General features: G+C 42.5%; 49 protein-coding genes (1 of these 49 running past the window's edge). 19 read left to right on the plus strand and 30 right to left on the minus strand.

The window, feature by feature from the left end; all coding sequences use genetic code 11:
• Window positions 1-294: 294 nt before the first annotated feature.
• From fusA to ACS8FC_RS12110, 4 genes are all read right to left on the minus strand, one after another.
• On the minus strand, window positions 295-2,421 hold the full coding sequence (fusA, locus tag ACS8FC_RS12095) for an elongation factor G (RefSeq protein ID WP_439263468.1): 2,127 nt from the start codon (window positions 2,419-2,421) through the stop codon (window positions 295-297).
• A 367-nt stretch (window positions 2,422-2,788) separates the two neighbouring features.
• The gene (rpsG, locus tag ACS8FC_RS12100) at window positions 2,789-3,262 is read right to left on the minus strand and encodes a 30S ribosomal protein S7 (RefSeq protein WP_058369539.1); all 474 of its coding nucleotides are present in this window, start codon (window positions 3,260-3,262) and stop codon (window positions 2,789-2,791) included.
• 198 nt (window positions 3,263-3,460) lie between these two features.
• Entirely contained in the window at window positions 3,461-3,835 is a 375-nt protein-coding gene (rpsL, locus tag ACS8FC_RS12105; RefSeq protein ID WP_025646352.1) for a 30S ribosomal protein S12, read from the minus strand.
• 375 nt (window positions 3,836-4,210) lie between these two features.
• Complete coding sequence (locus tag ACS8FC_RS12110; protein WP_439263470.1) at window positions 4,211-5,332, minus strand: EcsC family protein; 1,122 nt, start codon at window positions 5,330-5,332, stop codon at window positions 4,211-4,213.
• A 477-nt stretch (window positions 5,333-5,809) separates the two neighbouring features.
• On the opposite strand from ACS8FC_RS12110, the gene ACS8FC_RS12115 reads away from it, so the two are divergent.
• Together ACS8FC_RS12115 and ACS8FC_RS12120 are read left to right on the plus strand one after the other, a co-directional pair.
• Window positions 5,810-7,060 (plus strand): beta-ketoacyl-ACP synthase II, encoded by a 1,251-nt coding sequence (locus tag ACS8FC_RS12115; RefSeq protein ID WP_439296992.1) that lies wholly within the window; start codon window positions 5,810-5,812, stop codon window positions 7,058-7,060.
• A gap of 3 nt (window positions 7,061-7,063) precedes the next feature.
• Complete coding sequence (locus tag ACS8FC_RS12120; protein ID WP_439296993.1) at window positions 7,064-8,773, plus strand: anthranilate synthase component I family protein; 1,710 nt, start codon at window positions 7,064-7,066, stop codon at window positions 8,771-8,773.
• An 86-nt stretch (window positions 8,774-8,859) separates the two neighbouring features.
• Here the strand turns inward: ACS8FC_RS12120 and hisC are convergent, their stop codons facing one another.
• The 8 genes from hisC to ACS8FC_RS12160 form a co-directional block, all read right to left on the minus strand.
• Window positions 8,860-10,008, minus strand: a complete 1,149-nt coding sequence (gene hisC, locus ACS8FC_RS12125) for a histidinol-phosphate transaminase (protein ID WP_439296994.1) — start codon at window positions 10,006-10,008, stop codon at window positions 8,860-8,862.
• 174 nt (window positions 10,009-10,182) lie between these two features.
• Window positions 10,183-11,478, minus strand: a complete 1,296-nt coding sequence (gene hisD / locus ACS8FC_RS12130) for a histidinol dehydrogenase (RefSeq protein WP_439263478.1) — start codon at window positions 11,476-11,478, stop codon at window positions 10,183-10,185.
• A 270-nt stretch (window positions 11,479-11,748) separates the two neighbouring features.
• Complete coding sequence (gene hisG, locus ACS8FC_RS12135) at window positions 11,749-12,444, minus strand: ATP phosphoribosyltransferase (protein ID WP_439263480.1); 696 nt, start codon at window positions 12,442-12,444, stop codon at window positions 11,749-11,751.
• Window positions 12,445-12,541: 97 nt separating this feature from the next.
• On the minus strand, window positions 12,542-13,810 hold the full coding sequence (gene murA / locus ACS8FC_RS12140) for a UDP-N-acetylglucosamine 1-carboxyvinyltransferase (RefSeq protein WP_439296995.1): 1,269 nt from the start codon (window positions 13,808-13,810) through the stop codon (window positions 12,542-12,544).
• Window positions 13,811-13,892: 82 nt separating this feature from the next.
• Window positions 13,893-14,144 carry a BolA family protein gene (locus ACS8FC_RS12145; protein ID WP_439296996.1) on the minus strand — a complete coding sequence of 84 codons (252 nt, stop codon included), beginning with the start codon at window positions 14,142-14,144 and terminating at the stop codon, window positions 13,893-13,895.
• A gap of 154 nt (window positions 14,145-14,298) precedes the next feature.
• Complete coding sequence (locus ACS8FC_RS12150; RefSeq protein ID WP_439296997.1) at window positions 14,299-15,288, minus strand: alpha/beta hydrolase; 990 nt, start codon at window positions 15,286-15,288, stop codon at window positions 14,299-14,301.
• Window positions 15,289-15,408: 120 nt separating this feature from the next.
• Window positions 15,409-16,266 carry a BON domain-containing protein gene (locus ACS8FC_RS12155; protein WP_439296998.1) on the minus strand — a complete coding sequence of 286 codons (858 nt, stop codon included), beginning with the start codon at window positions 16,264-16,266 and terminating at the stop codon, window positions 15,409-15,411.
• 342 nt (window positions 16,267-16,608) lie between these two features.
• Window positions 16,609-17,109 carry a YraN family protein gene (locus tag ACS8FC_RS12160; RefSeq protein ID WP_439296999.1) on the minus strand — a complete coding sequence of 167 codons (501 nt, stop codon included), beginning with the start codon at window positions 17,107-17,109 and terminating at the stop codon, window positions 16,609-16,611.
• A 101-nt stretch (window positions 17,110-17,210) separates the two neighbouring features.
• On the opposite strand from ACS8FC_RS12160, the gene rsmI reads away from it, so the two are divergent.
• A complete protein-coding gene (gene rsmI / locus ACS8FC_RS12165) occupies window positions 17,211-18,146 on the plus strand; it encodes a 16S rRNA (cytidine(1402)-2'-O)-methyltransferase (RefSeq protein WP_439297000.1) in 936 nt (311 codons plus the stop codon).
• A gap of 52 nt (window positions 18,147-18,198) precedes the next feature.
• Window positions 18,199-19,221, plus strand: a complete 1,023-nt coding sequence (locus ACS8FC_RS12170; RefSeq protein ID WP_439263493.1) for an adenosine kinase — start codon at window positions 18,199-18,201, stop codon at window positions 19,219-19,221.
• A 105-nt stretch (window positions 19,222-19,326) separates the two neighbouring features.
• Here ACS8FC_RS12170 and ACS8FC_RS12175 read toward each other — a convergent pair whose 3' ends face one another.
• Window positions 19,327-20,655: an O-acetylhomoserine aminocarboxypropyltransferase/cysteine synthase family protein gene (locus ACS8FC_RS12175; RefSeq protein ID WP_439297001.1), complete on the minus strand. Its 1,329-nt coding sequence runs from the start codon at window positions 20,653-20,655 to the stop codon at window positions 19,327-19,329.
• Between the two features lie 232 nt (window positions 20,656-20,887).
• On the minus strand, window positions 20,888-21,571 hold the full coding sequence (gene nfuA, locus ACS8FC_RS12180) for a Fe-S biogenesis protein NfuA (protein WP_439263497.1): 684 nt from the start codon (window positions 21,569-21,571) through the stop codon (window positions 20,888-20,890).
• Between the two features lie 560 nt (window positions 21,572-22,131).
• Between nfuA and ACS8FC_RS12185 the strand changes: the two genes are divergently transcribed.
• The 4 genes from ACS8FC_RS12185 to ACS8FC_RS12200 all read left to right on the plus strand — a co-directional run bounded on the left by ACS8FC_RS12185 (window position 22,132) and on the right by ACS8FC_RS12200 (window position 27,006).
• A complete protein-coding gene (locus ACS8FC_RS12185; protein ID WP_439297002.1) occupies window positions 22,132-23,154 on the plus strand; it encodes an alpha/beta fold hydrolase in 1,023 nt (340 codons plus the stop codon).
• A 207-nt stretch (window positions 23,155-23,361) separates the two neighbouring features.
• Window positions 23,362-24,414 (plus strand): bifunctional nicotinamide-nucleotide adenylyltransferase/Nudix hydroxylase, encoded by a 1,053-nt coding sequence (locus ACS8FC_RS12190; RefSeq protein WP_439297003.1) that lies wholly within the window; start codon window positions 23,362-23,364, stop codon window positions 24,412-24,414.
• A 343-nt stretch (window positions 24,415-24,757) separates the two neighbouring features.
• Window positions 24,758-26,155 (plus strand): nicotinate phosphoribosyltransferase, encoded by a 1,398-nt coding sequence (locus ACS8FC_RS12195; RefSeq protein ID WP_439297004.1) that lies wholly within the window; start codon window positions 24,758-24,760, stop codon window positions 26,153-26,155.
• A complete protein-coding gene (locus ACS8FC_RS12200; RefSeq protein ID WP_439297005.1) occupies window positions 26,149-27,006 on the plus strand; it encodes an SGNH/GDSL hydrolase family protein in 858 nt (285 codons plus the stop codon). The genes ACS8FC_RS12195 and ACS8FC_RS12200 overlap by 7 nt, the downstream gene beginning before the upstream one ends.
• 112 nt (window positions 27,007-27,118) lie before the next feature.
• On the opposite strand, the gene ACS8FC_RS12205 is transcribed toward ACS8FC_RS12200, so the two are convergent.
• Together ACS8FC_RS12205 and ACS8FC_RS12210 are read right to left on the minus strand one after the other, a co-directional pair.
• A complete protein-coding gene (locus ACS8FC_RS12205) occupies window positions 27,119-27,397 on the minus strand; it encodes a type B 50S ribosomal protein L31 (protein ID WP_058369928.1) in 279 nt (92 codons plus the stop codon).
• A 450-nt stretch (window positions 27,398-27,847) separates the two neighbouring features.
• A complete protein-coding gene (locus ACS8FC_RS12210) occupies window positions 27,848-28,285 on the minus strand; it encodes a COG4315 family predicted lipoprotein (protein WP_299221809.1) in 438 nt (145 codons plus the stop codon).
• A 583-nt stretch (window positions 28,286-28,868) separates the two neighbouring features.
• Between ACS8FC_RS12210 and ACS8FC_RS12215 the strand changes: the two genes are divergently transcribed.
• Window positions 28,869-30,464: an FAD-dependent oxidoreductase gene (locus ACS8FC_RS12215; RefSeq protein WP_439263510.1), complete on the plus strand. Its 1,596-nt coding sequence runs from the start codon at window positions 28,869-28,871 to the stop codon at window positions 30,462-30,464.
• 140 nt (window positions 30,465-30,604) lie between these two features.
• Here the strand turns inward: ACS8FC_RS12215 and ACS8FC_RS12220 are convergent, their stop codons facing one another.
• Window positions 30,605-31,297: an LOG family protein gene (locus ACS8FC_RS12220; protein WP_439263511.1), complete on the minus strand. Its 693-nt coding sequence runs from the start codon at window positions 31,295-31,297 to the stop codon at window positions 30,605-30,607.
• Between the two features lie 434 nt (window positions 31,298-31,731).
• Between ACS8FC_RS12220 and ACS8FC_RS12225 the strand changes: the two genes are divergently transcribed.
• Window positions 31,732-32,709 (plus strand): alpha/beta hydrolase family protein, encoded by a 978-nt coding sequence (locus ACS8FC_RS12225; RefSeq protein WP_439263512.1) that lies wholly within the window; start codon window positions 31,732-31,734, stop codon window positions 32,707-32,709.
• A 31-nt stretch (window positions 32,710-32,740) separates the two neighbouring features.
• Here ACS8FC_RS12225 and ACS8FC_RS12230 read toward each other — a convergent pair whose 3' ends face one another.
• On the minus strand, window positions 32,741-33,469 hold the full coding sequence (locus ACS8FC_RS12230) for a 3'-5' exonuclease (protein ID WP_439297006.1): 729 nt from the start codon (window positions 33,467-33,469) through the stop codon (window positions 32,741-32,743).
• A 250-nt stretch (window positions 33,470-33,719) separates the two neighbouring features.
• On the opposite strand from ACS8FC_RS12230, the gene ACS8FC_RS12235 reads away from it, so the two are divergent.
• Window positions 33,720-34,310 carry a M23 family metallopeptidase gene (locus ACS8FC_RS12235; RefSeq protein ID WP_439297007.1) on the plus strand — a complete coding sequence of 197 codons (591 nt, stop codon included), beginning with the start codon at window positions 33,720-33,722 and terminating at the stop codon, window positions 34,308-34,310.
• Here the strand turns inward: ACS8FC_RS12235 and phoR are convergent.
• From phoR to dtd, 3 genes are all read right to left on the minus strand, one after another.
• Window positions 34,307-35,407 carry a phosphate regulon sensor histidine kinase PhoR gene (gene phoR, locus ACS8FC_RS12240; RefSeq protein WP_439297008.1) on the minus strand — a complete coding sequence of 367 codons (1,101 nt, stop codon included), beginning with the start codon at window positions 35,405-35,407 and terminating at the stop codon, window positions 34,307-34,309. The two genes, ACS8FC_RS12235 and phoR, sit on opposite strands and share 4 nt — an antisense overlap.
• Window positions 35,408-35,478: 71 nt before the next feature.
• Complete coding sequence (gene phoB, locus ACS8FC_RS12245; RefSeq protein WP_439297009.1) at window positions 35,479-36,183, minus strand: phosphate regulon transcriptional regulator PhoB; 705 nt, start codon at window positions 36,181-36,183, stop codon at window positions 35,479-35,481.
• A 129-nt stretch (window positions 36,184-36,312) separates the two neighbouring features.
• Window positions 36,313-36,765 carry a D-aminoacyl-tRNA deacylase gene (dtd, locus tag ACS8FC_RS12250; RefSeq protein ID WP_439263522.1) on the minus strand — a complete coding sequence of 151 codons (453 nt, stop codon included), beginning with the start codon at window positions 36,763-36,765 and terminating at the stop codon, window positions 36,313-36,315.
• Window positions 36,766-36,883: 118 nt separating this feature from the next.
• Here dtd and asd point away from each other — a divergent pair, with 118 nt between their 5' ends.
• On the plus strand, window positions 36,884-37,723 hold the full coding sequence (gene asd / locus ACS8FC_RS12255) for an archaetidylserine decarboxylase (RefSeq protein ID WP_439263524.1): 840 nt from the start codon (window positions 36,884-36,886) through the stop codon (window positions 37,721-37,723).
• Between the two features lie 127 nt (window positions 37,724-37,850).
• On the opposite strand, the gene ACS8FC_RS12260 is transcribed toward asd, so the two are convergent.
• The 4 genes from ACS8FC_RS12260 to fadB form a co-directional block, all read right to left on the minus strand.
• Window positions 37,851-38,453, minus strand: coding sequence for a DUF1287 domain-containing protein (locus tag ACS8FC_RS12260; RefSeq protein ID WP_439297010.1), 603 nt, complete (start codon window positions 38,451-38,453; stop codon window positions 37,851-37,853).
• Window positions 38,454-38,544: 91 nt separating this feature from the next.
• Entirely contained in the window at window positions 38,545-39,120 is a 576-nt protein-coding gene (locus ACS8FC_RS12265) for an isochorismatase family protein (RefSeq protein ID WP_439263528.1), read from the minus strand.
• A gap of 251 nt (window positions 39,121-39,371) precedes the next feature.
• A complete protein-coding gene (gene fadA / locus ACS8FC_RS12270; protein ID WP_439263530.1) occupies window positions 39,372-40,544 on the minus strand; it encodes an acetyl-CoA C-acyltransferase FadA in 1,173 nt (390 codons plus the stop codon).
• Between the two features lie 206 nt (window positions 40,545-40,750).
• Window positions 40,751-42,910, minus strand: a complete 2,160-nt coding sequence (gene fadB / locus ACS8FC_RS12275) for a fatty acid oxidation complex subunit alpha FadB (protein WP_439297011.1) — start codon at window positions 42,908-42,910, stop codon at window positions 40,751-40,753.
• A 603-nt stretch (window positions 42,911-43,513) separates the two neighbouring features.
• Between fadB and ACS8FC_RS12280 the strand changes: the two genes are divergently transcribed.
• Both ACS8FC_RS12280 and ACS8FC_RS12285 read left to right on the plus strand, forming a co-directional pair.
• Window positions 43,514-44,560 (plus strand): polyprenyl synthetase family protein, encoded by a 1,047-nt coding sequence (locus ACS8FC_RS12280; protein WP_439297012.1) that lies wholly within the window; start codon window positions 43,514-43,516, stop codon window positions 44,558-44,560.
• 200 nt (window positions 44,561-44,760) lie between these two features.
• Window positions 44,761-45,579, plus strand: coding sequence for a DUF72 domain-containing protein (locus ACS8FC_RS12285; RefSeq protein ID WP_439297013.1), 819 nt, complete (start codon window positions 44,761-44,763; stop codon window positions 45,577-45,579).
• A gap of 111 nt (window positions 45,580-45,690) precedes the next feature.
• Here ACS8FC_RS12285 and ACS8FC_RS12290 read toward each other — a convergent pair whose 3' ends face one another.
• On the minus strand, window positions 45,691-46,323 hold the full coding sequence (locus ACS8FC_RS12290) for a superoxide dismutase (protein WP_439297014.1): 633 nt from the start codon (window positions 46,321-46,323) through the stop codon (window positions 45,691-45,693).
• Window positions 46,324-46,791: 468 nt separating this feature from the next.
• Between ACS8FC_RS12290 and rdgB the strand changes: the two genes are divergently transcribed.
• The 5 genes from rdgB to ACS8FC_RS12315 all read left to right on the plus strand — a co-directional run bounded on the left by rdgB (window position 46,792) and on the right by ACS8FC_RS12315 (window position 53,235).
• Entirely contained in the window at window positions 46,792-47,427 is a 636-nt protein-coding gene (rdgB, locus tag ACS8FC_RS12295) for an RdgB/HAM1 family non-canonical purine NTP pyrophosphatase (RefSeq protein WP_439297015.1), read from the plus strand.
• Between the two features lie 488 nt (window positions 47,428-47,915).
• A complete protein-coding gene (gene tig / locus ACS8FC_RS12300; protein WP_439263539.1) occupies window positions 47,916-49,259 on the plus strand; it encodes a trigger factor in 1,344 nt (447 codons plus the stop codon).
• A gap of 585 nt (window positions 49,260-49,844) precedes the next feature.
• The gene (gene clpP / locus ACS8FC_RS12305; protein WP_439263545.1) at window positions 49,845-50,456 is read left to right on the plus strand and encodes an ATP-dependent Clp endopeptidase proteolytic subunit ClpP; all 612 of its coding nucleotides are present in this window, start codon (window positions 49,845-49,847) and stop codon (window positions 50,454-50,456) included.
• Window positions 50,457-50,651: 195 nt separating this feature from the next.
• Window positions 50,652-51,923 (plus strand): ATP-dependent protease ATP-binding subunit ClpX, encoded by a 1,272-nt coding sequence (clpX, locus tag ACS8FC_RS12310; RefSeq protein ID WP_439263541.1) that lies wholly within the window; start codon window positions 50,652-50,654, stop codon window positions 51,921-51,923.
• Between the two features lie 295 nt (window positions 51,924-52,218).
• Window positions 52,219-53,235, plus strand: coding sequence for an SDR family NAD(P)-dependent oxidoreductase (locus tag ACS8FC_RS12315; RefSeq protein WP_439297016.1), 1,017 nt, complete (start codon window positions 52,219-52,221; stop codon window positions 53,233-53,235).
• A 101-nt stretch (window positions 53,236-53,336) separates the two neighbouring features.
• Here ACS8FC_RS12315 and ACS8FC_RS12320 read toward each other — a convergent pair whose 3' ends face one another.
• The 4 genes from ACS8FC_RS12320 to argS all read right to left on the minus strand — a co-directional run.
• Window positions 53,337-53,582, minus strand: coding sequence for a hypothetical protein (locus tag ACS8FC_RS12320; protein WP_439297017.1), 246 nt, complete (start codon window positions 53,580-53,582; stop codon window positions 53,337-53,339).
• A 207-nt stretch (window positions 53,583-53,789) separates the two neighbouring features.
• On the minus strand, window positions 53,790-54,881 hold the full coding sequence (locus ACS8FC_RS12325) for a PTS transporter subunit IIC (RefSeq protein WP_439297018.1): 1,092 nt from the start codon (window positions 54,879-54,881) through the stop codon (window positions 53,790-53,792).
• Between the two features lie 149 nt (window positions 54,882-55,030).
• Window positions 55,031-55,855, minus strand: a complete 825-nt coding sequence (locus ACS8FC_RS12330; protein ID WP_439263580.1) for an SPOR domain-containing protein — start codon at window positions 55,853-55,855, stop codon at window positions 55,031-55,033.
• A gap of 65 nt (window positions 55,856-55,920) precedes the next feature.
• Window positions 55,921-57,671, minus strand: partial view of an arginine--tRNA ligase gene (argS, locus tag ACS8FC_RS12335; RefSeq protein WP_439297019.1) — the 3' portion only. The gene runs 79 nt beyond the window's last position; 1,751 of the gene's 1,830 nt are visible here — the last part of the coding sequence; its start codon lies beyond the right edge, outside the window; the stop codon is at window positions 55,921-55,923.

Genomic DNA, 57,671 nt, shown 5'->3' on the forward strand with positions numbered 1-57,671 from the left:
TGTCCGATGGTGCCGACGTTGACGTGGGGCTTGTTGCGTTCAAACTTGGCCTTTGCCATGGGTAGTTCCTCTTTATTTGGGCTTAGTTACTTAACTAAAGTATTTAAATAATATGAATACGTTAATTAAATAATACTAAGCACATTAAGATAAATGTTAAAAGGTTGCACATTCGATGTGCAGATATTATAAGAAAATTACAACCAATAACAAGTCTTTTAACAAGTTATTGGCATATTCTCTACTGACAATACAAAGATTTGCGTTAGATTGTCTTATTTAGCAATTTCTTACTTACTCGTCATCATCTTTAGAGTTGAATTTAGAGATGATTTCAGCAGCTACTGACTTTGGAATTTCCGCATACTTTTGGAATTCCATTGAATACGTAGCACGGCCTTGTGACATAGAACGCATTTGAGTGGCATAACCAAACATTTCTGCTAATGGTACTTCAGCACGGATCTGTTTAGTACCACCAGGTAGATCTTCCATACCCTGAACTAAACCACGACGACGGTTAAGATCGCCCATGATATCACCCATGTAATCTTCAGGTGTTTCAACTTCTACTTTCATTACTGGCTCAAGTAGTGCTGGGTCCGCTGCCATGAAACCTTTTCTAAAGGCCATAGAACCTGCCATTTTGAACGATAATTCATCAGAATCGACATCATGATAAGAACCATCATACAAAGTTGCTTTTACGCCAACGACTGGGTAACCAGCAAGTACGCCGTTTTTCATGCGCTCTTGGATACCTTTATCAACAGCACCATGAAATTCTTTTGGTACAGTACCACCAACAACTTCTTCAGCGAATTCATACTCAGTTTCGCCCGCTGGATCAAGTGGCTCAAGACGTAACCAAACGTGACCAAACTTACCACGACCACCAGTCTGACGTACAAATTTGCCTTCTTGTTCAACAGTATTACGAATCGTCTCACGATAAGCAACCTGCGGCGCACCGATGTTCGCTTCAACGTTGAATTCACGCTTCATACGGTCAACTAGAATCTCTAGATGTAGCTCACCCATACCGCTAATGATCGTCTGACCAGACTCTTCGTCAGTGTGTACACGGAACGATGGATCTTCTTTTGCCAAACGGCCCAAAGCAATAGACATCTTTTCTTGGTCAGCTTTAGTCTTAGGCTCAACAGCTAGACTGATTACTGGATCTGGGAATTCCATACGCTCAAGAGTAATAACGTTACTCTCATCACATAACGTATCACCAGTACCTACGTCTTTCATACCAACTAGAGCTGCGATATCACCGGTACGAATCTCTTCTAGCTCTTGCTGTGAATCTGCCATCATTTGAACAATACGGCCTACACGCTCACGCTTCATCTTAACAGGGTTATAAACACTGCTGCCCTGCTTGATAACGCCAGAATAAACACGTACGAATGTTAAGTTACCAACGAACTTGTCGTTCATGATCTTAAATGCTAGTGCTGAGAATGGTGCTTCATCAGAAGCTTCACGCGTACCTTCAGTCTCATCTTTGTCGTCAAGAATACCACGAATAGCTGGTACATCCATTGGAGCTGGTAGATACTGAATAACCGCATCTAGCATCTTTTGTACGCCTTTGTTTTTGAAAGCAGTACCACAAAGTAATGGAATGATTTCATTGTCGATGGTCAATTGACGAAGCGCGCCGTGAATTTGCTCTTGAGTCAATTCGCCATTTTCCAGATATTCATTCATTAATTCTTCTGATGCTTCAGCAGCGTTTTCTACTAGATACTCGCGGTACTCCTCTGCTTTGTCTTGTAGTTCCGCTGGAATATCGCGCTCGTCGTATTCCATACCCTGAGAGGCTTCATCCCAGTAAATAGCTTTCATAGTTACAAGATCGACAACACCTTCAAAATCGTCTTCTTTACCAATTGGGATAACCAACGGTACAGGCTTACCACCTAGACGAGTTTTGATTTGCTCGATAACACGATAAAAATCAGCGCCAACGCGATCCATTTTGTTAACGAATGCCAAACGTGGCACTTGGTATTTGTTTGCCTGACGCCATACGGTCTCAGACTGTGGCTGAACGCCGCCTACTGCACAGTAAACCATGCACGCGCCATCAAGTACACGCATAGAACGTTCAACTTCGATTGTGAAGTCAACGTGACCTGGGGTATCAATGATGTTGATACGGTGTTCGTCGAATTGCTTAGCCATACCTGACCAGAAGCAAGTCGTTGCTGCTGAAGTAATAGTAATACCGCGCTCTTGTTCTTGCTCCATCCAGTCCATGGTAGCCGCACCATCATGGGTTTCACCAATTTTGTGGCTAACACCGGTATAGAATAAAACACGCTCAGTAGTAGTCGTTTTACCAGCATCAATATGCGCTGAGATACCGATATTGCGATAGCGTTTTAGGGGAGTTTTACGAGCCATAGTGTTTTCCTAAGGAAATTCGTGTATATAATAATGTGTTGTGTCTCTGCCTATTACTCTATGACAAAGCAGTCAGCTTCGTAATATTACTTACTGATTATTGGGCCTAATACGGACAAAAAAAAGAGCAAATACTAAGAATATAGTGGCATAAAACTTGAGATGTTTTCTAATAAGTAATCTGTTTATTTAAAAAGGACCATTACTAGAAAACATCTTGATAGATAGCCGCCACCCAGTTAAAAATAGGCTAAACCTTTTATAAACTGGATAAAGAGTGGCGGCAATCAGTAGAATAGAAAATATAAAATCAGTTAAAGCGATCTATCAATCTATAACTTAATATAGAGCACTATTAGTAAGCGGCTTAGAAGCGATAATGAGAGAATGCTTTGTTTGCATCTGCCATACGGTGAACTTCATCACGCTTTTTCATAGCATTGCCTTTACCTTCTGAAGCATCAGACAATTCGCCAGCAAGGCGTAAAGACATTGATTTTTCAGAACGTTTAGCAGCAGCTTCAGCCAACCAACGCATAGCCAATGCGGTACGACGGGAGGGGCGTACTTCCATTGGTACTTGATAGGTTGCACCACCAACACGGCGAGCTTTCACTTCAACCATAGGACGTACATTTTCTAAAACTTCTTCAAAAAAAGATACTGGATCTTCGATGTTACGCTTTTGACTTACTGTATCAAGCGCACCATAAACGATACGTTCGGCAGTAGACTTTTTACCATCACTCATTACATGGTTGATGAATTTAGCGATGGTTTGGCTACCAAACTTAGGATCTGGAAGGATCTCACGGGTAGCAACGACGCGACGTCTTGGCATAATAAATTTCCTTGTCTTCAGGAGTGTCTGACATTCACAACATGGCACCATTTAATAATGTAGGTGATATATCAAGTTGTCAGTCAGCCTTACTGCATGGCGGTATGTCATAACGACCTATTGTTGGTCTTACCAATAAAGCGGTTAACACCAAGCCCATGCACAGTTAATGGGTGATACGATTAAGCGGGGCTAATATTAAGCTTTAGGCTTCTTCGCACCATATTTAGAACGACCTTGCTTACGGTCTTTAACGCCTGCACAGTCTAACGCGCCGCGAACAGTGTGATAACGTACACCTGGTAGATCTTTTACACGACCACCGCGGATAAGTACAACACTATGCTCTTGTAAGTTGTGACCTTCACCACCGATATAGCTTGATACTTCATAACCTGAAGTCAAACGTACACGGCAAACTTTACGCATTGCTGAGTTAGGTTTTTTTGGCGTAGTAGTATATACACGAGTACATACACCACGGCGTTGTGGGCACGCTTGTAACGCAGGAACTTTTGACTTTTCCTTGATGGTTTTGCGACCCTTACGAATCAATTGGTTAGTTGTTGCCATAAGGCATCCTTCTCCCGTTTGGTATAAAACAAAAAAATGGGCAAACCCACCATCCTTTCCATAAACATGAAAATTTTGGGGTACCCATTTTTAGGACAGTGTATTATAAAGATATGTTACTGCTATTTCAACTACTTATAGACAATGCTACTTTACAATACCTAAAATATATGTATCAAGTATACTTTGCTACCAGTTAGTGATATTACAAAGCATTAAATGTACACATAAAAAGCTTACTACCTGCTTCTGAAAAATTATTGAGTACTGGGCTTGTTATCGTATATATGGCGTTGCAAGCTTACTTTTCAAGACAGCTATAGGTATGTTTACTGCATTTTGGATGATATTTTACCAGTCAACGCTATGACTCATCTACTTAGTATCTGCTTTGTTCTTAGCGTCAACGGCTTTGTCATCTGCTTTGTTATCATTTTTAGTCGACGCATCGGATTCTTCTTGTGTAGAATCACTGTCGAACTCTTCTGACTTACTTTCTTCATTTGAGTCTTCATCGCTTGCCATTTGTTTGACTTGTTCTTCACTGCTACTATCATCAGTAATAAAACGATTGGCAAGTTTTGGCTCTGGCGCGAAAGTCGCTTGAGCAACGCCAAGCACTTCATCAATCAAACGACTATTATAATGCATACCAACAGCTACCGCTGACACTGGTAACAAACGACGTAACCACGTTAAATCGACTTGATCCAAATCAAACCCTACTTGTCCAGCGATATTATCTATTTGCTCTGCATAAAAATTAACATTCTGGTTTTTGAGTCCAAGGTTTTGTAACTCACTGTGCAAACCGCGACTTTGAGCATTATCAAGTAGACCTTTTCCTACCCCAATACCTGCTAATAGGGCTTGTTTTTCTTGCATTTTGCTCAAATCTGCACTGGCAAGCAGCTCATAAGCCATTTTTATACCTTGTTTACCCGTTAAAGGTTGGTCATAAACAGCCGCTAACTGATAAACAGAGCGTAAAGACACCAATAGCAACCATAGCGTATCAGCCAACAATCCTGGCAATCCTGCTAAGCCCGTCAAACCGCCCAAAGTCGCCAACGCTCTATTCTGGTTGGCAATATCAGTCGCTAACGCGTAACGCTCTTCACCATCCAATGCAGTAATATCAGCAAAACGATGCTCATTAGGTAGGTCTAGTTGACTCCAGCTCGCTGCAAGTTTTGCAACCTGAACAAAAGAGCTGTCTAATACAGATTTGAACAAACTATTAGGAACAACTTTTTTAGCATATTTACCATAGGTGGCAAAGCGTGAACCTAATAGCTGCTGGGTCGTTTTTAAGGTTTGCTCCCGGAACAGATCTTGTTGGAAGTCTTCATCGCCTAAATTTACCGCTTTATATTGACGTGGTTTACTTGCTTTAGCATTAGCACTATCAATGAGCGAGCCCATACGCTCAAGATTATTACGAGTAAAATGACCAATGGTATTGATACCTTGAGAGAGAGTACTACGCTTTGCCATCGTTATGTCCTTAAAATGGTGGTTAAACAACCTAATAATTAGTCGGTATGCCTTTACGTTATGTAGTCATATATTAGATATATTAACACACTAGTAAACATGGGTAAAAAGAACAATGATAGGTACTTGTATCACTGTTTGAGCCGTTATCTTATCTATATCTTAGACTCTATGTCAGTGTGAACAATGTTATCAATGTCACAAAATTTGTATCTAAAGGTGTGGTTTATTTCTATTCTTACTTATCCTCTATAATGCATATAAGTTAGATTTTTAACCCATCTACTTTATCTAGGAATGCTATAATAGAGCATATTATAACGTTTGTACTTAAGTACAGTTTTTGCTTCGTTAATACGTTGTTGTAATATTGACGTAATAATCTGCAAATCTATATATGGTTAAATTATAGTTATAAATATTGGTCAGTAATTTTTAGATATATCGATAGTAATTTATTATTATAAGGAATGGAATATGCGCCGAGTTGTGATTACTGGAGCAGGGATTGTCTCTTGTATCGGACATGATTTAGAAGCCGTTACATCTGCTCTTCAACAAGGACAGTCTGGCATTAGATTTAATGAGACTTATGCTGAACAAGGGTTTAAGTCACAAGTTAGTGGTAGCATCGATAAGACCGAATTAGATACTTCCGGTATTGATCGTAAATTAAAGCGTTTTTTTAGCGATGCAAGCCTTTATGCGTATGTGAGTGCGTTAGCAGCTATCAAACAGTCTGGATTGTCCCTTGAGACCATCAATCATAATCCGCGTGTTGGCGTGGTTGCAGGCTCGGGTGGTGCATCGACAGGAGATGTTGTCAGTGCTGTCGATTCTATGCGTGAAAAAGGTTTACGCGGGGTCGGTGCAATGGCGGTACCTAAGACTATGAGTAGTTCGGTATCAGCTGCGCTCGCAACTGGACTAAAAATCCAAGGGATTTCTTACTCTATTTCTTCAGCTTGTGCAACATCAACCCACTGTATTGGACATGCAGCTGAGCTTATTCAATTGGGTAAGGCTGATGTGGTACTCGCTGGTGGTAGTGAAGCTGAAGATTGGACCCAGTCTTGTATGTTTGATGCTATGGGTGCCATGAGTACTCAGTACAATGATGTGCCCAAACAGTCTTCACGTGCTTATGATAAAGATCGTGATGGCTTTGTGATTGCTGGTGGCGGTGCAATGGTAGTGGTTGAGAGTCTTGAGCATGCCAAAGCGCGTGGCGCAAATATTTTGGCTGAGATCGTCGGCTATGGTGCCAGCTCTGATGGAGCAGAAATGGTTGCTCCAAGTGGTGAAGGTGCGGTACGTTGTATGCAGCAGGCGTTAGATCAAGCAGGGTTAGAGCATGTTGACTATATCAATACTCATGGTACCAGTACACCGTTAGGTGATATTACTGAGCTAAAAGCCATCGCTAAAGTATTTGGCTCTGATGCTGACTCTACCACGCAAAACTCTGTTCCCCCTATCAGCTCAACCAAATCAATGACAGGTCATAGCTTAGGAGCAGTTGGAGCGCAAGAGTTAATCTATTGCTTGCTTATGCTACAAAAAGGCTTTATCGCACCAAGTATCAACATTGAAAATATCGATGAGGCAGCAGCACCGTTTGATATTGTCACTGAGCTACGTGAAACCAAGCTAGACACCCTGATGAGTAATAGTTTTGGGTTTGGTGGTACTAACGCGACCTTGATTATTAAAAGGTTTGACGCTTAAAACATGCTTGCACCGAACGCTTTTCAAGATAAGCACAAACAGACTCACTTTGTACAAACGCCAGCTATCAAAAATAGCTGGCGTTTTGGCGAGTTGTCGGCCACAGAGCTGCTACCAAAACTACAGCAGCATTTACTTGCACAAGATAGCAATGCAAACTGGCAATTAGTCTGGCTAAATAATGATGGACACCCTGTAATTGGCCTACTACCCAAAGTAAGCTGGTCTGTATACCCTGCTCATAATCAAACCTCTCATACACAGCTGCCTACTTATAGAGTAATAAAACACTGTCGCAGTGACGAGAATGCTATTACGACAGCATATATGAGTTATACCAAGTGGCAGGACGAGTTAATTGCTTATAGTCGAGCTCATGAGGCTAACAATACTGCTTCAAACTCTCTAAACACACCCTATGAGAAGCCAAATTATCATCACGGTTTAATAGGTTTTATTGGTTATGATATTGCCGCGCATGAGCTGAGTCCAGCGGCTAAAATTGAGCTGGCAGCGCAGCCTTGCGCTGTATTAGGACATTACGATATATACTTGACTCAATCTGTTACAGACAAAGCTGGCTGGACGTTAAATACTATAAAATCAGATGTTGATAGCCCACCAACAAACTTGGCAGTAGCTAAGCTTATATCGTATTTGGATGCATTAGACCTTGAGTTGTCTAATATAAAAACAACAGCCCAGGTTATTCACTGTCAACTAACGCCCTTAGTATTAAACGCACGGTGGCATAAAGGGGACTATTATAATGCTTTTGGAAAAACCCAAGACTATCTACAACAGGGCGATTGTTACCAAATCAATCTGACGCAAGCATGGCAGGGTTGTCTTCATAAGTTAGATGGCTCATATGACAATAACAGCTCTATGACGTCTCTTATCGATTACTTACCTGCCCTATACCAAAATACGCAAACACCATTTTCAGGCTACTTAGGAGCTCACAATCATTTAGATGATGAGAAAGCTGAGCGTTTGGTAGCTAATAATCATACTAAAAGCGTTAAAGAGCTTAACAACTCACCCTTAAGCTTTGAGATATTAAGCTGTTCACCTGAGCTGTTTTTTACTTTTATAAAAAATACAGCTACAGGCTCTCACCATATTATTACAAAGCCTATTAAAGGCACGCGTCCTAGAGGTAGCATTGACAAACAAGACTTAATGTTAAAGCAGCAACTCATTGACAGTGATAAAGATCGAGCTGAGAACGTTATGATTGTTGATTTATTGCGTAATGACTTAGGTAAATATGCCAAAACTGGCAGTGTGAAAGTGCCGCAGCTGTTCGCTATTGAAAGCTTTAGTAATGTCCATCATATGGTAAGTACCATCACCGCCGAGCTCAGAGTAGAGACTCACCCATTAGCCGTATTGTTTGGCAGTCTACCTGCAGGTTCAATCACTGGCACACCCAAAAAACGCGCCGTTGAAATTATTTCTGAATTAGAAACAGCACCGCGCGGTGCCTATTGTGGCACCATGGGCTATATGAATTTTGATGGAAGTGGACAGTGGAATGTACTCATTCGTACGTTGCAAGCTAATAGCTTAACAAATACCAAGACAGAGGTCAGCTTGTGGGCAGGCGGCGGTATCACTGTCGCGTCTGATCTTGAAGAAGAATATCAAGAGTGTCTCGACAAAGTGGGCAATCTACTAAACGTATTGAACCCATCAAACATCATATAAGAATTTGTACCAAATATTTCAGCATGCAAAATTCATATAGTGAACTCTGCTGTCAACTAATCATTTAATATCGTCCTGATGAAAACTTAGCCCATATTTGAGATAGTCTCACTATCTTCGCTATACGTTTGCATAGCGGTCAGTGCATCAATCAGGCGCTCATGCTGTGCTTGTGTACCAACAGTAATACGAAGATATTCTTGAATGCGCGGCTTATCAAAATGACGCACAATGATGCCTTGCTCGCGTAACTTAGCGGCCACTGCGCTTGCATTTCCATCTTTAGGACGAGCAAATACAAAGTTGGCATGCGATGGCAGTACTTGATAGCCAAGCGTTGTTAGCTGAGCCGTCAATGACTTGCGCAGATCAATGACTTGTTGGCGGGTTTGTTCAAAATAATTATTATCCAACACACTAGCAGTTGCGCCAGCTTGCGCAAGTTTGTCCAATGGATAACTGTTGAAGCTGTTTTTCATACGCGTCAACGCTTCGATTAATGAGGCATTACCAAAGGCCATACCCACACGTAGTCCAGCAAGTGATCGAGACTTTGAAAAGGTTTGAGTCACCAATAAATTATCAAACTCATTAATCAAACTGACTGCTGAAACTTGCGTGCCAGAATGGCTTTCATCTATACAAGCAAAGTCAATATAAGCTTCATCAATGACTATCACCGAATTAGAATGCTCGCTGGCAAGTTTACGAATATTAGCAAGCGATAATAATAGACCTGTTGGCGCATTGGGATTAGCAATAATAATACCGCTACAAGGCTGACGATAAGCATCGGGATCGATACTAAAATCATCTTCCAATGCAATCTGTACCAGCTCTACACCAAAAGTCTGCGCATAAACAGGATAAAAGCTATAGCTGATATCTGGTGCTAATACAGGACGTTCTTTTAGAAAAAAGCTGGCAAATACTAAAGCAAGAACTTCATCTGAGCCATTACCGACAAATACCTCGTTTATATCAAGATTATATAACTCGGCTAATGCTGCGCGCAGATCATCAGATTCAGGGGCTGGATACAGACGTAAATCGTAAGCCTGCTGCTCTAAGACGTTAGCAATGGCCTCCCCTACCTTCGGTGATGGTGGAAACGGGTTTTCGTTGGTATTCAGTTTACACAAATTGGCATGCTGAGGCTGCTCACCAGGGACGTAAGGTGACAAGTTACGTGCTTTAGACGACCAAAGTCTGGTATCAACTTTTTGTTCACTCATAAGTTATCCTACTAGTAGCTAAAAGGGTTGCAAGACCTAAAATGACAGTAATAATAATATTTTGTCGATATCTTATTAAATTCTATACAGCCTCAGTTATAACCACTATATATTTCTGATAAAGGGTTCTTTATATCCGCTATTCTGTCTATATAACGTCTATGTATAGGTATTTTACTGGTAACGATAACGAGCTGAGCGCGCATGAGCTTCTAAGTCTTCATGCTGCGCTAAAATGTCAGCGGTCTTAGCCAATGGCTTGCTACCGCCTTCACTACAATAAATGATAGATGATTTCTTTTGAAAGTCGTATACACCGAGCGGCGAAGAAAAACGCGCAGTCCCTGAGGTTGGTAGCACATGATTGGGCCCTGCACAGTAGTCACCGATTGCCTCAGGCGTATGACGTCCCATAAAGATAGCACCCGCATGACGAATATCATCGAGTAGCGTATCGGGGTCATCAACAGACAGCTCTAAATGCTCAGGCGCAATACGATTGATTAAAGCCATACCCTCGCTTCTATCTTTGACTAGAATAAGTGCGCCACGATTCTGTAATGAGTCGCGAGCGATATCTGCTTTTGGCAATTTTGCCAGTGCGTTTTCAATCTCTGTAGCGACTTGTGCTAACTGCTCGCTACTTGTCGTCACAAAAATCGCTTGGGCAATGCGATCATGCTCAGCTTGGGACAATAAGTCCATAGCTAACCAATCGGCACGGTCTTGCGCTTCACCTTCTGCATACACCAGCACTTCAGAGGGACCAGCTATCATATCGATCCCTACCTGCCCAAATACGGCTCGTTTGGCAGCTGCCACATACTTATTGCCAGGACCAGTAATTTTATCTACCGCTGGAATAGTTTTGGTACCATATGCTAACGCTGCCACGGCCTGAGCGCCACCAATCGTAAACACGCGATCGACTTGTGCCAAATGCGCGGCTGCCAATACTAAGGGGTTTAGTACGCCATTGGGAGCTGGTACAACCATGATAACTTCTGTGACGCCAGCGACTTTGGCAGGAATGGCGTTCATCAGTACAGAAGACGGATAAGATGCGAGCCCACCTGGCACATAAATACCCACGCGATCAAGTGGCGTGACTTTTTGACCTAAGCGATTACCTAACTCATCCTCATATTGCCATGTCTCTTGTATTTGGCGTTTGTGAAAACTTTGCACACGCGTCGCTGCTGTAGTCAGTGCCGTCTTTACTTTTTCGTCTAAATTATCAAAAGCTTCAGCGAGTGATTGTTTAGACAATTCTAACTCTTGTATCGTCGTTGCTGGATGCTGATCAAACTTTTGGGTTAATGCTAGCACCACCTTATCACCATCATGACGTACTTGAGTAATAATATCATCGACAGTCTTTAACAGATCAACATCGTTGACTGTCTCAAAGGCCAGCAGATCCTTCAATTGCTGTTCAAAATCGGTATCTTGGGTACTCAACTGGCGCATGATCTAATCCTGTGTTTAAGTCAAAAAGACTGCTGAGAAAGTAAAAATGATGAAAACAATCAAACCATAATAGTAGCTTCTAATAAATTAACTACAGCTAGTTTGGCTAAATGACAATGGAGTTTTCTCAGTAGTTATCTACTAAAAAACCAGTTTAGCACGCTATATTCATTATAGAACGCCAAACTGGTTTTAAAACTCACATAACATCCTTTTATATTATTAATAATAAGTATGATCTACGTTCAATATTGATCAACTATGTGATAATCAAGAAGCAGCCGCAATACTGATTTTAAAGCTCTCAAGAATCGGCTCGAGTAGCGCAAACTTACGCTTATAGCTGACTTGGTTGACGATCAAACGAGATGATACATCACAAATATGCTCACGCGGCTCTAGACCGTTCGCTCGTAGTGTATTGCCCGTATCGACCACATCAACGATTAGGTCTCCTAAACCGACTAATGGCGCAAGCTCCATAGAGCCATAAAGCTTGATCACGTCTACTTGCTGGCCTTGACTGGCAAAGTAGGCGCGGGCAACATTGACGTATTTGGTCGCAATACGCAGACGACGGTTAGGCAATGCTGCATCCTTTACGCCTGCCGTCATAAGCTTACATTGAGCAATTTTTAAGTCTAACAATTCATAGACATGATTGGCACCGTGTTCAAGAAGTACGTCTTTACCTGCTACCCCAAAATCAGCAGCGCCATGTTCTACATAGGTTGGCACATCACTAGCGCGTAGGATAAGTACACGCACGTTTGGGTTTGAGGTAGGGAAGATAAGCTTACGTGATGCATCAGGGTCTTCTAGTAAATCAACGCCAGCTGCCTGTAGTAGCGGCATTGTCTCTTCTAAAATACGACCTTTTGATAATGCTAAAGTGAGGCCATTAAACTCATTGTCTACTTCATTTAATAAGTCGTTAGTCTGTAAGCGTTCATTTTGCTCAGTCATAATGACAAGGTGTCCATATAGAATTAATGTCCCTAAAGGTTAGGGAGTGTGTTATACCGCTGATAAAAATAAGCGCCCTACGCAAGATATTATAAATCTAGTCGTTAGTATTGATACGCTCAATATTAACCCCTAAGGCTCGAAGTTTGTTTTCGACATCTTCGTAACCGCGATCAATATGATAAATACGGTCAATCAAACTCTCACCTTCAGCGGCAGATGCTGCCATTACCAATGACATCGATGCGCGTAAGTCCGTTGCCATGACTGGCGCCGCTGTAAAGTGCTCGATACCTTTGACCACTGCTGTATGACCATCTACCTGAATAGAGGCACCTAAACGATTGAGCTCAGGAACATGCATATAGCGATTTTCAAAGATGTTTTCGATAATGGTGCTTGTCCCATCTGCCAGACAACAAATTGCCATCAATTGAGCTTGCATGTCTGTGGGAAACCCAGGATGTGGCTGGGTACGAATATCAACAGGATGCGGACGTCCTGTCATCTGTGCACGTATCCAGTCCTCACCCGTTGTAATCGTCGCACCCATTGCCTCAAACTTCTCTAGCACCGGATATAGTAGTGCTGCATTGGTTTTTTTGGTCAGTACATCTCCGCGAGTCATCAAGGCGCCTGCTAAATACGAGCCCGTTTCAATGCGATCAGGGACCACTGAGTACTCACAACCTTGTAAGCGCTCTACCCCTTCAATAGTCATGGTCGCTGTACCAATACCGCTAATCTTAGCGCCCATTGCAACCAGCATATTGGCCAAATCAACCACCTCCGGCTCAAGTGCGCAGTTACCTAAGACGGTCGTGCCTTTGGCTAGTGCCGCTGCCATGATGACGTTTTCGGTACCACCAACGGTGATCATATCAAAAGAGAAGTTACAACCAATCAGCCTGCCACCTTTAGGAGCCTGGGCTTTGACGTAGCCGTTCTCTACAGTAATATGAGCGCCCATTGCCTCAAAGGCTTTTAGATGTTGATCAACGGGACGTGAGCCTATCGCACAGCCGCCCGGTAGTGAGACTTCTGCCTCACCAAAACGCGCCAGTAGCGGACCCAATACCAAAATCGATGCTCGCATTGTCTTGACAAGATCATAAGGTGCATAGAAATTGTCGATACTTTTGGTATCACAAGTGACGGTATCGCCTTGCTTTTGAATATTGATACCCATGCCAGCGATCAGCTTAATCAATGTACTCACATCTTGTAATGATGGCACGTTATGCAAGGTGGTGGGCGTCTCAGCTAATATCATAGCTGCAAGCAAAGGCAAAGCGGCATTTTTGGCGCCAGAGATAGTAACTTCCCCTGCGATACGACTACTACCGGTGATTAAAAACTGATCCATAAAAGTGACAACCTAGCTATATATGTGAAGAAGAATGCGATGAATAAAAATCAAAAGCTTGCATTATAAAAATAAGAACCGTTTAACCTTGAGACTGTGTTTCCCACTCAGCAGGCGTCAATGCTTGAATATTGAGCGCATGAATGTCACCGCTGGCAATCTTATCATTTACCAAGCCATAAATAGCTTGCTGTCGCTGTACCGCACGTTTGCCCTCAAAGCTGGCATCGACGACACGTACATCAAACTTATTGCCTTGATTGGCAGCTTGAATAAAAGCATCTGGGAAATGCTGCTGTAAAAATGCAATCAAATCATCAGCGTTCATGCTCATAAAAAATCCTATTATTGTATTAAAAGTAATGTTTGTATGGTCTATATAAGAAGGCTACGTCTCATATAAAGGCATTATTATAACAAGAGTTTGGTCATCTTACAGTATTGTCTACTCACAAGCATGAGTGTCAACTCTACAGCTGTTAGTCTATTTACTTTAACGTTTTGTTTAGATACGTTAATACTTGCGCACGTACGTCATTAACCCAGCGTAATGGTGGTGCCATCGCTCCGATACTCGTAGCATGACTGGCGCCTTTAATCTGGCCATTTTCAACCTTGGCGCCGTAGTCATTTAATGCTTGAGTCATTTTGATAGTATTTGTATCGTGCACGGTTTTGTCGTTTTCGGCAGTCAATAGTAAGTACGGCGGCTGCGTACCCTTTATTTGGCGATCAGGCATCACGTCATCTGGCGTATCATCGGCGCTAAAAGCAGTCACACTAGCAAACTTACGAAAGTCATAGCTATAGGGACCGGCAATACCAATAACGGCAGCGATATCGTTTGGTTTGATGCCGTAAGGTGTCAAAAAGTCTTCGTTAGAAACGGCAGCTACTGCATTGAACGCGCCAGCAGAATGACCAATGACAGCTAAGCGCTTAGGGTCGACATGAATACTTGAGGCGTTATTAATACTCCATGCAACTGCCTGTGCAGCGTCTTTAACGTAATCAGGGTATACATGCTCAGGAGCTTTTCGATAGTTGATGACTGCGGTCACGTAACCTGCTTGGGCTAAGCTTTGACCAACAAACGCATACTCATCTTTACTACCACTCTCCCACGAGCCCCCATGTACGAACACAACCATTGGATAAGTATCCACGATAGTGTTCCCGGCTTTCATACCCTGCGCCAACGGTTTTGGATAGTAAATATCCAAATCTTGTAACGGCTCATCGCCATATAATATATCTTTACTGACACCCACGCCACCGTTTGCAGTGATACCGTTCACCACAGCCAGCGCTGACAATGCTTGAGCCTGTTGGGTTGCAAAGGTAATAGCACCTACGGCTACTATACTTGCACCTATCAGCTTCAACTTATGGTTAGATGGCTTGCGGGCAGAGATGTCACTAGTTGACGCAGTCGTGTCCATTGCTTGTTGTGCATAATCAAAGTTTGAACCTTTCATTATTGTTATCCTTATTATTGCCAGCTCGTAGTTACCAAGAGGTTGACTGACATAGCGATTGATCCAAAGTTGTGACTAAGGATAGCTCTACCTTACGAAGCGCTCATAACACCAGCTAGCTTATGGATTTTGGTATAAATCAACATAAGGGCTAGAAGATGGTTGTTCAGTTAGGTCACCAGCTTCTGACGCACTATTATTCGCTACTGGCGTAGTGGGTGCTACGTTGCCCGCGGCCGTTGCAGGTTCGATCTCTCTGACAATAGGTCCTGCACCGGTTGCTTGCGTAGCAGCGTTTTTGGGCTCACTCTCTGACATAATGTCTGCGTCATTAATAGGCAAACCTCTATTGTCTACGACTGTCGTTAGTAAGACCAATTCAGTAATACCAGCAGTACTGTTGGCGATATCGATTAGATGGCTTTGCTGCGTGGGTGTCACTCTACCCATGATATAGACCACACCATCATTAGTCACAGCTTTTAATTGTGATGCTTTGACTGCATTATTAGCCGCAGTTTTAGCCATCAATTTTGATGTGATATAACCATCATGTACGGTTGAGCTATAACCTCTAGCGACACTGACATTTAGCTCGTTATAAACACGGCGAACATCGGGCATGGAGCCGACTACTTTTTCAATTTGCGTTTTTAGGGCCTCTGTTGGCACCTCGCCTGTAAGCAGGACCTCACTATAAAAGCTATCAATACTTATTCGGCTATTGGTTTGTAGATCTTCTTGTAAGCCATAAACATTGATCTTTGCTGTATGCTCGATACTACGATCGAGCAGACGTTGCGGGATGGTACGTTCCGTTACAGGTACCCCATAAGTCCCCTCAGTACTATTGGTTAAGTAATTGGTTGTACAGCCTGTACTAACCATGCTAGCCATTAAAACAGCACCTATCATCGCACGATTAATATCGACACGTGGTGTTTTATAAACGGATTTGAGTGTATACAACCTTGTCATTATCTTCCTCATCAAACACAGTCAGTATTTAAAATTTAGTATAAGGCCTAATAGCATTTGGCAAAATTTGTGTCGCTAGAACACAGTAAACATTATAATGATTTTATAGGTAATATTGTTTGTTATATCAGCCTTGTTGCATACAAAATCACAATCATAATAAGATCTAATCGTAATGATACTTAATGAAGATAGGGAGGTTCTACCTTGCTCTAAACACTATGCCAAACACTTTACTTAATTTTTATAATCAGCGGTTAGGTTTTTGGTAACGGCAACTTGTTGGATGAATACTCTACGTATCTTTCCAAACATCTTCTCTTTATTGGCCAACTAAATACGCTACCATGCTGTTGCCACAAACGCACCCAAAATCCACTCTGGCTGATACCGTAGTGCTGGACGTTCGATAAAACCGTCTTTATCATTGTTTTTATCGTTTGCATTGTGACTTATAACATTGCTCGTAGGACGTTCAATATCGTAAGCAATCACGTCAAATCGGCACTCAAATTGTGCATATTCTGGATATTGTTGCAAAAAGTATTTGGCAGTTTTGATAATTTTGCGCTGCTTGGCTTTGGTCACACTAAGTGCTGCATCACCAAAACTTGAACGTAGCCGCTGACGTACCTCAATAAATACCAACGTCGACCACGTTTGACCTGTTTCTAACATCACCAGATCAAGCTCACCTATTTTAGGTTGTTGCCAGTTTTGAGCGATAAGTATCAGACCCTGTTGTTGTAAAAACTGACAAGCCTGCTGTTCAAACACACTTCCCTGACGCTGCTTAGGAGACGTCAAAGTCAGTGGCCGATGGCCATTAGTTGGTTTAGCCATAGCGATAAGTAACCGTAAAAATAGTCAATTCAGATTAATCATAGCACAACATGATAAACTAACTACTTTTAGGTATTCAACATCACATTTGCGAGGTCTTCATGTCTACCCCTACTGCGATGCCAGCTTGTCTGTATATCGTTGCTACTCCAATTGGTAATTTAAGCGATATGACGCCGCATGCGATTGAAACTTTAAAAAATGTGGCTATTATTGCCTGTGAAGACACTCGCACTTCAGGGAAACTATTGGCGCATTTTGGTATCGACACCAAAGGCGACAATACCAATGATAAGCCTGTTAATAAAATTGACAATATTGATGCCACAGCAGACAATAAAAATCGCGGACATAATAAACTGTGGGCATATCATGAACACAACAGCGCTATCCAAACGCCCAAAATCATCGAGATGATCCAACAAGGGCATTCGGTCGCTTTAATTAGCGATGCAGGCACGCCACTGGTCAGCGATCCAGGTTATCAGTTGGTGCAGGCTGCGCATGCAGCTGATGTCAAAGTATCGCCTATTGTCGGTGCCTCAGCTGCGATTGCCGCGCTGTCAGTCGCCGGACTCCCTTCTGATCGCTTTAGCTTTATTGGCTTTTTGCCTGCAAAAACGCATGGTCGCCAAAAGCAGCTATCTGCGTTGAAATCACGTCCTGAGACACTCATATTTTATGAGGCACCGCATCGTATTGTGGCAAGCTTAGAAGATATGGTAGAAGTATTTGGTGCTGAGCGCGAAGTAACCTATTGTCGTGAGCTGACCAAAACTTTTGAGACCGTATATAAAACGACCCTTAGAAGTCTTGTTGACTTTGTTAAAGCCGATGATAATCAGCGGCGTGGTGAAATAGTTGTGGTCATTGCAGGAGTCAGCGTCGTACAGGACGACGATATCAGTGTCCATGACAAACTATTGCAGCGTTTACTAGAAGACATGTCCGTCAAAAAAGCGGCGTCTTTAGCTGCTGATATTACAGGTGTCAAAAAGAACGCTTTGTACCAGCGCCTTCTTGAGCTGCAAGCTTAGCAATCAATTGAATGGCTATTTTATTTTAATATTAAAAAGGGAGAGATAATACATGTACGATGTGATGGCGATAGGTAATGCCTTGGTTGACTATGAATTCGTGCTAAGTGATGAGGCATTGGAAGAGACTGAGCTGACCAAAGGCAATATGACTTTGGCAGGTCTTGAGGAGCAGCAGCAAGTACTGGCATTTTTAAAACTGGCAAACATTAAGCTATCAAAACAAGCGGGTGGTGGCTCAGCTGCCAATACTATGTTTACTTTTGCAAGCTTAGGCGGTAAACCTTTTTACGCTTGTCGTATAGGTGACGATATCCAAGGCACATTTTATCTAAAAGATTTAAACCAAGCAGGCGTGGCAACCTCATCTAAGTCAGTACATGAAGGCGGCGTGACAGGCTCTTGTGTGGTCGCTGTCACCCATGACGGTGAACGTACGATGCAAACCTATCTTGGTACATCCAGTGATATCACTGCTGATAATGTTGATTTTGACGCACTAACACAATCAGACTGGCTATATTTAGAAGGCTACTTGGCGATGTCTGAGAGCATTCAACCTGCCATGACCCAGCTCCGTCAACAAGCAGGGATTCATGATGCCAAAATTGCAGTCAGCTTTGCCGATCCAGCGGTGGTGAAGTTTGCAAAAGAAGGTTTACTTAATATGCTGGGTAACAAAGTTGCCGTAATATTCTGTAATAGTGAAGAAGCCCGACTGTTTACTGGAAAAAAACAACTCAAAGCTTCAGCACGTGGACTGCTTGAATACTGTCAGATAGCCGTGGTTACTGATGGGGCTAATGGTGCAATCATCGCTTGTAAGCCCGAAGAAAAAAACAGCGACATTATTATTCATGAAGTACCAACGCCCAAAGTGACCAATGTAATTGATACAAATGGAGCCGGTGATAACTATGCAGGTGCATTCTTATACGCCCTCTCACAGCAATATAGCCTACCGGAATGTGGTCGTCTTGCCAGCGAAGTCGCCAGTCAAGTCATTCAACAGTTTGGTCCGCGACTCGACTCCCAAGACTACAAAGACATTGCTTGCCGAGTACTGGTCGCCTAGATAAGCGTTGTTGACATTGTTAGTCCACTATAGAGCTCATACCGTTAGATCAATAAAAAAGCCCATATCATGATGATATGGGCTTTTTTGGGTGACGAACTGTTTTTAAACAGAGGCTGACGCTAATGCCTGTGCCAGATCTGCTTTTATATCCTCAATGTGTTCGATACCGATAGACAACCGCACCATGTCATTACTAACGCCCGCTTGCTCCAATTCTTGCTCGTTTAGCTGACGATGCGTCGTCGTCGCTGGATGACAGGCCAAAGACTTTGCATCGCCGATATTGACCAAGCGCGTGATCAGCTGCAACGCATCAATAAAGCGTGCCCCTGCTTCAAGACCACCTTTTACTCCGAAAGTCAAAATAGCAGATGGTGTGCCTTTCATATATTTTTTGGCAAGCTTATGCTCAGGATGATCAGGCAAGCCTGCATATTTCACCCAAGCAACCTCATCATGGTCACGCAGATATTCAGCAACGGCTTGTGCATTTTGTACGTGACGCTCCATACGTAAACTTAACGTCTCCATACCTTGCAAAATACTAAAGGCATTAAGGGGACTTAATGCTGCACCAGTATTACGTAGCGGTGCGACACGAGCACGAGCAATAAAGGCAGCCGCGCCCACATCTTTTACAAAGTTTACGCCATGATAACTGTCATCCGGGGTGTTTAATAGTGGAAAGCGCTCAGGATAATCACCCCACGCGAAGGTCCCACCATCAACGATAGCGCCACCAATTGAAGTACCAGTACCGCTCATATATTTGGTCAATGAATGAATGACGATATCAGCGCCGAACTCAAACGGACGACAGAGTGCTGGCGTCGCCACCGTATTATCAATCACTACAGGCACCCCATACTCGTGGGCGATATCACTGACCGCTTGAATATCGATAATATTGCCCAGCGGATTACCGATGCTTTCGGCAAAGACCATCTTGGTTTTATCATCGATCAAATGACGAATAGCCTCAGGGTCTTTGTGATCAAAAAAGCGAACTTCGATACCTTGGCGTGGTAGCGCATGAGCGAACAGATTATAAGTCCCGCCGTATAGAGTCGATACTGCAACAATATTGTCGCCTGCCTCACAGATGGTTTGAATGGCATAAGTGATGGCAGCCATACCAGAGGCGACCGCAAGTGCCCCAATACCGCCTTCAAGCGCTGCTACGCGCTCCTCTAGTACCGCATTGGTCGGATTCATAATACGGGTGTAGATATTCCCTGCAACCTTGAGGTCAAATAAGTCTGCCCCGTGCTGCGTATTATCAAAGGCATAGGAGCTGGTATGATAAATAGGCACTGCCACTGATTTGGTTGTCGGCTCAACAGTGTAACCTGCATGAATGGCAAGTGTCTCTAAGTGCGCAGTATTCTTTAGGTTATTGTCAGTATTATTCTCTGGTTGTCCATCACTCATCACATACTCCTTAACATTAATTGAAAACGTATTGAATAAAAATAATCTCTAAAAAAGCTATTTCCTAAATCATAGCAATAAAAAAAGCTGAGTTCATCATAACCCAGCTTCTTTATTAAAAGAATAGCCATTTATTCAGCGGCTAATGCCTGATATTCATAAGCAATAAGTTTAATAAGCTTTATTCATACCGTCTTTCACACTTATAGGTCACCAATTTACTATTAAATATTTACTTATAGTAGGCGTTTTCAGTAAGAGTATGATCCGTCTCGTCAACTACTTGGGTTAGCTCTGGTATTTGCTGCTTGAGCTGTACTTCAACCCCTTGACGCAAAGTCATATCGACAGCTGAACAACCTTGACAACCACCGCCAAATTTTAATACCGCAGTCAGGCCTACGCCTTCTTCTTCAATCAGTTCAAGCAGTTGTACATCACCACCATGCGCAGCCAAGCTTGGATTAATCTCAGACTGCAATACGTAGTTGATGCGTTCTTCAACACTGGCATCAGCACCGACTTTGGGCACTTTTGAGTTCGGTGCACGAAAAGTCAGCTGACCACCGAAACGGTCTTTATTATAATCAATGACTGCGTCTTCTAAATAAGGGACTGACGCCGCCTCAATAAAGGCCGAAAAATTCTCGTAATCGAATCGCAAATCAGCGCTGTCTTCTTCGCCTGGCTGATTGTATGCCATACAGCATTCTGCACGCGGTGTACCAGGATGCTCAACGAATATACGTACACCGATGCCATCAGTATCTTGCTTTGACAGCAGATCAGCCAAATAACCTTGCGCTGACTCGGTAATCGTAATATTGCTCTTGGTCTCAGCCTGTTCAGTGTCTAATGCTGACTCAAAGTCTGCAGACTGGTCTAATTGACCAGCAGTTTGGTTGTGCTCACTCATAAGGTTTCCTATGCGTTGTGACACAAATGCTATGTCTGTCATAGTTGCTGTGTCGTGAATTTTATAAACATAAATTTTATAAATGAAATAGATGAATTACTAAATACTGCAGTTTATCGTTGTATGAGCTTGGTTTGACTACAGTTTTAATAAAGTTATGACGACTATTATAACGCATTCAGATGATAATTCCGACTGCGCCACTATGATCTAACTATGACCGTCACAAATGGTTGCGATTGGTTTTTTAAATAATCAAATTTAAAAAGTAGAGGTCGTTAAGCCCTCGTGATAATACAAAACAAATAGAGTATGTGTTATAGCCTATATTAAGACTGTGTTGTTAATTATCAAGCGTTGGTAGACTCTTATGATAGACAAAATAAAATACGCAAAACGCTAATAAGAGCAGTGTTCCAATTTTTAACATGTTATTAATTTATCTGAACGATATTTATTTATGCTTTACTTAGTAATGATATTTTTTAAGAATCCCTAGTACCTATTTAATACCTATATCATTAGTACTTCTCCCAAACGACTTGTACGAGACCACTTTTATGATCACGAAAACGCTAAGTTTAATAGAGACTAAGGATGGTGAGCAAATTGCTATTTGGCGAATTATTGAAAGCATAAAGGTTAGTGAAACATCTGATGATAATGTTGCAGCTCATACCTCTATTGAAAGTATAAAGGTAGCTAAAACACAAAATATATTACTGACGCATGGTACGTTTTCGGACAAACACACCTGCTTAAAAATCGCAGAGTACTTAGCCGGTCTTGGTCATCACTGCTACATTATGGAATGGCGCGGACATGGTCACAGCTCAGTGCCAAAAGATAAATTTAACTTTGAAACCGTCGCAACTTATGACTTTGAAGCGACTTTTGGTTATTTATTTGATGAATTAGAGCTGGATAACTTACACTGCGTTACTCATAGCGGTGGCGGCGTTGGCTTGACCATGTTTTTAGTCCAAAACCCACGCTATATTGATAAAATCAATAGCATCACTATGTTTGCCTGCCAAGCGTTCGGGGCGGTCGTAAATGTCAAAAACTACACTAAAATACTAACAGCCAAATTACTTACCCGACTATTTGGCTACATCCCTGCAAAAAAACTCAAAATGGGCCCTATTAACGAAAGTTATTATACGATGAGTCAGTGGTTTGATTGGAACCTACAAAAGAACTTTAACAGCAGCTTTATTAAACAAAGTAATATTCAACAAGATGTGTTTGCAAAAAACATTATTGATAAAAGTACTGTGAATAAAGATGCTGAGAATGAAGTGACCAATGCTGATGACAGCTTTGATTATCGTCAGTATATGCCAATGATTACCACGCCTATCTATGCTATCAGTGCCAGAGGCGATAAATTCATATCACCCACTGCTGGCTGTCAGTTATTTTTCAATACTTTTAATAATCCTACTAACGTGTTTCGTGAATACTCAATCAGCCGTGGGGATTTGGACGACTATACTCATAGCCGTATTATGATTAGCCGCAACGCTGCTAAAGAGATATGGCCGACGGTTGTCGCATGGATTGATAAGCATGCGAAGTGATTGTTTATTTATCTTATTTATCGCCCCTATTACATCTAATCAAATGAACTTCACACCATATTAAGGACAAGTATCAAAATAAACTAACATCAGTAACGACACACCACTAAACATCTTTACACTTGTCAGCAACTCCTATGCTGTGTCAGTATTGGCGTCATTAAATTGTTTTCAATCAAAAAAATAAGTAGTAGGAAATTGGCATCTATGAGTGAATTGTCAGAGCAACATTTGGATAAGCAAGAGAGCAAACATTACCGCTATTTGGTATTTATTGGTCGTTTTCAGCCGTTCCATCGTGGCCATAAAGCCGTCATCGATGAAGCTTTAAAACGTGCTGATGAAGTTATCATGTTGATTGGTTCAGCCAACTTGCCGCGTAGTTTGCGCAATCCTTTCAGTGTCACTGAGCGTGCAGCGATGATTCAGGGCGCTTACTCAGCAGATGAAGCAGCTCGTATTCACTGCGTCGGCTTGGATGATGCACTCTATAATGACACGCGCTGGCTACAATATGTACAAGCAGGCGTCAAGTCTATCACCAGTGACTTAAATGCTGATATCGGTCTTATCGGTCACTCTAAAGACAGCTCTTCTTATTACTTGTCGCTATTTCCAAACTGGGCATCAGTTTCTGTGCCTAACTATCATAACTTATCTGCTACACCGATCCGTGATAGCTACCTAATGGGCGCAACCCCTACCCCTGAGCGTACACCTGAGTCTACTCGCAAAGTCTTAGATGAATTTAAAGAGACGAGTCATTATCAGCAGCTACACGAAGAAGCAGGCTTTATTGATAAGTATAAAAAACAGTGGGAATCCGCGCCTTACCCACCGACATTTATGACTGCTGACGCCTTGGTCGTACAGTCAGGACACATATTGTTGGTAGAGCGGCGCAGCATGCCGGGACGAGGGCTTTGGGCGCTGCCTGGTGGATTCCTTAATCCAAAAGAGACCTTATTTGACGCCTGCATCCGTGAGCTACGTGAAGAGACCCGTCTTAAAGTCCCTGAGCCTGTACTGCGAGGCTCTTGCCATAGTCAGCATACTTTCGATGACCCTTACCGCTCGGCACGCGGACGCACGCTTACCCAAGCCTTTTACTTTCAACTAAAGAATGACGCAAATGGCCTGCCAAAAGTAAAAGGTAGTGATGATGCTGTACACGCTTTTTGGTTACCCCTAGCCGAGCTTGATGCCACCATGATGTTTGAAGACCATTATGCGATTATCACTAAGATGGTTGGATTGTAATATAGTCAGTCCAACATGAAAAAGATACCGCGGAACTGGAATGAATTTTGCGCAGCCTCTGTCAGCGTAGGTACAGCAAGCCAGAAAAATTCATACCAGTTTTGTGTTATCAAATAATGCGTCCATTTTATTTAGTAACAGGTATAGCTCATCTAACTGACCGTTTAGTTCATTATTTAAGTGATTACTAACCGACAAAATTCTATATGATTTTATGAGCGTTCTTTCACAAATTTTTATTCTATAGGTTTTAGCGCCCAAGCTGATAGACGGCAAGGGCTAATCGTCGCAGCTGTTTTTTTATTAGCGCAGCTGCGACATATCAAAGCAGAGGAGTTCTGTGATGTACACCAGCAATTTGAACAATCTAATTCTTAACAGTGACAGCTATAAAACCTCACATTGGGTGCAATACCCAACTGGCAGTGAGTATCTGTCCAGCTATATCGAAGCTCGCGGTGGCGACTATGAGGTGGTGTTTTTCGGCTTACAAGCTTTTATTAAAGAATACTTAAGCACCCCTATTACTCATCAGGATATCGATGAAGCCGAAACGGTGATTCATGCTCACGGTCTAACGTTCAATCGTGCGGGATGGGAGCGTCTGGTCGATAAGCATGGCGGTTATTTACCTCTACGTATCGAGGCTGTGCCTGAAGGTAGCATCGTGCCTGTGTCCAACGTAGTCTGCCAAATTACCAATACTGATCCTGAGTTTTATTGGTTACCAAGCTATATCGAAACTGCCCTGCTGCGCGCCATCTGGTATCCTTCAACCGTCGCTAGTGTGTCACATTATTGCAAAGGTGTTATCCGCCGTGCGTTAGAAAAGTCTGCCGATAATTCAGAATCACTCATTTTCCGTTTGCATGATTTTGGCTCACGTGGCGCTTCTAGTCATGAGTCGGTAGCGCTCGGTAGCTTAGCGCATTTGGTTAATTTCGCTGGTACTGATTCTATGGCTGCTTTGGTTGCTGCTAGTCGTTGGTATCAAATGGGCAATGATATGCCAGCGTTCTCCATTCCTGCCGCTGAACACAGCACTATGACTGCCTGGGGCCGTGATGGAGAGGCCGCTGCTTTTGCCAATATGATTGAACAGTTCGGTGGCAAAAATAACGCCTTTTCAGTGGTCTCTGATAGCTATGACTTATGGAATGCCATTGATAATATCTGGGGCGATGCGTTAAAAGACGATGTCAAAAATATGGGTGGTACCTTGGTTATTCGACCAGACAGTGGCGAGCCGGCCAAAGTCGTACGTGAGGCACTGGAGCGCCTAGCAGTAAGGTTTGGTACCAGGCTTAACAGCAAAGGCTATAAAGTCTTGCCTGATTACGTACGTATCATCCAAGGCGACGGCATTAGCCCGCAAAGTTTAGGTAAAATCATCGATGTCGTGATGAAGGCTGGCTTTAGCGCAGAAAACATCACCTTTGGTATGGGCGGCGGCCTGTTGCAACAAGTCAATCGCGATACGATGAACTGGGCTATGAAAGCCAGCGCCATCTGTATCAATGGCGTATGGAAAGACATCTATAAAGACCCCGTCACCAGCCATTCTAAACGCTCAAAAAAAGGCCGCTTAGCGCTGATAAAAGACGATAACGGACAAATAAAAACCATAAAAATAGATGATTTAAATACTGATACAGCTAACCTGTTACGTGATGTCTATATCGATGGCAAACTGCTCGTGGAAGACAGTCTCACTAGTATACGGGAGCGCGCAGGATGGTAGCTCCTCTTAAAATGTCAGCCATTGCCAAAGATGTATTACTCGCCCCTATTTACTTATATCAAGGTCACAAAGTCAAACGCGACACTGTGCGCCTTCCTGAACCAGATGGCGAAAGACACGGTCATATTCAATTAGGTGACTCTCAATTACGTGACTCTGCTAAAATGGCAGTAAGTAAGATTACAAGAACGCTAAGCTTAATGATCGTTGGGGACTCTGCAGCCGCTGGTGTTGGTAGTTTAACGCAGCAAGAAGCGCTTGCTGGCAAGTTGATACCTGCCTTGCAGCAACAACCAGTCATTAACGCTCATTTCGATGCACTAAACTGGGAGTTGCAAGCGACAACGGGACATACCAGTTTCGATATTTTGCGCCGATTATATATTCTACCTACTCCCAGCCAGCCAGTTGATATTATGGTTTTGAGTGTCGGCGTTAATGATACGACCTCCAACGTCTCTACAGCAAAATGGCAACAGCAACTTGAGCAAATCATTACCATTGCTCAGCGTAAGTTTGGCGTACAAACACTTATTTTCTCAAGCCTACCACCGATGGCGCAGATGCCTGCTTTACCGTCACCGCTTAATAACTTTATCGGGGCAAAAGCCACGAAGCTCGACCAAGTATTGCAGGATGTTTGTGCCAAATATAATGATGTACATTATATGGCAGCAAACTTTACGCTAATGACAGAAAAGCATGCCAACGGTACCCCTATCGATAGCGCCACTATGTTTGCCAGCGACGGCTTTCATCCCAGTAGCTTAACGTATGGCTTTTGGGCACAGCAGTTGGCAGAGCTGATTGCGCAACTGCTTGAATCTCAGCTTGATGAGCATAGCAAATAAAAGCCTTTGTCCAATAAGCCACTTAAACTACGTTTAAAAAACGTAAAAAAACCGCTGAATTATCAGCGGTTTTTTATTACTTGGCAAAATAACTTGACGCAATAAGCGCAAATTACTCAGCAGAGTCAGCGGCTTTTTTACTACGGCCACCAAACGCGCCAAAGCGTTTGTTGAAGCTTGCAACACGACCTTCAGTAGAAGTTTTACGCTGCTCACCAGTATAAAAAGGATGCGATGCACTTGAGATATCAAGTGGATAATATGGGTATTCTTTACCTTCATATTCACGAGTCGCTTTAGTCTTAGCTGTTGAGCGCGTCAAAAAGAACACGTCAGCATTAGTATCATGGAACAAAACTTCTTGGTAATCAGGATGGATATCTTTACGCATAATAAGCTCTCTATGTCCGATGCATGCTTAACATCATTGACCAATGGTCAGATGATTGCATACGTAACTGAGGCACTAAGGACATGTACAAATCTGGCAACTGCGTCACTGGCTTATTCCAGCACTCAGCACCATATCTTTGCTCTCTTAGCCTTCCCCAGCGGGAAAATTAAACCGCGATTTTAACGGTTTTTGGTATTTGATGCAAGCAGCATGTAAGTCCTCAGTACTTATACTGCTAGCAACAATGAGCGCATAGTCCATGATATCACAGCTTCAAACAGCGCTATCATAATCGATGTCTCTACCTCGACTAATGGCGATCTGATAGAAAAAGTAGAATAAATTTAATTGCTTATTATCTGCTTTGGCCCAGCGCTGTACGTGACAAGCGTTTTATAAAAAAGACAGCCACTATGGTGACTGTCTTCTTATTATTTGCATTACGCTTTATTTGGTTGGAATAATATGCCAAACGCCAAGCTTATTGTCGCCGTCTTTGTCACCCACTTTGGTATCATTGGCATAAAAATATAATGGTTTACCATTCATGGCCCATTGATATTTACCGTCTTCACGTTGAAAAGCAGCAAACTGACCAGAAGCCTTGGCATTACTAGGTGCCATAAATGCAGGCCAAGCTACCAAGCAAGCACTACCACATTCTGATTTATTCATCGAATCTTTATCAAAAGTATATAAAGTCATATGATTGGTTGCATCAACCAGCATACCGTTTTTACTCGCCACTGGTACAGTGTTATTGCTCGTCGCTTGCACATCATGCATACCTGATGTGTCATTGCCAAATACGTTGTTTAACGTAGAGCACCCTGTGAGCGTCAAAACTCCTGTCAACGCAGACAACATAAGAATATTTTTCATCATAACTTCCTTGTAATTAAAAACAATATGGGTTCAAATTTATATGTCTCTTTTTACTTGTGGTCTTTTATCTTAGCGTTTGTTTAGCGATGTCTTTAACCATACAATATACGCCTAAATCCGACTGCAAGCGTCTCAATATAGCATACGCTACAAACCTGTCGTTTCCATTAGAATATAATTTTACAAAAGCGCCTTAAACTTACAAATTAATTAAAAACGTCCATTTTTTATTATTCAAATACCATATAGGTATTTTTTGATAAAGTTTTGATATTGCCTGCTCATTTAAAATGTCCTGTTTAAACCGTACATTCCATCACTGTTTGTTGACAAAATTAATGCATCAAATTACGTATTTACCGTCATGTTCATTACAGATTTTCGTAAAATAACACCATAGAATGTAAGTATGGCTAAACAATTAAAAACATGACTCTCACGACTTCATATATGTGTTGAACTTGGTAGTTAGCATACACATATCAGTACATACCATACATTCAACCAGATACTTCTAACGAAATTTTAACGAATACGCTGAATACGGTCTCAAGATGAGACTATCAAGGATATGACAACGACAATGACTCAAACTTTTATTAAAGATCAATCAAAATTAGCCTTAGGCGATGCTTTATCTCAGACAGCAAAGCTCAATACCCCTGCTAAACGTGTGGGTATATTAGGTGGTGGTACAGCAGGCGCAACGATTGCTATTCGTCTTGCAGCCTTAGGGCTTGAAACTTATTTGTTTGAAAAGAAAAAATCCTTAATTGACGGTCCGCCAATGTGCCATTTGCATGCAGGTGGCAACTTGTACCGCGAAATACCTGACGAAGACTGCGTCGCACTCCTTGAACAATGTATCGATATTTTGCGCCTTTATCCTTATACCATTGATGTACGCCCGACTGTATTTGCAGTGCCGACACGTGATGAAGGGCTACCTGAAGACTTATTGCCGCGCCTTGATATCTTAACAGACGCTTATCGTGAGCTTATCGCGCAAGATGCTAATAACAAAGTATTGGGCGAGCCTGACAATTACTATCAACTATATAGTCATGAAAAGATGATCGAGCTTTCTGAACAAGAGCAAGTTGCGGTACCAGAGACAGTTGATGAATGGATGATACCCGTTGCTAAATATTTGGACTTAAATAAAGTTAAGTTTCCACTGATTGTTGTACAAGAATATGGCTGGAACATTTTTCGTTTAGCAGCATCTGCGCAGCTAGCATTAGAAGAATACAATCATGCTCATGTCTTTACTGACACACAAGTTAAGCAAGTGATGCCAGTCGATTGTGAGAATTGTACAAATGCGGATCATCATGTTACCAAGTGGCGTATTGACTACCAGCAGGCTAATGCATCACAAACGGAAGCGGTTGAAGTCGACTACCTAGTGAATGCCTGTGGTTTTCGTACTGGAGTTATCGACGATATGGTCGGGGTTAAAGTCACGCGTATGGTTGAATTTAAATCCTCTTATATCACGCGCTGGGATGATGCAGGCGGGCAAATACCAGAGATTATTGTCTATGGTAATCGAGGCACACCAGAAGGTATGGCACAGCTCACGCCTTACCCAGATGGTTATTTTCAAATTCATGGTATGAGTAAGGCGATTACTTTGTTTAATGATGGTTTAGTTGCTTCTAATAAAGGTAGCGCCCAGCCTAAGTTACCGCAGCAATATGTACACTATATCGAAGATGGCTGGGACAAAGCCCCATTACAAGCACGTAGCCAGCAAGCGATTGAATATGTGGCTGAGTTTGTACCGACGTTTAATAGTGCACGTACCATTGGTAATGCGTTATATGGAGGACAACAAATCCCGGGCAAGGATGACACATTACGAGTGGCTGATGTAAGCTTATATTCTAATATACGCTACGCGCGCGCTGAAAACGTCAAAGCCTCATCAACCTTGATTGCCGCTGATCAGATCGTTCATGAATTAACACAGCTTGGACTGATCGCAAACGATACTGCTGAGGATCGTCGTCGTTATGCGCACGAATGGACTTATCTTGTACATAACGACAGTACAGCTGTTGATAATGTGGCACGCGTACTGGCTGAGGAGCGTGGGTTTCCTCAAGCTATGGCTGGTGTCAATCGCAGTATTCGTGAAGCCACTTTAGCAAATTTGGCGTCTAACACAATATAATATATCACTCCAACTCACACAGGTAAGAAAATACAAAAAAGGAGCAGATGACCAAATACTGGTTGTCTGCTCCTTTTTCTATCCTGCTATATAACTACTAATAATGAATACAGGCTATCTTACTTATCAATTGATTGACCTTATGATACTTGGCTTTCATTTCCAGCCATCTTCTCTGTATCAACCGCATCTTCTATCGTTACTAGTGTCTGTAGTAAGTCGATTGCTTCGTTGATAGTATTGCACACCACCAAACGATCGAGATCTTGCTGCTTCATAAAGCCTTGCTCAGTGGTATATTTTAAATGCTCAATCATACGATCATAAAAGCCATTAATATTGAGAATAATCATCGGTTTTTCGTGCTGATACAGCTGACGCCATGTGGCAATCTCCATTATCTCTTCTAATGTCCCAAGCCCGCCTGGCAACGTAATAAAAGCGTCTGCGTACTCTGCCATGACCGTTTTACGTGTGTGCATCGTATCAGTCAGATGCAGCCGTGTTAGCTGGTCATGCGCAATTTCATGTTTGAGCATAAACGTTGGAATCACACCGACAGCTTGTGCCCCGCCTTTGATAACTTCGTCAGCCACTGAGCCCATAAGACCAATACTGGCACCACCATATACCAAGCCCATACCGTTTTTTGCCAAGGCTTGTCCCAACTCACGTGCTGCTTGCTCATAAATATCACTATTGCCCAAACGCGAACCGCAATAGACTGCGACCAATGGCATAGTCAACGCTGATTTATCTACTGCCTTTTCAATATGTGCAATATCTTGGCTGGTCAATACTTCATAAGTGTCATTGTTAATTTTCATTTGCATAAAGCGCCCCTAATTTTGTATGGATTATCATTTGTGTGTATGACTATATTAAACTGTTTTAATAATTGTGTGCTTTGAACAAATACATTGCTCGCAGCTGATACCAAGTGTGTTTATTTTTCATTGTAGATAGAGTGTTGTCGATGCTCTGTTAATTACGCATAATAAACATAAATTGGTTTCACGTCTATTTTCGGACTTTGGAATATATAAACGATGAAAGATAATGTTAGATAAAGAGATACAACCAAGCATTTGTCTTGCTAGCATTCCTCTTAGCATAAGCTATGTTAATGGCTAATAACAACTTTTTATCACTGACGTATAATGACCAATCTTGGTAATAATACGCTGTACTTACAAGTATGCTAACCTTTACAGCATATCATTTATTAATAATCATCGCTTATTGGTACACATCATAAGGTATGGCAATGCATCAAAACCAAACACCACTTTCTGCAAATAAACAAGAGCGCATGTCTGCCACGCCTCTTGATACTACAAGCAACGCTCCATTAGAGACGAAGGTTACAAGTATCGATACTTATGCGTTGACCATCATATCTGATCGCAATCGAGCGTTAGCAGCGACCGTCTACCGTCCTAAAACTTCTGTAAACACAGCCGTGATGATCGCGCCAGCGACTGGTATCAAACGTCAGTTCTATCACAGTTTCGCGACTTTTTTAGCAGAGCAAGGCTTTGGAGTACTAACCTTTGATAATGAAGGTATTGGTGAGTCGCTGACGACCGATTTGACCAAATGTGATGCCTCTCTTATCAGTTGGGGGCGACATGATATGCCAGCCGCCCTCGATGCCTTACAAGATGAGTTCGGTAATGCCACTTATCACCTGATTGGCCATAGCGCAGGCGGTCAGCTGATTGGCCTTATGCCCAACTATGCCTCTATTGCTTCAGTTTTTAATGTCGCTTGTTCATCAGGGCGCATTAAAAATATGGACATGCCTTATAAGCTCAAGGCCATGGGTTTTATGGACGCCTTTATTCCACTCACTAACTTAACCTTAGGCTACACCCCAGCTGATAAAATCGGTATGGGCGAGCCGCTACCGCGCGGCGTAGCTCGTCAGTGGCGCGCGTGGTGCAATGGCGCAGGCTATATCAAGACCGCCTTTGGCAAAAGTGTCCACACGCATTTTTATGCTGAGATTAGCATGCCAGCATTATGGCTCGGCTTTAGCGATGATGACATTGCCAATAGTAAAAACATGGATGACATGATTCGCGTATTTACCAAAATGCCAATCGAAAAACGCATCTTTGATCCAAAAGACTTTGGCCTAAACAGCATTGGACACATGCGCTATTTTAGTAGTAGAACCAACGCTAAAGCTCCTAAACTGTGGCAAATGGCAGTGGATTGGCTAAACGAGCAATCACAATAAATATAATGCATCTTATATTCAAACCGCTTATTTATTTGTTGATGCTATTAGCCTCTTCTGCCCTGAGGCGCTTAGTCAAAGCAGAATGCAATGACGGTGTCATGTTATGAATGTTGCCTAGCATCCACTTAACGTAACCAATAGGTACTTCTTTAATAAGCTTGCCTTTATACTTACCAAATGGCATCTTCGCGACTGGGTTGGCGGTGTTCGAAATCTTGTGCGCTGTCTCAAAATCTATGGGCTTGATTTGTAGGCGCTCACAGCAAGCTTGGTAAAGCAAATAACACATGCGCGCATCACCTAGTGCATCATGTGCAGCAATGGTCATTTTGCTGGCTTCCTCTTGTCCCAATAACTGCTCAATACATTTGGACTGCCCATAATAGCGCCATTCTGGAAAAGCGACGCGCGCCAGTCGCACGGTACAAATCAGCTTAGCAGACGGCCTACCGATCACTCGCCAATCAAAGCGTACGTTATGGCCAATCAGATACTGCGGCAAGTCAAATTCATCCAATTCAAAACGCTCAAGTCCAGCGACATCATCATCGGTAATGCCATGAACTTTGATCACAATTGGTGATATAGGACGGCCACTGTTAAAGTATTTCATCCACTCAAACCCACTGGCCACATTAATGGTTGCAACTTGGATAGGTCGTGGATCTCGACCTTGGTCGGTTTCAGTATCAATAACAAGCGCAGTATCAGTCATAAAAAACCAGTCATCAGTATTAGTCCCAAAAGAGTCAGTCAAGAATCTAGCCAATTCACTATAAAATCTATGCCAGTAGTAAATTCTTATAAAAGTATCGATTTTTTTCTATACTAACTATAGTATTGTCATATGCATGCTCAGTCTTTATGGGGATAAAAGCGTCATATAACAATGACATACAAACATTAAAGAACAAGGCATCTATAATATTAAGGTGTGTTGTACACTCGACCTTTGTAAATGTCCAACACGATTTAGAGTAAACCACAAAACACAATAAGAGATGTCGATGCCAGTAGATCAAAAAAACCAGCAACCAAAGCCTGCACGTTTGCGCCGTATGCTGAGTGTGTTAATCAAAGCTGCTGTGCTATTGGCCTTATTATTTGTATTCGACAAACTTCTCCCAAGTATCAGTCAACAAACACAGTCCTTTGTCGTCGCAAAATGGCAACAGTTGAGTCTGCTACAACAAGAGTTGCCAACAGAAGATAGCCTGCCAAGTCCACTACCAGATCAGCACCTGACCGATACTTGGGGCGCTGCTCGTAGTCAAGGTCGCACACATGAAGGCATCGATATCTTTGCACCGCGCGGCACACCAGTACAGTCAACGACGCAAGGCATTGTCAGTAAGGTTGGCGAAAATACATTAGGCGGACGTGTGGTGGTGATCGTAGGTCCTGGCGGTGCAGGACATTATTATGCACACCTAGAAGATTATGCTGATATAACTCCCAACGACTGGGTAGATGCTGGTGATATCATTGGCTATGTTGGTGATAGTGGTAATGCCAAAGGTACACCGCCACATGTACATTATGGTATTTATATCAGCGGCAGTGCTGTCAATCCTTACCCACTTTTACAAAAAGACTAAAGCATAGGCTCAGATCGTACATGATTGGTGGGGAACAGCGCACTAAACGTCGACCCTACGCCTTCTGTTGACTCAATTTGTAAGTTTACATCGTATTGATACAAGACATGTTTGACAATTGCTAGACCTAACCCAGTACCGCCCGTAGCACGGCTACGACCACTGTCGATACGATAAAAACGCTCAGTCAACCGCGTGATATGTTGCGGCGCAATACCGATACCATCATCTTCAACAGCAAAGCGACAGCCTTCAGAGGTCTTCGCCCAACTGATTGTAATATTGCCACCTTTTGGCGTATATTTAATAGCATTAATAACCAAGTTGGATAAGGCACTATTTAAGTACATCTCTGACCCGTACAACCCATCGTAGGTGTCTATCTGCAAGTGAATGCTATGATTATATTCTTGGTTATAGGCCTGCGCGTCATCATAGATATGGGTAAGCAGTTTGGTCATATTAATATAATGAAACTCATGCGTCTCTTCAATCTCAATCCGAGACAACAGTAATAAATCATTGACGATTCTATTCATACGCGCTGTCTGCTGGGTCATCAGCTCAAACCCACGCTGCCAATGCGGCGGCATGTCTGGCTGATCTGAAAAGTTTTCGAGATAACCCATGAGGACTGTCAATGGTGTTCTAAGCTCATGTGAGACATTTGCCACAAAGTCGCGGCGCATTTGTTCCAAATGATGCAGGCGAGTCACATCATAGATGATTAATAGTTTTTCGTCCCCAAAAGGGGTGAGCTCACATTTCAAATAACGCTTAGGATCTCGCCAAGATGCCATATGCACACCATCGTTGGGTGTCGTCATGACTTGATAGTACTGGCGAAACTCAGGCACATTGATAAAATCAAAAATACTCCTACCTTTATCCGCTACTTGTAACAATAGCAAATCCTCAGCAGCTTGATTCCACCACTCTAGACTATCATCATCATTGAGCAATATTACGGCGTCTTGTAGAGCGCGTAATGAGCTTCTTATTTTTTTGAGCTGACCCATCACTTCTTGCTGGGTTGCTTGATCTTGCGGGTGCTGTTCTGGCTCGTTTTGTTGCTCGTTTTCTATAGGCATTATCATATCATTCATTACCCTTACGACTATCTACTGCGTTACATTGTCATTCATATGTCGTTCTGTTTAGAACTGGCTCATACTGGTTCAATGAGACTCGAAAACCGATAGCCAGTACCACGAACCGTTTGGATTAAAGTATCGCAGTCGTGGGGTTTTAATAATTTACGCAAACGCCTGATATGCACATCGATCGTCCGATCTTCGATATAAACATTGCCGCCCCATACCTGATCAAGCAGTTGTGTGCGCGTATAAGCACGCTCCGGATGACTCATAAAAAACGCCAATAGCCTATATTCTGTCGGTCCGATATCCACAACCTTATCATTAGCCGTAACGCGTTGGCTTTTAGGATCTAGGCTCAGCTTACCTATCTCGATGGGCTTATCAGCACTCAGCGCACTACTACGACGCAATACCGCTTTAATCCTTGAGATTAGCTCTCGTGTTGAAAAAGGCTTGGTCATGTAATCATCAGCACCAGCATCAAGCCCATGAACTTTACTGTCCTCTTCACTTTTGGCCGTCAGCATAATGACTGGTATCTCAGCAAGCAGCTCATCGCTTTTAAGCATACGACAAAAATCAATACCACTTTTATCTCCAGGTAACATCCAATCTAATAATATGAGCGCAGGACGATGATCAACCACTTGTTGATGCGCCTCTGACACATCAGCCGCTTGCAAGCTGTCAAATCCAGCCATCTCCAATGTCATCACCACCATTTCACGAATCGCAGGCTCATCTTCGACAATCAAAATTTGCTCATTATGCATAGGACAACCTTATTGTTAAGCGCTGAATAATTATATAAGAGGGAAATTTAAGCTAAAAAAGACGGTAAACACTCGTTAATGACCGTCTATTAAACGCGTTAATTATGACAGTTTGATGACATTCGCTCTTTAAACTTCTAACAAAAAGTTTAGAGGCCCATCATTGACGCTATCGATTTGCATATCAGCTCCAAACTGTCCCGTTGCAACGTTGGGATGCTGAGTCTTTGCATAAGCGACTAATTGCTCAAACAATACTTTTGCAGCCTCGGGCGGCATCGCACCGCCAAAGTCAGGGCGTCGTCCTTTGTCTGTTTTGGCCATCAAGGTAAATTGTGATACCAGTAATAATCCGCCACCTACCTGTTGTACATTTTTATCCAGTTTGCCAAGTTTAGCTGGATCAGCTGTATTTTCAAAAACACGATAAGTGACAATCTTATCGATCATACGTTTTGCCTGTTGTAAGTCATCATCGGGTCCTAAGCCAATATATGCCAAGAGCCCATGTTCAATTGAGCCTATACAACATTCATCAACTATAACACTAGCACGGTTTACCCGCTGAATTAGAGCTTTCATAAACTGCTTCCTTAAACAATTATGGTCATACGATTGAGTACTGACCATGGTAAAATATAAATATTTATTATTTCTAACTTTTATTTTCTTATTTTAACAACTACTTTGGTAACCCTTTATGACTTTATTTACCACCATTCAGCAGTTTGTACCGCAGCAAAAACTTAGTAAAGTTGCTGGACGTTTGGCGGCTAGCCGTCATCCAATGGTTAAACGTGCTTTTATTCGCAGCTTTGCAAAAGCATATGATGTAAAGTTGGATGAATACGAACGTCAAAGCTTAAATGCTTACGAGAGCTTTAACGATTTTTTTACCCGTGAACTCAAAGATGATGCTCGTGCTATCGATACTACCGTCCATGGCATTGTAAGCCCTGCTGACGGTATTGTCTCGCAGCTTGGTCAAATTAACGATCATAAGCTACTTCAGGCTAAAGGGCGTTACTACGACATCGGACAGCTACTTGCTGATAGTGATGATGGTAGTTACTTCGCTGATGGTAGTTTTGCTACTGTTTATCTAGCGCCCAGCAACTATCACCGTGTGCACATGCCTTTTACAGGTACCTTGACCAAAACTCGCTATGTGCCAGGTACATTATTTTCAGTCAATAATACCACTGCTGCTAACGTGCCCGACTTATTTGCCCGTAACGAGCGTTTGGTTTGTATGTTTGATACCGAATACGGCAAAGCAGCAGTCGTGATGGTTGGCGCTATGATTGTCGCCGGTATTGAGACGGTAGCGACAGGAAAAATTACCCGTACCGACGATATTCAAGAAGCTGAGCATAGTATGGTGTTGGCTCAAGGTGATGAGCTTGGGCGCTTTTATCTGGGGTCAACCGCCATTGTTATATTGCCTAAAGCTGCAAAAGCTGACTGGCAAGATAATATAATGGCGAACAGCGTGGTACAAATGGGTCAATTACTAGGGGCTGCCCATACGGGAAAATAAATAAAACCCCAATAAAAAACCCAGTCAATAGCATGACACTCATGACACTATTGGCTGGGTTTTGTTTTGCGCCGCATTATCCATCGTTTACACTATGAATAACTTCATATCATCTGTACCAAATGTTTTAGTAACGAAAATGTTTGACAATAGGATAGGTGAAAAGGATATTCTCTTCTTGCGTACCATCTCCAATATTGTGAATAATAAGCGGCGTTCCATCGGCAGTCTTTTTGTTTGAGACGATACCAATATGCGGCACATTGTCTTTTGGCAGTCGCCACGTCACGATATCCCCTGTCTTAAAACTGTCTTTATCAGTGACAGATAGTGATTTTCCATGACGCTCAAAAAACACTTCAAGATTGGCCACTCGGCGATGATCAATATTGTTATCCGGTGACTTTAATCCCCAATTCTTTGGATATTCTGACCAATTTGACTTCATGTCGTGATTGACCAGCTGCTGTAAATCTATATTTTGCAAACGATAAGCACGTACGATGACATCGGTACTTCTCCCCGTTTTCATCGGTACATCACCACGTGGAAAGTCCAGTTTTTGATAAGTGGCGTCATAATTGACTGTCACGCCGATTTGTTTTTTGGCATCTGCTGCCAGCTTGCTACCACTGCTGTTAGGACTGGCAGCCATCACTGGTTGTATCATCATTATTAAAAATACAACTGCTAAGAGCGGTTTAAAACCGTACTGCTTTACCCTATTCATCTTTTATGCCTTATATTGTCTATTTTTAATAAAATCTGACTAGGCACTTCATTATCTAGATTGTTTAATAACTACCTTTAACGATAATTGACTACTTAATCAGATTACTAATAGTCTTAAATGCAGGGTCGCGACTTGTGCGACATAGCTCAAACAATATGGTCTCAACCGTAGTAATTACCCCACCTGCGCGGCGAATACGCCGTATGGCTTGTTTTTTATCATATGGAAAGCGTGATCCTACCGCATCACCAACGATGACTGGTTGCATGCCATTATCCAGTAAATCTAACGCCGTTTGCATGACACACACATGCGTCTCAACGCCAAATAGTAGAACGATACTACGGTTTTGCTGCGCCAAATAATGCCATGAATCATCGTTGTCGCAAGCGCTAAATGTAACTTTTTCAAAACTTTTAGCATTATCACCTTCTAATAGCTCAAAAACTTCAGGTAACGTATCACCGAGACCTTTTTTATATTGCTCATTAAGCATAATAGGGATATCAAGGGCCTGTAGACCTTTTATCAACGTTGTTATTTTTTTGACGATGTTTTCGTGATCATAAATGTGCGGCGTTAGGCGCTCTTGCACATCGATAAGCATTGCTTGCGTGTTTTCACGAGCGATGCGATAAGTACGATCGGTAATCATAGTGGCCATATTGAGTACACTCCTTGTACGTTTGTAGCACATCGCTACAGACTAAATGATTGATTTGTTGTTATTTGATATACGCTCATTTAGTCATATTTCGTCCGGTGCGTCAATAAACATAATCTTTATTAACAACTTATGAACGTTATGTCATAGATGGTTTTTGATTGTTTACACACAAACAAGCCTCCAGTTATTTAACCGAAGGCTTGGGTTAGCATATTTAAATTTTACAAAACGACTGCTATTTCAAAATCTTAAACACGCTCAATCACGGTCGCGATACCTTGACCTAGACCGATACACATGGTTGCAAGGCCAAGCTCAGTGTCAGACTGCTCCATAGCGTTTAATAAGGTAACCGTGATACGAGCACCCGAACAGCCTAGTGGATGACCTAGAGCAATGGCACCGCCATTGATGTTGACGATGTCTTGCTTGTCAGTCAAGTTCAAGGCTTTAAGTACTGACAAGCCTTGCGCTGCAAAGGCTTCGTTTAGCTCGATGGTTTGCATATCATCGATGCTCATACCAGCGCGCTTAAGTGCTTTGTTCGTGGCAGGTACAGGGCCATAACCCATGATAGCGGCATCACAACCAGCAACAGCCATGCTGCGAATACGAGCACGAGGCTTAAGACCTAAATCTTTAGCTTTTTGTGCGCTCATTACTAGCATTGCTGACGCACCGTCAGATAGGGCAGATGAAGTAGCAGCAGTCACTGTACCGCCTTTAGGATCAAAGGCTGGACGTAGCTTTTGCATTTGCTCCATTGTCGCATCTGGACGAATCACTTCATCAACAGTACATAGTTGCAGACGACCAGCGGCATCATGACCTTCGATACCGATGATTTCATTGTCAAAACGACCTTCAGTAGTCGCAGCCCATGCACGGCGATGTGACTCAAGACCGAAGGCGTCTTGCTCTTCACGGGTAATGTTATTCATACGACCAAGCATTTCAGCTGTCAAACCCATCATGTTTGAGGCTTTTGCATAATGCTTAGAGGCTGCTGGGTTTAGATCCACGCCATGCATCATACCAACGTGACCCATGTGCTCAACGCCACCAATGATAAATACATCACCTTGGTTGGTCATAATTTGCGCCGCTGCCGTATGTAGCGCCTGCATAGAAGAGCCGCATAGACGGTTGACCGTTTGACCGCCAGCGGTCTTTGGAATACCAGCCAGCAGACCAATATTACGACCGATGTTCAGACCTTGCTCAAGCGTCTGGTTGACACAGCCCCAAATAATATCTTCGACATCGTTGGTATCGAAATCGTTACGCTCTACCAAAGCACGGACCAATTCCGCTGAGATGTTATCAGCGCGAACATGGCGAAACATACCGTTTTTAGATTTTCCCATGGCTGAGCGTACACCGTCTACGATGACCACATCTTTTGGACTTAAAGTTGTCATACTATCTTCCTTTTCAATTTTTATTGTCAGTGTTATCAGTTCGCTTTGATACTAGATACGATATGTACTTGTATACCTAACTTTTTAGGGCTAGAAACAAATTGAACCGAACAAAACGGTACGCTTGCTGTTCACTTTCTCGATATAGCCATTGCTATCAGCGATACTTGCAAACGCACCCCACTTATCCTTATACGGTATGCTCGTTACGCTGTGGCGTAAAAAGTCTCACCTGCAGCTGCCATGTCGCGAATCTTTTGCGGGGCTTCATAGGCTTTGCCAAGGTGTGCGTACTTTTCACACAGTGCCAAGTAGTTATCTAGACCCATTTGGTCGATATAACGGCAAGGACCACCGCGGAACGGCGGGAAACCAACACCCATGATCATCGCCATATCAGCCTCACTTGGCGTGCTGACGATGTTGTCTTCTAGGCAGCGGACGGTCTCATTACAGAAAGCCAGCATGGTGCGGTCGATGATGGTTTGATCATCAAACGCTTGCGTGTCGCTATCTGTGGTGGTTTTTAACAGCTCGTAAGTGGCGTCGTCAGCGACTTTCTTTGGCTTACCGCGCTTGTCTGTTTCGTACTTATAGAAACCAACACCGTTCTTTTGACCTAGACGCTCATTGTCATACAGATGCTGAATCGCGCCCTTATAATCAGGCTTCATACGGTCAGGGAAGCCTTCCGCCATGACTTCTGCGCCGTGCACACCAGTGTCTAGACCGACCACATCAATTAAGTAAGCAGGACCCATTGGCCAGCCAAATTTCTCCATGACTTTATCAACATGGACAAAGTCAGCACCTTGCTTAAGCAATAAATCAAACGCACCAAAGTATGGGAACAATACGCGGTTCACTAAGAAACCTGGGCAGTCATTTACCACAACTGGCACTTTACCCATTTTTGAAGCTAGCGCGACAGTGGTCGAAATCGCTTCTTCAGATGACTTCTCGCCGCGGATAACTTCTACTAATGGCATACGGTTTACTGGGTTAAAGAAATGCATACCGACGAAGTTTTCAGGACGCTCAAGTGCTTCGGCTAAGAAAGTAATAGAGATAGTCGAGGTGTTTGACGCTAGGATACAATCGTCTTTTACTAGACCCTCTACTTCTTTTAGTACCGCACGCTTGACGTTCGGATTCTCTACTACCGCTTCGATAACGATGTCAGTTTCAGCAAAGTCACCATAGTTAAGGGTTGGACGAATACGGCTCAAGGTTTCACCCATTTTCGCTGGGGTCATTTTACCGCGATCAACCATCTTGCCTAATAGCTTGCTGGCTTCGCCCATACCAAGATCTAATTGCTCAGACTTGATATCTTTCATAATAATTGGCAAGCCCTTGCTCGCTGCCTGATAAGCGATACCGCCGCCCATGATACCAGCACCCAATACAGCCGCTTCATTGATATCATGTGCTTGCTTGCTGTGCTGCTTCGCTAATTTTTTAACCAATTGATCATTTAAGAATAGACCAACCAAGCTTTCTGCTTGTGGCGTTTTCGCCGCTTTAGCGAAATAAGTCGCTTCCACTTCAATTGCTTTATCACGTGGCAGATTTACATGCTTTTCAATCGCTTCAATAGCAAGCGCAGGCGCTGGGTACTGCTTAGGATTAGCTTTGGCAAAGATCATACCTTTTGCGCTGTTAAACGCCATCGCTTGTTCAAGCTGATTTAATTTAACAGGCTCAAGCTTCTCTTCACGCTTCGCTTGCCAATCAAGCTCACCTGAGATACATTTTTTGACTAGGTCAATTGCCGCATCTTGTAAGTCATCAGCAGGTACGGTCGCATCAACCAAGCCTAGCTTTAAGGCATCCAACGCTTTTTGGGGCTTACCAGTCGCGATGAGCTCAAGCGCGTTATCAATACCGATTACACGTGTACTACGAACCGTACCACCAAAACCTGGGAAGATACCCAATTGAGTTTCTGGTAGACCGATAATCGCTTTGTCACTCATGACGCGATATTCGCAAACTAAGGTCATCTCACAACCACCGCCAAGCGCCGCGCCATTGATAGCAGCTACTTTCGGGAACGGTAAGTCTTCAAAGCGATTAAAAGTATCGTTAATACCAACGACCCACTCTTTAATCTCACTTTCTGGCTTCTTAAATGAGCCGACGAATTCAGTGATGTCAGCACCAGCGATAAAGACGCCTTTGCTTGAAGTGACGATTAAACCTTTGACGTCATCAGACTTTTCAAGTGCACTGACCGCTTCAGTAAACTGCTTATTGGTTTCGGCATCGAACTTGTTCACGCTCTCATTTTCGGCGTTGTATTGCATGTTGGCGATGCCATCCTCTAGCATTGTCACCGTGATGCGATTTCCTTGATATACCATTTGAAACTCCTTGCTATGTAATAAAAGCTATGTAATAAAGATCAAATTATAAAAGCTACGTTTTAGAATGAAAATAACTAGCTAATGGTTGTAAATAAAACGAATAAAATTACTGTCAATTTATAAGTCTACAACCCAACGACTGATAAAAGACAGTGATGATGTGTTTATTATTTTGCGCTCATTGATATGGCGCTTGGTTATACTGTTTTGACGTCATTTAGTGTAGGGGATTATGCCCCCAACTGTCACAAGCTAATATCAGACTCACAAGTCACTATTAACATTAATTGATAACATCCAAACTCGTCAACCAATCACTGACATCTACCTTGTACTTTATACCTTGTCACTAGTTTTTTTATATGCGTATTAGTTTGTGAATTCTAAATACCATCTATTTGATTGAGCAACAGTACCAAGACGTGTGATTACTTCATCAAAACACATTCAACCTATAAGTTAAATCACCAATACGTAACCAAAATAAAACAGCGCTTAGCATATACGCATAAGCCATATCAGCTATCATGTTACACTGGCTTGTTATCTATTTTTATTCACGTATTCTCTATTTTTATTTATATGGTGGTTGGTTGAGTTATGTCTGTTTCTACTGCGCCTCGTTTTGTTCCTTTTACCAATTTTGAGCACTTTTATAGCACATTACGCGCACAGTTAGCGCAAGATATTGACGTATTATTTGCTTATGCAAACTTACCAAGTCCGCTTGATGACGCATGTCGTTATGTGATGACTGGACAAGGCAAATTGGTACGACCTTTATTAGTGGCCAGTAGTTTTGTCAGTATTGATGCCAGTATAAATGTAGATGGTGAAGCAGATATTGAGACAGATGATTTATTTGACATCTCAAATTTAACAGATCACGTAAAAATCGCTGACTTACAATCACTGCTAGAAAACGACTCAGATTATGACATGTGTCGCCGCGCTGCATTGGCTGTAGAGCTATTGCATACGTATTCATTGGTCCATGATGACTTGCCATGCATGGATGACGATGAGCTGCGCCGAGGCCAGCCAACTTGTCACATTGTGTTTGACGAAGCGACGGCACTACTGGCGGGTGATGTATTGCAAACTTTGGCCTTTGAGGTTTTAACCGCAGAGCTGCCTACCTTCGCGCCTTTTGATTCAGACATTGCAAGCCAGCTATTGGCCGTGTTTGCACCGCGCGCTCGCCGCATGGTCTCAGGTCAAATGCTGGATCTGAATGCTGAAGCGCGTACTAATATTTCTCAAGAAGAACTAGAAGCCATTCACCGCGACAAAACTGGCGCGCTGATCGAAGCGGCAATGCTAATGGGTGGAATTTGTGCTGGAGCAACGGCTTTGCAGCGTATGGCATTACAAGAATGCGCGCAGCATATTGGACTGGCCTTTCAAGTGCAAGATGATATCTTGGACGTCACTACAACCACCGACGCCTTAGGCAAACCCGCTGGTAGCGATGAAAAACTAGACAAATCTACCTATGTCAAATTAATGGGCGTGAGCGCTGCCAAAGACTACGCCCAATCATTATTTAATAATGGACAAGCCGCTATCACTCGCGAGCTTGGTGGTGATGCAGATGATAATGCATTATTAGCATTGATAGAATGGTTATGGTCGCGTAAAAAATAATACAGTCAACTCAATATAGAAACGATATAGCGTGACTGGTATGAATTTTTTGCAGCCTCTGTCGGCGTAGGCACAGCAAACAAGGAAAATTTATACCAGTCACACGTCATAAAACCATGTATCTGTTTTATTTGATCTTGACTATAGATTAAAAACTCCGTTAAAACTTTAATCATCAAAAACAGCAAAGAGTGGTCAACATGGAAAGTACCCCTATTCCGCGTATTTACCTTGGCACTGGCGGCTATAGCGATACTGACTTATTAGGTACGTTGTATCCAACAGGCACTAAGAAGGCTGACTTCTTACGGGAGTATGCCAAGCAATACGGTGCGGTAGAGATTAACAGCACTTTTTATGCACCTATTGGCCAAAAAGCTTTTGCTGGGATGGTCAATAAAGCGTACGTGCAAGCAGACAGTCAGTTAAAGTTTGCCGTCAAGCTGCATCAAGACTTTACTCATGCCCGTAAAGGCACAGCGGAGCACGCACAATCTTTTCTTAATGCCTTGACGCCGCTAATCGAAGCTGATGCTCTTGCGCCTCTATTACTTCAATTCCCGCATGGATTTGATCGTACTCGCGAGCATCGGCTTTATCTAGCCAATCTTGTTAGCTGGTTTCAAGATTATCCACTAGCAGTCGAGTTTCGTCATAACGCATGGCACACCCCGCAAGTGGTCGATAGCTTTAAAGAACAAGGTCTGATTTGGTGTAGCGTCGATTATCCCAAAGTCAGCGGATTACCGCCGTCACGGCTGATATTTACCGAGCGCACTGGCTACCTGCGGATGCATGGCAATAATTTAAACTGGTGGGATGCCATGAGTGCCGCCGACCGCCATGATTATCGCTACTCTGAGTCTGAGATGCAGGACTGGGCGCAAGCCATTGCCAATCAGCGTCAGCATTTTGATACGCTGTATATCTTCTTTCAAAACACCGTTAAGGCTCATGCTTATTATAATATTGCGATGCTTAGGGATGCTTTGGATAAGTTTGGATTTGAGGTACTTTGATATTTAAACCATATGAAAAGCAATTAACGCCACATAGTTTTATGCTTTAAACCAAAAAAAAGGACGCCTCTCAGCGTCCTTTTTTTATTTACTCGTCAAGTCTAAAAATGCTTACTTACCTTCAACACCTGCATCTTGACCTTTGTATTTAGCGTTTGCGTAGTCCCAGTTCACTAGCTTGTCTAGGAACGTATCGACATAGTCAGGACGACGGTTACGATAATCGATGTAGTACGCGTGCTCCCATACATCACAAGTCAATACCGCGACTTTATCATGAGCCAATGGGTTATCAGCATCGCTGGTCTTCATAATAGATAGTTTGCCACCGACTTTATCAGTTACAAGCCATGCCCAACCTGAACCAAACTGTGACGTTGCTGCGTTTTTGAACTCTTCACGGAACTTATCATAGCTACCGAAATCTTCTTCGATTTTACCTTTTAGATCACCAGTAGGTTCGCCGCCACCATTGTTTGGCGTCATGCAGTTCCAGTAGAACGTATGGTTCCAAACTTGCGCTGCTTGGTTAAACATAGTCTGCTTGCTATCGTCTTTCGCAGTCGCTTCGATGATCTCTGGCAACGTTTTGTCTTCTAGGCCAGAACCTGGTAGCAAGTCTTTTAATTTATTCACATAAGCTGCGTGATGCTTATCATGGTGATACTCTAACGTTTCGGCACTGATATGTGGCTCAAGTGCGTCTTTTGCATAAGGAAGATCTGGTAGTTTAATATTTGACATAGTTATTTTATCCTTGCTTATTTGGCCACTCATATTTTGTGTATATCAAACAAGACACCACAAAATACCGAGCTAAATTGGCTGAGTTTATTGTTAATGAATGAACGTTATTGCTTGATGTGCTAGTGCCCATCAGGATGAATCTAAAGACTAATTTAATCAAATTAGCGAAAACATTGTTATTCACTTAAAAGCCAAGTGATTGACTTAAAAGCTATTATTAACTCTAAATTCACAAGCTATAAGCTATAATTCACTGTAGCTTGCCAGCTATTATAGCAAAGCATTCACACAATATCAGTTACTGAATGTTATAAGCTTTATTGATAGTATCTTGTTTCGTGCACATTCTATTAAACTATAGAGTCGGGCGTACAATAAAACCATTAGATTACGACGCAGGACTAATGTTGTTTTTTAACTTTATAACTATTAATCATATATGACTATCAATGACGGATATATTTTATGAGTCCAGCTTTACCATTACCCAAAACTACTCAAAACCAGTGGGTGCTTGCCAGTAATAATAAAGGCAAGCTGGCAGAATTTAAAAGACTCTTCGCTGAAGCCAACTTAGACGTTACTATCGTACCGCAAAGGCAGTTAGAGATTGAGGACGCTATCGAGGATGGTTTGAGCTTCGTTGAAAACGCCATTATTAAAGCGCGTCATGCCAGCCGAATCAGCGGACTGCCAGCTATTGCTGATGACTCAGGCTTATGTGTGCCAGTCTTAGGAAATGCACCAGGTATCTATTCAGCGCGCTACGCAGGCGAACATGGCAACGATGTCAAGAACAACGCCAAGCTTGTCACTGACTTGCTTCCTATCCGTGATGAGCAGCCAGATACACCCATTAAAGGTATGTTCGTCTGCGTACTGGCAATGGTACGTCATGCTGATGACCCGCTGCCGATTATCGCCCAAGGTCTATGGCATGGGGAAATCTTGGAGGCGCCGCATGGTGACGGCGGCTTTGGTTATGATCCGCTGTTTTGGTTACCCAAGCTGCAAGCAACTGCCGCAAGCTTAAGTGCCACTGACAAAAACAGCATCAGCCACCGCGGGCAAGCTATCCAGCAGTTATTAGAGCAGTTATAGCTATTTATATAATGGCTACTGACATAAATAGCGCTCGTTCTTTTTACGATAATAGGTTTTTAGTCTTAACTTTCTGTACTTGTTTATTAATGCTTTTTTATTAGTGCTTTTGTCTATTAGTACTTTTGCTTACCGTCCATCCTGACAGATAGCTTTTACTTTAATTAACAGATAGATTATACTGTTCTACTTTTAAAATTTTATTACAAGATTCTGGTCGACTGTACCATTTATAAAAGCACAATGTTTATAAAAGCCTAACGTATGAAAGTGCAATAGTCATTGCAGCGCTTTTGGTAGAGAAGATTGGTCTTGGATTATCGATATTGGATACTAGATGGTGTTATTTGCACTATTTGATGACCGACTTATCAGTATCGAAATATAAGTATTTTAGTACCCCTATTCATTCCAATGGCAATCGGCATAACCCTTATATATCTAGAGGGGCGATTGCCTGTTATTTTAATCATAAAGGTGTAATTAACATGGCTACAGATTTACAAGTCACAACCAACAAGCTGTCGGAAAAAGAAACCCAGCTGACGGTGAAAGTTCCTGTTGAAAAAATTCAAAACAAAGTTGAAGGCCGTATTCGTCAAGTTGCGAAGACTGCCAAGATTGACGGTTTCCGTAAAGGTAACGTCCCTATGTCTCATATCCGTTCACAGTATGGTGCTGGTATTCAGCAAGAAGTGATCAATGATGTGATTCGCGATACCGTGTTTGAAGCAATCAAATCTGAAGACATTCGCGCCGTTGGCATGCCAAACATCGATGATGTCAAATTAGAAGACGACTTCTTAGTTTATCAAGCGACTGTTGAAATCTTCCCAGAAGTCGACGTCCAAGGTATCGATGAGATCGAAGTTGAGCGCCATACCGCGACTGTTAAAGATGAAGACGTCGATACTATGATCGAAAACTTGCAAAAGCAGCGTCAAGAGTTCGTCGAGAAAAAAGGCATGGCAGCCAAAGACAATCAAGTGACTTTCGACTTTGAAGGTTCAATTGATGGTGAGAAGTTCGAAGGTGGCTCAGCTGAGGACTTTAAATTGGTTATCGGTAGCAACCAGATGATCCCAGGTTTTGAAGCTGGCATCAAAGGCATGAAAGCTGGCGAAGAAAAAGTCATTGACGTAACTTTCCCAGAAGACTATCAAGCTGAAAACCTAGCGGGTAAAGAAGCTCAGTTCAAAATCAATGTAAAATTGGTCGAAAAATCAAAACTACCTGAAATCGACGACGAGTTCCTTGAGCTATTTGGCGTGACTGAAGGTGGCGTTGACAAGCTAAAAGAAGACGTACGCAAAAACATGGAACGCGAAATCAAAAACGCAGCGCGTAGCCAAGTTAAGCAAGCGACTTTTGATGCGCTACTAGAAAAGAACGAATTTGATGTACCAAATGCGATGCTAGAGCAAGAAATCGAACGTCAACGCAACATGATGATGCAGCGTTTTTCTCAGCAGTTTGGCGCTAATGCTGATAGCTTTGATAAAGACATGCTGCCAAATGAGCTATTTGAAGAGCAAGCGTTACGTGCAGCCCGTCTTGGTATCATCGTGGCCCGTGTTATCGACACACAAAACCTTGAAGTAGATCAAGAGCGCGTTGAGACCTTCATCAAAGAAGCTGCAGAAAACTATGAAGACCCAAGTGAGGTCATCGAGTACTACACCAATGATAAACAGCAACGTGCAAACATTGAGTCTGTCGTATTAGAAGACCAAGTGGTTGATTATCTCATTGATCAAGGTAACGTCACTGACAAAGAAGTTAGCTACCAAGACTTACTAGCGGCTCAGCAACAACAGCAACAAGCTATGTAAATTAGCGTTCTCACGCTATTGATCTAGAGTGTAACAAGAATGCCCTAACGGTTTGTTGGGGCATTTTTATTCGTGGTTTATGAGGCTGCCCCTTGATAATTGAGCGCAAACACCCTATCAATAGGGAATCATTCTTTGTACAACCATCTAAGTTGTTATTATGAGTCACGCTGTCCGTTTAATCGCTACTTTTTAGGATTTGTATAAACGCAAACGTAGAGACGCAATTATTTTAGGCGTCTAATTATCGGGTACTGCTATTAATTATTATTAAAGTTAACTGAAAATTAATACAGCCTCATAATTAAACCAGTTATCATGGCGTCAGTTGTTGTTAATTACTATGGCTAATGATTACAAAGCATTTATATCGAACAAGGCGTAATACTTAATAACGCTTACATATTATTGTCTGATACACTATTTTGCATCTCACTATTAGACTGTAGCACGATAAACCCTTAGCTCATTTTGTAACTCTATTTTATACACTTATTTATAGGACATTTTATGACAGATTATGATCGCATCACCGCCAACCCTCATTTTGATATGTTAATGAGTGCACATAACGATGTGCAAAGCATGCAAAATGCACCTCAAGCAGCATTGGTACCGATGGTTGTAGAACAGTCGTCACGCGGTGAACGCTCTTTTGATATCTTCTCGCGCTTGCTCCGTGAGCGTGTGATCTTTTTGACAGGTCAGGTTGAAGACCACATGGCCAATCTAATCGTGGCACAGCTGCTATTTTTAGAAGCTGAAAACCCTGATAAAGATATCCACTTATATATTAATTCACCAGGTGGTTCAGTCAGTGCAGGTTTGGCTATTTTTGATACTATGAATTTCATTAAGCCTGAAGTATCGACTATTTGTATGGGCGGTGCTTACAGTATGGGTTCTTTCCTATTGGCTGCTGGTCAAAGAGGCAAGCGCTATGCACTAGCCAATTCTCGCGTAATGATTCACCAGCCTTCAGGTGGTGCTCAAGGTCAGGCAACAGATATCGAAATTAACGCGCGTGAAATTCTAAAAACTCGCGCACGCTTAAACGAGATTTTGGCTGAGCGTACTGGTCAACCAGTAGAAAAAATCGAAAAAGACGTTGAGCGTGACTTTTGGTTAGATGCTAAAGAAGCAAAAGAATACGGTCTGGTTGATGAAGTATTAGAACGTCGCCCTGATTCTTTATAAAGACAGCACCTACCCAGCTAGATAGATAGCTATGTGGTATGAAACTAATATTACTATTGCCAACACTCAAATAAACGCAGCAATCAAGTATTAGCATCACGTACATAGGTTTAGCAAGTATAGACAGTACTAGTGATTGAGCGTTAGTTTGTTGTTGGAAATGGTACAAGCATTAAATTTTAGGAGTGCCTTTATATGGCAGAAAATAACAACCCGCATTGCTCGTTTTGTGGTAAAGCTAAAAGTGAAGTCAAGCAGCTTATTGCCGCTGACGATGCCAATATCTGTAACGAATGTATTGAACTATGTACAGATCTAATCGCTGATAGCACAACTGATGACTCTGATGGCGAGATTGATACCTCATGGGTCAATAAAAAACTGCCAACTCCTAAAGAGTTGCGTGCCAAGCTTGATGAGTACGTCATCGGTCAAGATGCTGCCAAAAAAGCATTGTCTGTCGCTGTTTACAACCATTATAAGCGTCTAAAAGTCAGCCAAACCTTGGCCAATGACAGTAAAAAGGCCAAGATCGGTGCTGATGATGCTATGGTTGAGCTAGCCAAAAGTAATATCTTGCTGATTGGTCCAACTGGCTCTGGTAAGACTTTACTTGCGCAAACCTTAGCACGTCTATTAGATGTGCCTTTTGCAATGGCTGATGCTACTACTTTAACCGAAGCTGGTTATGTCGGTGAAGACGTTGAAAACATCGTACAAAAGCTATTGCAAGCTTCTGACTATGATGTGAGCAAGGCTGAGCAAGGTATTATCTATATTGATGAGATTGATAAAATCAGTAAAAAAGGCGATAACCCGTCTATCACACGCGATGTATCAGGCGAAGGCGTGCAACAAGCCCTACTCAAGCTTATCGAAGGTACTGTCGCTGCGATTCCGCCACACGGTGGTCGTAAGCATCCGCAGCAAGAGCTTATTCAAGTAGACACCAGCAATATCCTGATTATCGTTGGCGGTGCATTTGCAGGTCTTGATCAAGTGATTCAGCAGCGTACGGAAAAAGGCGGTATTGGTTTTAACGCCGATGTCAGCTCAAAAGATGACAGCCGTCGCAGCTCAGATTTGCTCCAGCAAGTCGAGCCAGAGGATTTAATCAAGTTTGGTCTTATCCCTGAGCTAATCGGTCGTTTGCCAGTGTTGGCAGCACTTGAAGAGCTTGACGAAGAAGCATTGGTACAGATCCTAACTGAGCCAAAAAACGCTCTGGTAAAACAGTATAAGTATCTGTTCGATATGGAAGGCGCTGATATTAGCTTTACTCAAGAAGCGCTTGATGCCATTGCTAAAAAGGCTATGGAGCGTAAGACAGGTGCACGTGGTCTGCGCTCTATCGTAGAAAACGCCCTACTTGAGACCATGTATGAGCTACCTTCAATGAAAAATGCCAAAACGGTAATGGTTGATGAGCATGTGATCAACGATGGTAAAACCCCTAAAATTGCTTAATTTATGGTTCAGTTAAGATAGTTAGTTATAAATAATTCGCTATCACTACAAAAAAGCGTCTAGCATTTCGTGCTAAGACGCTTTTTTTATGTTTGTTTATTTGTTCTCATTGAATCCTCAAAATGTTCATTGCACCAAAAATGACAGCGGCGTCTATTAATGAGAAGTAGATAAAATTAAAATCATGCTAATGTAGATATTTTATTTTAATCCTTATCTTCAATTGCTGCCGTTTATCTTGAATCTTAAGTTTAGAATACTGATCATTAATGACTATAACAAAGGACTGTTTACCATGCTAAATAACGTTACTGCTACGGCGAGCTCATTACGCCAACACCTGCCCTTTTCATCTAATCAAGACCATGACATCACCCCTTATTACCGAAACCATGTCGCCGCGATTACTGGTGCAGGATCTGGCATGGGGCGCGAGCTTGCCATTCATTTAGCGCAAATGGGCTGTCATGTCGCGTTATCAGATATTAACGCTGAGCAATTGGCACAAACCAAGGATTTACTCGTTGGTTACGATGTCAAAGTGACTACTACAGTACTCGACGTCTCAGACAATAAAGCGGTTGAAGCTTGGGCCGATGAGGTCATGAGCAATCATGGCAAAGTGAACTTTATATTCAATAATGCAGGCGTGGCACTCTACTCTACCGTAGAGGGCAGTAGCATTAGCGAGCTTGAATGGGTAATGGATATCAACTTTTGGGGCGTGGTTTATGGCACAAAGGCATTTTTGCCATTGATTAAAAATAGCGTAAAACTCAGTGAAACTGAAAGCAGCGCTGCTAAGACAGACAATAAGTCACGAAAGTTTAATGAGCATGGTCATATCGTCAATATCTCAAGTCTGTTTGGCTTGACCGCTCAGCCGTCACAATCCGCTTACAACGCCAGTAAATTCGCTGTGCGCGGCTTCACCGAGAGCTTGCGCCAAGAGTTAGATATCCAGCGCTGCGGCGTGTCAGCGACCTGCATTCATCCAGGTGGCATCAAAACTAATATCGCCAACAGTGCGCGCGGTAATGACAGCATAAACGACATTGGCATGCGTACTGGCCCAAAAGCCATCAGAAGTTTTAATAAGTTTTTGAAATTTGATGCTAATGAAGCTGCTTGGATTATATTAGAGGCGGCGGCGACCAATCAGCGACGCTGTTTGATTGGCAATGATGCCAAGATGATAGATGCTGTACAACGGATATTTCCAGCGCGTTATAGTCAGGTGTTAAACGACGCCAACAAGCTTTCTCGCAAGCTAAAGCCACGTCGTGATAAAAAACCAAGCACCGCTAAATAGTTTTGTTTATTGGCTTTTTATTTGCAGAAAAGCCCAGTTATTTAAATAAATGGGCTTTTTGATATTTCACGTATTATTTTCAAATAAATACAATCTATCAATTAATGAGTAAAGGTTTCTAAGCGATAACCTTCTGATTTCATGCAATAACCTACTAATTGTTTTGCTTTTTTTTCTGAAAGATCTTTAGCACCAACCTCTACTCGACAATGTCCAATTTTATCTTTGACGCTTTGTTTAGTTGCTCCTTCTTTATACCAAGTCGTATAAGACTTAGGTGTACTAGCACAAGCAGACAAAATAAGAGTAGTAAATGTTAAGACGAGTAATTTATTAAAGCTGTTCATATCTTTCAAAATCCAAAAAATAGTGGGTTAAACAAAAGTTTGATTAGTCTCAGTATTATAAGGAATTTATTACAAAACAGCAACTTTATAGCAATATAAGGTGAAAGAATAATATAAAGTATGATAAGTAAATCAGTATTCAGTTTTGAAATAATAATTAATGTAGATAAAACTATTTTCGCAAAACGCGGAACTTTCTTTAAACTGTTAAGGCAGTTTCATATCACCAGCAACCAACCAGCCCATACGGCGCATTACATAGGCGATGATACCAGCAATCACTGCTGGTAGTACAAACATTAATAAAATAATCGCTGCCCATAACTGACCTGTGCTCATGATCCCTTCTGACGCCTCAATGACGCCAAATACGCCGACTAATCCCGCCGTACCCATCCCAGCACCTGTCGCCGTACAAGCAAGTCCAAAGCCGACTGTCGCGATAGGACCAACGATAGCGCTAGCGATAACGGCTGGCAATAGTATTAGCGGCTTTCTTAATACATTAGGAATTTGTAGCATACTCGTGCCGAGACCTTGAGAAACCACACCGCTCACGCCGTTGTCTTTGAAGCTCGCCACGGCAAAGCCAATCATATGTGCCGCGCAGCCAACGACAGCCGCCCCGCCAGCCAAACCGCCAAGCCCAATAGCGATACAGATAGCCGCGCTTGAGGTTGGTAGCGTCAATAAAATACCAACTACGACTGCAATGACAATTCCCATTAATAACGGTTGTAACTCAGTGGCCGCTTGGATACCTTGTCCAATAGCATCAACAGCAGCGACGATAGGTGGATTAAGTAATGCACAAACAGCTAATGCTACTGCGCAGACCAGTAGCGGTACTAATAAGATATCAAGCTTTGTTTTGCCCGCGACCCATGTCCCGGCGCGATAAGCAAATACTGATGCCAAATATGCACCTATCGGATTACCGGGCAGAGCGACAAAGGTCGCCGGTCCACCCACTTGCGGCGTAAAGAGCGTCCCTGCCATTAGCGCTTCAGAATGCGCGCCAAGCATACCTGCCACTAAGCAGCTAAGCATAACCAACGTCGGTGCTTTAAGATAATAAGCAATACCAACGCCGATACCAGCGCCCATCAAGATCGAAGCCAGCTTACCGACAGCGATAAGGGCGGGCATATCTAACCAGCCACCGATTTGCGAGATGATAAGACCAGCAATCAGAGTGACAAATAGCCCTAAAGCCATACCAGTAAAAGCATCAATAAAATATTTTTGAAAAAATGCTTTAATCATGCTGATAGGTAGTGCCAAGTTAGATACAGTCATAGCCATACTCTTTATGAACGTTTTGGTAATAGAGATATAATAAAACAGCTAGGGGAGATATATTCAATAAAAACAAGAGATAAAAAAAGCGTCATTGCGACGCTTTTTAATCAGTGACAAACTATAAAAACACTCGCAAGTAATCCAATCTAACGACGTTGCTCAACGATAATTGAATCAATACCGTTATTCTGTAGACGTTGCTGGGCAGTGGTCACTGCTTGACGAGTATTCATCGGCCGCGAAATAACTTGATAAATTGGCAAACCGTTACCTGTGGTATTCTTGACCACTCTAGCGTCAACACCAGCCATTAGTACTTGAGCGCGGCGGCGATCGGCTTCATCAGCGTCACCGAAGCTATTGATTTGTAGAATATAAGTGGTCGCAGGTTTGGCAGGTTGTATACTAGCAGTACCCGAATTTGCGTTATTGGCACGGTTGGTAGAGTTGCTGTTGCCATTGTTGCTAGTAGGCGTTGTCCCGTCGTAGGTCGCATCTTCTTCAACAATAACAATATCATTGTCACTATCATTATCGGCCGCATTGTTGCCGCGACTGGGCTCAATGGTGGTACTTTCCGAAATACCAAAGTTGCCCGGGTCATCATTACGGCTGCTAGAGCTGTCTTCAGGTTGAGTAACCACGACATCAGGTTCAAACGCTCCTGAATCACCTAGTTGACCGTTCTGATTAAGGTCTTCATCAGGGATAGTAGCCATTTCTTGATTTGGCAAGATATCATAAAATTCATAATCGCTATTATCGGTATCCGTCTCAACACGCGGCTGCACTTGCCGATCAGGATCAGAATCAGCAGTGCTATCAGCAGGACTAAAATCAAATAATGGTGAAAGATATAAAAACACTCCTATCATAAGCGTTAATATAGCCCCGACTAACATCCATAATAAGCCTGATACGCTACTTGTTTTGCGCTTTTCTGTCGCACCTTTAGGTTTTTTGGCTAGCATGGATCTTTATCTCCCTACTGAATCTATCATAATCAAATTATTGCGCTTTGACGTCTGCGCTTATACTACATGCTAGACGGTGCAGACAATCCTAATAAACTAAGCCCATTAGCCAACACTTGACGTACCGCTTTAGATAGGCGCAAACGTGCTTGCATCAAATCAATCTCGCTTTGGGTTGGTGTTTCACCTGACGTTAAGCTCACAGGCAAAATACGATTGCTGTCATACCAGCCATGAAACAGTGCCGCCAACTCTTTTAGGTAGTTGGTTAATACATGAGGCTCGTAACCTGTCGCAGATCGTAACAATGTCGCAGGATATCCTGCCAGCAATTTAATAAGCTCATCTTCATTGGGAGCGGTGAGCAGATTTTGATGCTCCAAACCAATTGTATCGTTTACCACAAGCCCATTATTTTGTAGCTTCTCCAATACTCGGCAAACACGTGCATGTGCATACTGAATATAATAAACTTGATTGTCCTTGCTTTGTGATTTAGCAAGCTCCAAATCAAAATCAACGTGTACTTCAGGCTTACGTGCCACGTAATAAAAACGTGCCGCGTCATTACCTACTTCATGACGTAGCTCACGTAGAGTGACAAATTTACCCGAACGTGATGACATTTGCACTTTTTCACTGCCACGCCATAAGGCCACAAATTGTACCAATACAACATCAAGACGTTCAGCGTCGATACCAAGCGCCAATAATGCTGCTTTTACTCGCGGTACATATCCATGGTGATCTGCGCCCCAAACATTGATGACCTTATCGAAACCACGCTCAAATTTGTTCTTATGGTAAGCGATATCAGAGGCAAAATAAGTCGTCTGACCATTGGCACGGCGTACCACACGATCTTTTTCGTCACCAAAATCAGTCGATTTAAACCAAATGTTGCCGTCCTTTTCGTACAAGTAGCCTTTTTCATCTAATACTTGTAGAGCAGGCTCAATCTCGCTGTCAATCGATCTCTCACTAAACCAGCACTCATAGCGTACGCCAAAGTCGTTTAAATCATCTTTGATATCAGCCAAAATGCTACTAAGCGCTGCATTCAAAAACAGCTCATAGCTGGCACCAAGTAAGATTTTACTATTGTTAATCAAGCCATCAATATGCGCTTCTTTGTCACCTGATAGCAGTGTTTTTTCACCATCAGCGTTTACCTCAAACTGCGCATCTTCTACTACTTCTTTAGCGACTTGGGCAAAGCTATGTACGTAGCTATCACCATGCTGTGTCTTTAATGTTTGGGCGATATCACGGACATACTCTCCTTGATAACCGTTGACTGGGAACGTTATTTGCTCGCCATTGGCCTCCAAATAACGCAAGTACGTACTGGTCGCTAAAATATCCATTTGACGACCAGCATCATTGACATAATACTCACGCGTGACGTCATAGCCAACTGCTTCAAGCAAGTTTGCCACACTCATACCAAAGGCTGCACCGCGCCCATGACCGACATGCAAGCTTGATGTTGGATTTGCCGACACAAACTCAACTTGTACTTTTTGTCCTTCAAATTGATCGCTTAAACCAAAGCGCTCTTGTCGTTTAAAGATATCATCTAATACCGCAAACTTAGCTTCGGCGTTTAAGAAAACATTAATGAATCCTGGGCCTGCAATTTCTACCTGTCGAATATTTTGATTGTCAGGTAGCGCATTGACGATTTTTTCAGCCAATTGACGTGGATTGGCTTTAGCAGCTTTGGCGGCTGTGAGCGCGATATTACTGGCAAAATCACCATGACTAAGGTCTTTAGTACGGGTAATTTGACTATTATTCTGCCAATCATTTG

The organism is Psychrobacter sp. 1Y4, from assembly GCF_051847555.1.

What these genes read in the sequence shown, in the direction of transcription:
- hisG (WP_439263480.1), bottom strand. Translation starts at nt 12,444, where the DNA reads ATGACTGAGCAAAATGAACGCTTACAGACTAACGACTTATTAAATGAA.
- dtd (WP_439263522.1), bottom strand. Translation starts at nt 36,765, where the DNA reads ATGAAAGCTCTAATTCAGCGGGTAAACCGTGCTAGTGTTATAGTTGAT.
- ACS8FC_RS12175 (WP_439297001.1), bottom strand. Translation starts at nt 20,655, where the DNA reads ATGAGTGATGGACAACCAGAGAATAATACTGACAATAACCTAAAGAAT.
- ACS8FC_RS12330 (WP_439263580.1), bottom strand. Translation starts at nt 55,855, where the DNA reads ATGCTAGCCAAAAAACCTAAAGGTGCGACAGAAAAGCGCAAAACAAGT.
- ACS8FC_RS12145 (WP_439296996.1), bottom strand. Translation starts at nt 14,144, where the DNA reads ATGAGCATGAACGCTGATGATTTGATTGCATTTTTACAGCAGCATTTC.
- clpP (WP_439263545.1), top strand. Translation starts at nt 49,845, where the DNA reads ATGCAAAATGCACCTCAAGCAGCATTGGTACCGATGGTTGTAGAACAG.
- ACS8FC_RS12280 (WP_439297012.1), top strand. Translation starts at nt 43,514, where the DNA reads ATGTCTGTTTCTACTGCGCCTCGTTTTGTTCCTTTTACCAATTTTGAG.
- ACS8FC_RS12115 (WP_439296992.1), top strand. Translation starts at nt 5,810, where the DNA reads ATGCGCCGAGTTGTGATTACTGGAGCAGGGATTGTCTCTTGTATCGGA.
- murA (WP_439296995.1), bottom strand. Translation starts at nt 13,810, where the DNA reads ATGGATCAGTTTTTAATCACCGGTAGTAGTCGTATCGCAGGGGAAGTT.
- rpsG (WP_058369539.1), bottom strand. Translation starts at nt 3,262, where the DNA reads ATGCCAAGACGTCGCGTCGTTGCTACCCGTGAGATCCTTCCAGATCCT.
- ACS8FC_RS12190 (WP_439297003.1), top strand. Translation starts at nt 23,362, where the DNA reads ATGAGTGAATTGTCAGAGCAACATTTGGATAAGCAAGAGAGCAAACAT.
- ACS8FC_RS12150 (WP_439296997.1), bottom strand. Translation starts at nt 15,288, where the DNA reads ATGAAAGGTTCAAACTTTGATTATGCACAACAAGCAATGGACACGACT.
- ACS8FC_RS12225 (WP_439263512.1), top strand. Translation starts at nt 31,732, where the DNA reads ATGCATCAAAACCAAACACCACTTTCTGCAAATAAACAAGAGCGCATG.
- ACS8FC_RS12325 (WP_439297018.1), bottom strand. Translation starts at nt 54,881, where the DNA reads ATGACTGTATCTAACTTGGCACTACCTATCAGCATGATTAAAGCATTT.
- ACS8FC_RS12215 (WP_439263510.1), top strand. Translation starts at nt 28,869, where the DNA reads ATGACTCAAACTTTTATTAAAGATCAATCAAAATTAGCCTTAGGCGAT.
- ACS8FC_RS12235 (WP_439297007.1), top strand. Translation starts at nt 33,720, where the DNA reads ATGCCAGTAGATCAAAAAAACCAGCAACCAAAGCCTGCACGTTTGCGC.
- ACS8FC_RS12220 (WP_439263511.1), bottom strand. Translation starts at nt 31,297, where the DNA reads ATGCAAATGAAAATTAACAATGACACTTATGAAGTATTGACCAGCCAA.
- asd (WP_439263524.1), top strand. Translation starts at nt 36,884, where the DNA reads ATGACTTTATTTACCACCATTCAGCAGTTTGTACCGCAGCAAAAACTT.
- hisD (WP_439263478.1), bottom strand. Translation starts at nt 11,478, where the DNA reads ATGCGCCAGTTGAGTACCCAAGATACCGATTTTGAACAGCAATTGAAG.
- ACS8FC_RS12120 (WP_439296993.1), top strand. Translation starts at nt 7,064, where the DNA reads ATGCTTGCACCGAACGCTTTTCAAGATAAGCACAAACAGACTCACTTT.
- ACS8FC_RS12155 (WP_439296998.1), bottom strand. Translation starts at nt 16,266, where the DNA reads ATGACAAGGTTGTATACACTCAAATCCGTTTATAAAACACCACGTGTC.
- phoR (WP_439297008.1), bottom strand. Translation starts at nt 35,407, where the DNA reads ATGATAATGCCTATAGAAAACGAGCAACAAAACGAGCCAGAACAGCAC.
- hisC (WP_439296994.1), bottom strand. Translation starts at nt 10,008, where the DNA reads ATGAGTGAACAAAAAGTTGATACCAGACTTTGGTCGTCTAAAGCACGT.
- ACS8FC_RS12315 (WP_439297016.1), top strand. Translation starts at nt 52,219, where the DNA reads ATGCTAAATAACGTTACTGCTACGGCGAGCTCATTACGCCAACACCTG.
- fadB (WP_439297011.1), bottom strand. Translation starts at nt 42,910, where the DNA reads ATGGTATATCAAGGAAATCGCATCACGGTGACAATGCTAGAGGATGGC.
- nfuA (WP_439263497.1), bottom strand. Translation starts at nt 21,571, where the DNA reads ATGAGTGAGCACAACCAAACTGCTGGTCAATTAGACCAGTCTGCAGAC.
- fadA (WP_439263530.1), bottom strand. Translation starts at nt 40,544, where the DNA reads ATGACAACTTTAAGTCCAAAAGATGTGGTCATCGTAGACGGTGTACGC.
- ACS8FC_RS12200 (WP_439297005.1), top strand. Translation starts at nt 26,149, where the DNA reads ATGGTAGCTCCTCTTAAAATGTCAGCCATTGCCAAAGATGTATTACTC.
- tig (WP_439263539.1), top strand. Translation starts at nt 47,916, where the DNA reads ATGGCTACAGATTTACAAGTCACAACCAACAAGCTGTCGGAAAAAGAA.
- ACS8FC_RS12260 (WP_439297010.1), bottom strand. Translation starts at nt 38,453, where the DNA reads ATGAATAGGGTAAAGCAGTACGGTTTTAAACCGCTCTTAGCAGTTGTA.
- rdgB (WP_439297015.1), top strand. Translation starts at nt 46,792, where the DNA reads ATGAGTCCAGCTTTACCATTACCCAAAACTACTCAAAACCAGTGGGTG.
- ACS8FC_RS12290 (WP_439297014.1), bottom strand. Translation starts at nt 46,323, where the DNA reads ATGTCAAATATTAAACTACCAGATCTTCCTTATGCAAAAGACGCACTT.
- phoB (WP_439297009.1), bottom strand. Translation starts at nt 36,183, where the DNA reads ATGCATAATGAGCAAATTTTGATTGTCGAAGATGAGCCTGCGATTCGT.
- ACS8FC_RS12110 (WP_439263470.1), bottom strand. Translation starts at nt 5,332, where the DNA reads ATGGCAAAGCGTAGTACTCTCTCTCAAGGTATCAATACCATTGGTCAT.
- ACS8FC_RS12195 (WP_439297004.1), top strand. Translation starts at nt 24,758, where the DNA reads ATGTACACCAGCAATTTGAACAATCTAATTCTTAACAGTGACAGCTAT.
- ACS8FC_RS12205 (WP_058369928.1), bottom strand. Translation starts at nt 27,397, where the DNA reads ATGCGTAAAGATATCCATCCTGATTACCAAGAAGTTTTGTTCCATGAT.
- clpX (WP_439263541.1), top strand. Translation starts at nt 50,652, where the DNA reads ATGGCAGAAAATAACAACCCGCATTGCTCGTTTTGTGGTAAAGCTAAA.
- ACS8FC_RS12320 (WP_439297017.1), bottom strand. Translation starts at nt 53,582, where the DNA reads ATGAACAGCTTTAATAAATTACTCGTCTTAACATTTACTACTCTTATT.
- ACS8FC_RS12210 (WP_299221809.1), bottom strand. Translation starts at nt 28,285, where the DNA reads ATGATGAAAAATATTCTTATGTTGTCTGCGTTGACAGGAGTTTTGACG.
- fusA (WP_439263468.1), bottom strand. Translation starts at nt 2,421, where the DNA reads ATGGCTCGTAAAACTCCCCTAAAACGCTATCGCAATATCGGTATCTCA.
- ACS8FC_RS12160 (WP_439296999.1), bottom strand. Translation starts at nt 17,109, where the DNA reads ATGGCTAAACCAACTAATGGCCATCGGCCACTGACTTTGACGTCTCCT.
- rpsL (WP_025646352.1), bottom strand. Translation starts at nt 3,835, where the DNA reads ATGGCAACAACTAACCAATTGATTCGTAAGGGTCGCAAAACCATCAAG.
- ACS8FC_RS12285 (WP_439297013.1), top strand. Translation starts at nt 44,761, where the DNA reads ATGGAAAGTACCCCTATTCCGCGTATTTACCTTGGCACTGGCGGCTAT.
- ACS8FC_RS12170 (WP_439263493.1), top strand. Translation starts at nt 18,199, where the DNA reads ATGTACGATGTGATGGCGATAGGTAATGCCTTGGTTGACTATGAATTC.
- rsmI (WP_439297000.1), top strand. Translation starts at nt 17,211, where the DNA reads ATGTCTACCCCTACTGCGATGCCAGCTTGTCTGTATATCGTTGCTACT.
- ACS8FC_RS12185 (WP_439297002.1), top strand. Translation starts at nt 22,132, where the DNA reads ATGATCACGAAAACGCTAAGTTTAATAGAGACTAAGGATGGTGAGCAA.
- ACS8FC_RS12265 (WP_439263528.1), bottom strand. Translation starts at nt 39,120, where the DNA reads ATGGCCACTATGATTACCGATCGTACTTATCGCATCGCTCGTGAAAAC.